We start from the raw sequence: 57465 nt of genomic DNA on the forward strand, positions 1-57465 counted from the left end.
GCCGCCACATTATTCAAAGCCTCCGGAGAAATCCAGAGGCTTTTTTGCGTTTAAACACTTCTAAAAAAAAAATCTAAACAAAATACATTTTCAACCAGGTTAAAAATGAAAAAGGCAAGCCGGAAGCTTGCCTTCGTGGAGGATAACGGATTCGAACCGATGACCTCTACACTGCCAGTGTAGCGCTCTAGCCAACTGAGCTAATCCCCCTTTAAATTATTTCGGATTCGAGAACTGATGACCTTCCTGCTAGCTAGCGGGACACTCTAGTCCGGAACGCTTTCAGAAAGCTAATCCACCGAATCGGAGTGCAAATATAGAACGGGAATCCTTCCTCGCAAATAAATCTTTACTCCTACCCGTAATTTATCCGAGTTAGGATACTTCGACCAAGCGTGACTTCATCTGTAAACTCCAATTCTCCACCGACTGGTATCCCACGGGCGATTGAACTGACCTTAATGCCGGAATCTTTTAGCCTTCTACTTAGATAAAAAGAGGTGGTGTCACCTTCCATTGTAGCCGAAAGCGCCAATATTATTTCCGAAACTTCTCCCTTGTTTACACGGGTTATCAGCGATTCAATTTTTAGTTCTTCAGGTCCGATTCCCTGAATCGGAGAAATCACGCCGCCCAATACATGATAAAGTCCCTGGTATTGATTTGTATTTTCAATCGCCAACACATCCCGAATATCCTCTACCACACAGATGATTGATCGATCTCTCCGATGGCTTTTGCAGATACTGCAGGTAAGATCATCGGAGATGTTGTGACAGGTCTGGCAATATTTTATTTCTTCCCGCATCCTGGTGATTGCCAAAGCCAGAGCTTCTGTCACTACCTCGTTTTGCTTCAGAAGGTGAAGGGCAAGTCGCACGGCTGTTTTTTTTCCTATTCCAGGCAGGCGGGATATTTCCGTCACCGCATCTTCGATAAGTTTGGAGGGGAAGTTCAAGAAATTAGCATTTAAAGGATGGTTGCCTGGATACCTGAATCCAGGATTGCTTCACACATGGGCTTAAGTTCTTCCATAGATCCTTTCTTTACAGCACATTTTCCCTTATAATGAATTACCAGGGTGCACTGCTCGGCTTGTTCGTGTGAATGTTTGCAAACTTTCATCAGAATATTGATGACGTGTTCGAAGGTATTGAAGTCATCATTGAAGACCACCAGATCCAATTCCTCTTGGTCTAGTAGATCCTCCAGGAGAATTTCCGACTCTTCGATGTAGGGAAGGGTTGTGCTTGAATGGTTCATTTTGCAAAATTAAGAATAATAGACAACTTAGCGCGAAACCTTACTTTCCTTTATGAATTTCCAAATCGTCTTACTGGTCATTTCGGCTTATTTTCTTTTACTTTTTTTGATTTCCTGGTATACTTCACGAAAAGTAACTGTCGATAGTTTTTTCACAGGAGACAGGCAATCACCGTGGTTTCTGGTGGCATTTGGGATGATTGGGGCCTCGCTTTCAGGGGTTACATTCATCTCGGTTCCAGGGGAAGTAGGTAATAGTAACTTCTTTTACTTCCAGGTTGTTTTGGGTTATACGCTGGGATATTTCACGATTGCCAAGGTTCTCCTTCCGCTATACTACCGGCTCAATCTGGTTTCCATTTATTCTTATTTGGAAGATAGGTTTGGATTTTGGTCGTATAAGACAGGCGCTTTTTTCTTTATACTTTCCCGTGCGCTGGGCTCCTCGTTGAGACTTTATTTGGTAGCCAGTGTGTTGCAGTTGATTCTTTTCGATTCGCTGGGAATCCCATTTTGGGTTTCGGTTTTAATTACAGTGGGTTTGATCTGGCTTTACACACATCGAGGTGGAATCAAAACGGTCGTGTGGACGGATACCTTACAAACGTTTTTTATGCTTGCTGCTGTAGTGATTACCATATTTTTCATTGGAAATGAACTCGGGATCAAAAGCCTGGGAGATTACTTTTCATCTGTCGCAGATGATAACCGGTCGGAGATTTTCAACTGGGACTGGAAGGCCGGCACAAATTTCTTCAAACAGTTTATTTCAGGGGCATTTATCACCATTGTGATGACTGGTCTGGATCAGGATATGATGCAGAAAAATCTAACCTGTAAAAATATCGGCGATGCTCAGAAAAACATGTTTTGGTTTACCACCATTCTTGTAGTGGTAAATCTGCTTTTCCTTTCTTTAGGTGTCCTTCTTTATTTGTACGCAGAGAGTAAGGGAATACAACTTCCGGCAAAATCGGATGAACTTTTTCCATTGCTAGCCACCCAATATTTTTCTCCTTTCATCGGAATCGTCTTTGTATTGGGAATCATCGCCGCAGCCTACTCAAGTGCAGATTCCACCTTGACGGCATTGACGACTTCTTTTTGCATTGATTTCCTTCAGATCGAGCGGAAATTCGCGCCGGAAAAGCGGATCCTCGTACGCAAAAAAGTTCATCTTGTTTTTACCGGATTGATGTTTTTTATGATTTTGGGATTTTATTGGCTCAATAATCAAAGTGTTATCAATTCGGTATTCATAATTGCGGGATACACCTATGGACCACTACTCGGACTTTATTCTTTTGGGCTTTTTACCAAAATGAAAGTCAAAGATCGTTTCGTTCCCTACCTTGCTGTGGCATCCCCGATCATCACTTTTATTATCAGCCAAAACTCAGAGAAATGGCTTTGGGGTTATAAATTCGGTTTTGAAGCATTGATCTTAAATGGAGTCTTGATGTTTTTGGGTCTTTATCTGCTGCGCAAAAAAGACTAAACCCCAAGCTCTTTCCCGGGATCCCAGAATACCTTTTCAAAGTCCTGAACTTGGTCATTTTCCACGTTTATCCCATCGGCTATCAGCAATTCCTGCATTCGGGTCGGACTTTCGAAATGGTGTTTTCCGGTCAGGAGTCCTTGGCGATTGACCACTCGCTGCGCAGGGACATCCGGCATAGCATGGGCAGCATTCATGGCATATCCCACCATCCGGGCACCACTTTTCAAGCCGAGGTAGTGGGCAATTGCTCCATAGCTGGTTACTCTTCCTTTTGGAATTTCGCGCACGACCTGATAGACTAAGTCGAAGTAGTTAACCTTGCCTGTGTTCATGGTTCCATTGAATCAAAGCCTGGTTGATTTCTTTTTTTACGAGAATTTCTGTTGGCTTTTCACCTGTTTTTATAGGGAATTGAAACCTCACCAAGAAGGTTTCTGCTTTTCTTTCGATCACATTCAACTGGGCGCCTTCGGCAAAAACAATGTCAGGATATTTTTTAATTCTCTCCGTGAGGGTTTCCTCCAAAGCATCCAAATGGATTTCATTTTTAGAAGAAATCTCGAAATCGAAAATGACCTGGTGTGTATTGTTTTTTGAAAAATTGACCACATCCTGAGTTAGTGCCAGCGTGTTTGGAATCAGGATTATTTCCCCGGCATCATTTTTCAAGACCAAATTGATCAGGGTAATATCCCGAATAAAACCAATATGCCGTCCAATTTGGATTTTGTCTCCGATCTCCAGTTGATCCGAAAACATCATAATCAACCCATTGACAATGTTGGTGATGTAATCCTTGGTCAACAGGGCAATCGCTGCTGCGACGATGGTAATACTTGTCAAGAATTCCAAAGGCTTAATCCCAAAAACCAACATCAAGCAAATCAGTAAGGCAAAGCTGGTGAGTATTCCTGCGATTCGGTCGATACCAAGCATGAAGTTAGGCTGTACCTTGGCGTCTTCCCGCTGTCTCAAATAAATTTGAAGCGTAATAATCCGGCCAAGAGAAATGATCAAATTGGCACTGAGGAGAAAAATCAGTGTCTTGACCACTCGGTTAATAATTTCATATTGCTCAAGAAATGGACTTAAAAAAGTGTTCCCTTCATAAATGATTTCCAGGATGATCAGTAGGAATAGTTTTATCACAAAGTTTCTTTTGCGGACATTCTCCCTAAATCGGATACTGCTTTTGAGGTGATTCATGTTTCAATCGAAAAATAAAGCCTAATTTTAGCAATTATCGAAACAAAAACAGAGAAGACATGAGTAGAAATATAATCGTAACCGGTGCAGCGGGAGGTCTTGGAAGGGCTGTTGTGGATAAATTCAAGCGGGAAGGCTATCATGTGATTGCATTGCTGAGACCTAATCATGGTGAACCGGTCGAAGAAGCTGATGATAACTATGAAGTGGATGTCACTGACGAAGCTGCTGTTCTGGATTTTGTCAGAGAGTTTCAGATGCAGTATAATGATTTGGATGCCTTGGCCATGCTGGTTGGGGGATTTGCAATGGGCGATTTGGAATCTACCGCTGAGAAAGATATCCAGTCGATGTTTCACCTGAATTTTTTCAGCGCTTACCACATGGTTCGCGGATTTTTGCCAATCATGAAAAAGCAGCAAAAAGGAACATTTCTATTTGTAGGAGCAAGGCCTGCCTTGGAGTTGGATAAAGCAAAAGGGACAATTGCCTATGCCCTCAGTAAAAATTTGGTGGTATCCCTAGCGGAAATCCTGGCTGAAGAGGTGAAAGAAACACCCATCCGAAGTCATGTTTTCATACCCAGTATCATTGATACCCAGGCCAATCGGGAATCGATGCCTGATGCTGATTTTTCCCGGTGGGTGAGTCCTAAAGATATAGCAGAAGCAATGCATTATACCGTCAATAATCCAGCTCTGAGAAATATGACTTTCAAACTTTATGGAGGGGTTTAATCTGGAAGTGTATGACTAAAAGAATTCTATTTGCAGGCCTATTGGGTCTGCTTTTCTGTTTCCCTGCCTTCTCTCAGACTGAAGAAGAGCAGGTCGAAGCCGTGATTAAAAGTCTTTTTGAAGGAATGCGGGCCAAAGATGTCGATCAGGTAACTGCTGCTTTTTCCAAAGATGCCCTGATGCAGACCGTGATCGCCAAGCCCGAAGGGAGTGAGGTAGCAAGTAATGCCGTGGCGGACTTTATCTCCCGGATTGCCTCCACGCCGGTAGAGACCCAACTGGACGAACGAATTTTAGCATATCAAATCAAAATCGATGGGACTATGGCTTCAGCCTGGACACCTTATCAATTCTATACCAACGGCACTTTCAGTCACTGTGGAGTCAACTCCTTCCAACTCGTAAAAATGGCTGAGGGCTGGAAAATTGTTTACATCATCGACACCAGAAGAAAAGAACCCTGCGAACGCTAAAATTTATGAACGAATTCAAATCAAAAGTCTATCAGACTGCACTCAGGCAACTTAAAGAAAAGGAGGCCTTGCTCAATGAGGAGCGAAAAAATATGATTGAAAGCATCCTAGAAGAAGAGAAAAACAGCGCAGGAGATAAATACGAAACCAGCCGAGAAACAATCACTCAGGATCTTAATACCATCGAAAAGCAGATAAAGCAAAGTAAACTAGACCTAGAGGAACTTTATCGTCTCCAAACGATCAAAGATACGCCAGCCTCCGTTCAGGAAGGTGCCTTGGTCAGGCTGGGCGCAGATTGGTTTTTGATGGCGGTCAGTATCGGACAGGTGAAAATAGAGGATACAAAAGTGTTTCTGATGAGTAAAGATTCCCCTCTGGGTGAACTTCTCATTGGAAAGAAAAAGAAAGATCAGGTCAGTTTCCGTGGAAAAATACAGCTGATCGAAGAGTTGATTTGATCAGAAATTAATCCTTTTGGAAATAAAGCTCATCAGTTCTGTGGTAAAGTCCAGAAGGATGAGCTTTTCTTTTCCTACAAGCTAAAAAAATACTTTTACCTCGGTTTCTACCCGAATTCTGATTCTGAAAGTTTCCAGGTTAAATTATCAAAAGGTTAACATTTTGAGATTAATGCTGTGAAAATTTTAGAAAAATCGGAGTTCTCTATCACTTTGTTTGGTCAATCCGTTTTTTCGCTGTAAAATTGTCAAGTGAATCTTTCCGTCATGGTTCTTGCCTCAATTTCTTTTTCACTTATTTCAGGTCTATCAGAAATGGTAGAGAGTGTAGTTGTATTTTTTATTTTTACCACAGGAATGACCACCATGATTACGGGGTGACCCGTCTTCATCTTTAGTTACTCGCCCCAGAGGTCGTTTCGGCCAATCATTAATTTCCAGCATTAATTTCCAAGTCATTTATGAAATCGAGCAGGACAAAAACGTCAAAACCAGCAGTGATCCTAAGTCACCGGTCTGCTAAAAGGTAGGCTCGAAATCTCAATGATCTTTGAATAAAAATTATAAAACTATGAAAATCATCAAGTTTGGAGGCTCATCCGTAGCGACCCCCGAAAACATCCGAAAGGTATTTGCAATCCTTCAAGACAAGCTGCAGCAGCATGAGATTGCTGTCGTTTTTTCGGCTTTTGGTGGGGTCACAGAGAATCTCTTGACCATTGCGAGATTATCCAGAGAAGGGGATCAGGCCTATCGGGATCTTTTACAGACCTTGGAGGAAAAGCATCTGGACATTGTTCGCCAGCTAATTGCTGTTCAAAATCAGTCCACGGTGATGACTTATGTAAAAGTTCGCTTCAAGGAATTGGAGGATCTTTTTCATGGAATATACCTGATCAAAGAAAATTCTGCCCGCACGCTGGACTATGTCGCCAGTTTTGGTGAGCGGCTTTCAGCTTTCATTTTGGCAGAAGCCATGGCCGGCAAAGGCATCAAGACCCGATTCGTAGACGCGCGGGATGTCATCCGGACCAATGATCGATTTGGACAAGCCAGAGTAGAATTTGATGTGACCAATGCTCAAATCAAAGAATATTTTGCCAAGCATGATGGGGTCAAAGTCATTACCGGATTTATTGCCTCCACTGCCAAAGGTGAAACGACTACTCTCGGTAGATCTGGTTCGGATTACACTGCGGCCATTTTTGCAGGTGCTCTGGATGCACAGGACTTGGAGATCTGGACGGATGTATCGGGAGTTTTGACTGCGGATCCGAAGTTAGTGTACACGGCATTCACCATTCCGCAGTTGAGCTATAATGAGGCAATGGAGCTTTCGCATTTTGGTGCGAAGGTCATCTTCCCTGCGACGATGCAGCCTGTGATGAGGAAAAATATTCCCATCTACATCAAGAACACCTTTGAGCCCGAAAATGCGGGCACACTCATCAATGGGGAGGTCAGTCACGGGGCTTTGATCAAAGGGATCAGTTCCATGTCAAATATCTCGATCGTCAACGTGCAGGGAGCTGGACTCATGGAAGGTGGCGCAACAGTCAGCCGGGTGTTTAAAGCTTTGGATGAAGCCAAAGTCAACATTTTACTTATTTCTCAAGCCTCGTCCGAACACAGTCTGTGCCTGGCGATCAAAACGCAGGAAGCATATTTAGGGAAAGAGGCTATAGAAAAAGAGTTTTTCTACGAAATCAAATCCGGTGAAATGGATGAAGTCTCTCTGCTTCATGGATTGGCGACCGTGGCAGTAGTTGGAGAAAATATGAAGCAAAATCCCGGAGCTTCTGGACGTATGTTCCGTGCTTTGGGAAGAAACAATATAAACGTCGCGGCGATTGCGCAGGGAAGTTCGGAATTGAATATCTCAGCAGTGATTCCGCAACCAGATTTGCAAAAGGCACTAAATGCACTCCACGAGGCATTTTTCCTTTCGGAAAATAAAGTGCTTCACGTCTTCCTGGTGGGTACTGGCCTAATTGGCCAGGCATTGATCAAAATGATCAAATCCCAGCAGAATAAATTGCTTCAGGCAAATGAACTGGACATTCAGATTCACGGCCTGGCCAACAGCCGATTTATGGCGTTCCACGAGGATGGTTTTGATCTGAAAAACCCACATCAACTAAGTGAATCTGATCAGAAAATGGATCTGGACAAATTCATTCGGACTATGGAAGAGATGAATTTCTCCAACTCGGTATTTGTGGATTGCACCGCAAGTTTGGAGGTAGCTGATACCTATTTCCGCATATTGGAAGCAAAGGTTGGAATCGTCACTCCGAATAAAAAGGCCAATTCCGGTTCAATGGATCAGTATCGCGCATTAAAGCGAATTGCCAAACGTCGGGGAGTGAATTTCTTATACGAAACCAACGTAGCAGCCGGACTGCCGGTGATCAATACCCTGCAGGATTTGATGCTATCGGGCGATCGGGTAATACGGATCGAAGCGGTATTGAGTGGCTCAATGAATTTTATTTTCTCTGAATTGGAAAATGGAGCTCCATTCTCTGAAGTCGTGAAAATTGCAAAGGAAAAAGGCTATACTGAACCCGATCCCCGTGATGATCTCAGTGGAATGGACGTAGCTCGAAAAATCCTCATCCTTGGTCGTGAGGCTGAGCAGGAACTGGAATTTGACGACATCACCATTCAGAGTATGGTTCCTGAGGATTGTAAGGTGACCGCTTCGGTAGAGGAATTTTTTGATAAGCTGAAAGGTCACGATGAGGCGTTTGCAAAGCTTTTGGCTGATGCTAAATCAAAAGGAGAAAGACTCCGATTTATGGCGACACTGGAGGATGGCAAAGCCAAAGTAGGCTTGAAGTCTCTTCCGGAATCGCATCATTTCTCAAGCCTGAAAGGTAGTGATAACATGATCCTGCTGACTACTGAGCGCTATCATGACCGTCCAATGATCATCAGAGGACCGGGTGCGGGAGCAGATGTGACTGCCGCGGGAGTTTTTGCAGACGTGATCCGAATCGGTAACTATACTCGGGAATAATGCAATCGGTCAAAGCTTTTGCTCCGGCTACTGTTGCCAATGTTTCCTGCGGATTCGATATCCTGGGTTTTGCGATCGATGCCATGGGTGATGAGGTGGAAATTCGGCTTCGGCAAGGCAAAGGTCTGAAAGTCGTCTCAATCGAAGGAGACGAAGGCAGATTGCCTTATGAAGTGGAGAAAAATACCTGTGCTGTTGCCATTCAAGCCATGCTTGATGAGATGGGACAGGAAGTGGGGATGGATATTTTCCTGAAAAAAGGCTTGCCTTTGGGTTCGGGAATGGGTTCCAGTGCGGCCAGCGCAGTAGCGGCTTTGGTCGCGGCAAACTACTTGCTTGGTGAACCTTTCGAGAAAAAAAACCTCCTTCCCTTTGCGATAGCAGCGGAAAAAGCCGCTTGCGGCGCTGGGCATGCGGATAATGTCGCGCCAAGTTTACTTGGTGGATTTGTCCTGATACGCGACTATCATCCGTTGGATGTGATCAAACTGCACGTACCGGATGGATTGCATTGCACCTTGCTTCATCCTCATTTTGAATTGAAAACATCCGATTCAAGATCTGTTTTGAGAGATAATGTCTCTTTGAAGCACTCTACGATCCAGTCCGGAAATGTTGCGGGTTTGATTGCTGGATTGTTTCAGGAGGATTTCGAATTGATCGGAAGATCGCTGCGGGATGTGATTGCCGAGCCTTACCGAGCCACGCTGATCCCCGGTTTTTATGAAGTGAAAGAAGCAGTAAAAGCAGCCGGAGCTTTGGGAATGGGGATTTCCGGCTCGGGGCCCACACTTTTTACACTTTCCAAAGGAGCTGAAGTCTCCGAATCTATCATAAAAGCAGCTCAGGAAGTCTATGATTCCATCGGACTTGGAGTCGACACTTACCACTCAGCGATCAACATCCAAGGCGCTTACGTCCTCGAGTCAACCTAATTCCAATGAAGTATTTCAGCACCAATAACCCCAATCATAAAGTTTCACTTGCCGAAGCCGTCATCAAAGGCCTAGCGCCGGACAATGGCCTGTACATGCCTGAACGAATTCCTGTTTTGCCTCAAGACTTGATGATGGAATTTTCGGAAATGAGCTTTCAGGAAATCGGCTATGCTATCATTTCGGCCTTGTTTTCGGAGGACTTGAGCGCAAGTCAGATCAGGGAATTGGTCGATCATACGCTGACCTTTGATGCGCCGCTGGTGCAGGTGGAGGAGGATGTATACAGCCTGGAATTGTTTCATGGACCGACTTTGGCGTTCAAGGACTTTGGAGCACGATTTTGCTCCAAGCTGATGAGTATGCTGGTGGAGAAATCCAGCAAGACGCTGAGAGTATTGGTGGCGACTTCAGGAGATACCGGAAGCGCGGTAGCCAATGGATTTTTGGGAGTAGATGGGGTGGAGGTAATTATTCTTTTCCCGAAAGGAAAAGTCAGCCCGCTGCAGGAAAAGCAATTTACCACCCTTGGACAGAACATCACCGCATTGGAAGTGGATGGCGTTTTTGACGACTGTCAGACGTTGGTGAAGCAGGCTTTTTTGGATGGGGACTTGAATGAAAAATTGCTTTTGACCTCAGCCAATTCCATCAATATCGCCCGCTGGATTCCGCAGTGTCTGTACTATTTCTATGCGTTTTCCAGACTTCCAAAAATTGGAAAAAAAGTAGTTTTTGCTGTTCCAAGTGGGAATTTCGGCAATCTAGGTGCAGGAATTTTAGCGGAGCGGATGGGTTTGCCGATTGATCATTTTGTGGCTGCCACCAATGTGAATAAGGTGGTGCCGGATTACTTAAATGGTGCAGCTTTTCAGGCTCAACCGTCCATTCCAACCGTTTCCAACTCCATGGATGTGGGCAATCCGAGCAACTTTCCAAGGTTGATTACACTATTTGGCGGAGACGAAAATCTGTTTAAAGAAAAGGTGAAAGGCTATTTCTACAATGATGGAGACACCGTCAAAGCGATTCAATTGGTTCAAAGTAAAGGCTACACCTTAGACCCGCATGGGGCGGTTGGCTATTTGGGATTGAAGGATTTTATGGTGGAAAATCCCGGTTATGTCGGAGTATTCCTGGAAACAGCCCATCCGGGCAAATTCCGAGATGTGGTAGAGGAAGCATTAGGTGAAAAGCTGGAGTTGCCGGAGCGATTGGCTGCTTTTCTCGAAGGAGAAAAAAAGGTGATTCCGATGGGAAAAAGCTTTGCCGAGTTTAAGGGATTTTTGGAGGGGTTTGTTTAGAAAAAGTGCATTTGCCTTGCCAATTTTCTCAGAAATGGAGCTTACCCATTTCAAGATCTCATGGGTGATATCATAGGACGGCTTTATTGATCGTATCATTTTGATACTATTAACGGTAAGATCAATAGGATAAATTATAGATAAATTTCTTCGAAGGATTTTCTAAACCATCTCACTTCACTATTTTCGATCATTCTCAAACCCAATCAATCATGAAATCTAACATCATTTCTTTTTTAGTGCTTGGCCTTGCCTTCTCTTGTTCCCAACCCAAAGAAGAAGTGCAGACAGAAGCTGAACCTGAAACTTCTAAATTCAACCATAAGCCTTTGGTAGAAAATATTTATACCGCTGATCCCTCGGCCCATGTTTTTGAAGGCAAGATCTACATCTATCCTTCCCATGACATCGAAACAGAAGTGGCGGAAGATGATATGGGCTCGCATTTCGACATGAAGGATTACCATGTTTTTTCTATGGATATGCCTGGTGGAACAGTCACAGATCACGGTGTAGCGTTGAGGTTGGAGGACGTTCCTTGGGCTGGTCGTCAGCTTTGGGCACCGGACGCGGCTGTCAAGGATGGGAAGTACTATTTGTATTTTCCTGCCAAGGATAAGAATGATATTTTCAAGATAGGGGTAGCTGTGTCAGATCGTCCTGAGGGGCCATTTACCGCGGAGCCTGATCCGATTGCAGGCACGTTTAGCATGGATCCTGCGGTCTTTCAGGAGGGCGATGAATACTTCCTGCTCTTTGGAGGAATCTGGGGTGGTCAGCTGCAGTGGTATGAAGATCAGAAGCTAATCGAAGGGAGAAAAGGTCCAACCGATGGAATTCCCGCTCCCGATCAAAAAGCCTTGATGCCCTATATTGCTAAGCTTGGTACTTCGATGACTGAACTGGCCGAAAAGCCAAGAGAGCTTCTGATTCTGGATGAAAGTGGTGAACCAATCAAATCAGGTGATAACAACCGGCGGTTTTTCGAAGCTACCTGGATGCACAAGTACAACGGGAAGTACTATTTGTCATATTCCACAGGGGACACTCACTTTATCGCCTATGCGATTGGCGATAGTCCTTATGGGCCGTTTACCTATCAGGGAAATGTCCTGGACCCGGTTGAGGGTTGGACCAATCATCATTCGATTGTGGAATTTGAGGGGAGATGGTACCTTTTCTATCACGACACGGAATTATCCGGAAAAACACCGCTTCGCAACATCAAAATGGCTGAGCTGATCCATCAAGCGGATGGGAAAATCCAAACGATTAAGTCGATGAATTAAAAAAGCCGGGATTCTGGCTTTTTTTGAAAAAAATTACTTCCACATCTTGTTTTCAAATCCAGACCGATTCCTAGGCTTTCTTTACCGATTTTCTGTAGGTTTTTTATAAGTATCCTGATTTTGAGGAGTATAGGAAAATTGAGATTCATTCTAGCTGATTAAAATAAATTCCTCTGTATTGTTATTCAAGCTAGAAAATGTAATTCTGCATCATGCATTTCAAAAAGAGGAGCTTTCATAAGGCCTTAACCATTCTAGGTTTGTTAATCATCGGGGCCATTATTCTAGCTGTCAATTCGTTTAGAGAAATTGAAATTCAGCCTTTGGCTGAGTTTAATGATAATTCGGAAAACTCCTTTAAGGCAAAATCTTCCTTAAGAGACAGCCTTGACCTATTTGGAAAAGATCTGCTTGGGATTCCCTATAGTTATGCGGGTACAAGTAGGGAAGGCTTTGACTGCTCAGGGTTTATTTATTACGTTTTTAAGAATTTTGATATAGACGTGCCGAGAAGCTCTTCACAGTATGCTGATTTTGGAAAGGAAGTAGCAATTGACCAAATTCAAAAAGGAGATATTTTGATCTTTTTAAGTCCCACAAGAGATGAGATTGGTCATCTTGGGATTGTCACCAATCCAAATGGAATGGAAACCGAATTCATCCATGCTTCTTCCGGTAAAGAAATGAAAGTTATTATTTCGAGTCTGAAACAGCCGAATTATAACCGGAGATTTGTCAAAGCGATAAGTGTAATTGAAGATTAATTAAAAAAGTTAAAGTGGATTTCGACTTCTGTTTTTTATAAAATGGGAGTTAATCCATTTTACTTTTTCCGCTCAATGGTGTAGCTGACCAAATCTCGCAAAGAGGTTTTATAGTTAGAATCCGGAAATTCCTTCAAAATAGTCAAAGCTTCCTGATAGAACCCATCCATCTTTTCTTTTGCGTAATCCAACCCACCGCTTTTTTTTACAAAGTCAATGACCTCGTTCACTGCTTTTTTGTCTTCGGATCGATTTCGGATCAGATAAATAATTTTCTTTTTCGTCAGCCAATCCGAGTTTCTAAGTGCATAGATCAGCGGTAAGGTCATTTTCTTTTCCTTGATATCGATACCTACAGGTTTTCCGATTTCATCTTCACCAAAGTCAAAAAGATCGTCCTTGATTTGAAAGGCCATTCCTACTTTTTCCCCAAAAAGCCGCATTTTTTCAATGACTGATTCCTCATTTCCAACACTTGAAGCTCCAACGGAACAACAGGAAGCAATTAGACTGGCGGTTTTTTTTCGGATAATGTCGTAATATACTTCCTCATCTACGTCCAGCTTTCTCGCTTTGTAACTTTGGAGTAGTTCTCCTTCTGACATTTCTTTTACGGCATTGGATACAATCCGCAGGAGCTGAAAATCGCCATGGTCTACGCTTAGCAATAGACCTCTGGAAAGCAGGTAGTCACCGACCAACACTGCGATTTTGTTTTTCCAGAGCGCATTCACGGAGAAAAACCCCCGGCGGTAATTGGCATCATCGACCACGTCGTCATGAACGAGCGTGGCAGTGTGCAGCAACTCAATCAATGCAGCGCCACGATGGGTCGATTCATTGATCTGTCCACAAACACCTGCCGTCAAAAAGACAAACATAGGTCGCATTTGCTTGCCTTTGCGCTTGACGATGTAATTGGTAATGTGGTCGAGGAGCTTGACCTTACTTTTCATGAAATCCCTGAACTTATGTTCAAATTCGGCCATTTCTGACTCGATGGGGACTTGTATTTGTTTGAGGTCTGGTTTCATTGAGGAATGATGCCGTAAAAATAATACCCTTTCGCTCTTGGGCAAGGGAATCTCTTTTTACTCTCCTTCAAACACAGCGAATTTGATAATCGTTTTGTGTTTTTATGTAATTTGTATCAAATGCAATTCACCCAAAACAAATCACTCGCACAGCATGATGAAAGGTAGAAAAATTGAGATAAAGTGGGGAGTCCTATTTATTCTGGTAGGACTGATCTGGATGGTTTTCGAAAAGACCATGGGCTGGCATGATGTACATATTGATAAGCATGCTACGTATTCCATGTTTATTGCTCCTATCGCCATCGCCATCTATGTATTCGCGCTTTTGGACAAGAAAAGAAACTACTATGGAGGGAAAATGACTTTCAAGCAAGGTTTTGTCTCAGGTTTATTCATCACGCTGGTAGTCGTAATCTTAAGCCCGCTGAGTCAGTACATCACGAGTACCTACATTACTCCGGGCTATTTCAATAAGGTAATCGAATACTCCGTTTCTTCCGGAAAGATGGAGCAGCAAGCCGCTGAGGACTATTTTAATCTACACAATTACATGATTCAGGCAGTCACAGGAGCTGCAATAATGGGGGTTCTGACTTCAGCCCTTGTGGCTATTTTCGTCCGTTCAAAGTCTTGATTTAGGGCGCTTTCCCAGGATTGTCTTTTAGAAATTGCATTTTAGCTATCTTTAGGACCTTTTCTAACCTGATTCCAACTTGGACGATAACTACATCAAACATCGGTATGCCCCAATAATTCCCAGCAAGGATGAATGGCCGGTGGTGAAATTAGCCCGAGAGCGAAGGGAGTTTGTTAAAAAAGTCGCGGATCTGGCAGAGTCTAGGGTACTTGGATTGACAGGAAAAAATCACGAGATTCTTAAGGAAGAGCTTGAAACGACGCTTTATCGGGAAAAACTTCGAGTCAAGCAAAATCCATGGGCCGTGGATCCGTATGATGAGGATTCATTTTGGAACGAAGTGAGGTCTTCTTTGCTTCAGGTTAATACGGACTTGTCACTTGACAAAAACAAGCGATTTCAGGCCTATCAAAAAATTCTTCACCGAATCACCTCCCGCTACGCAGAAGAGATAGCTTCCAATTTCAAAGCATCTCATTACAAGTTTACCCGAAGTGTGGTTACTTATGGTTTTTCCCGATTGCTGAATGCCGCAAGGGTCAAAGGGATTAAGTCAATCTTCAGCAATCAATACTCACTCCAGGATAAAATTCAGATTACAGGACAAACGGATCAGATACGTGATTTGGCCACGAAAGGTACGATCGTCATGGTTCCCACTCATTTTTCCAATCTTGACAGTATCTTGATCGGATGGATTATTTCTGTCTTGGGAATGCCTCCTTTTATCTATGGGGCTGGATTGAACCTGTTCAATATTTCAATTTTCGCCTATTTCATGAATGCCCTGGGTGCGTACAAGGTAGATCGGAGAAAGAAAAATCTGATGTATTTGGAAACGTTGAAAACTTACTCCAAGGAAGCGATTCAGTTTGGATGTCATAGTTTATTCTTTCCCGGAGGAACTCGCTCCCGGAGTGGAATGATTGAGTCTAAACTTAAGTTGGGCTTATTGAGCACGGCCATAGAAGCGCAGCGGGCTAATTTTCAGAATGGGATCAATGACATCTCCGGGAAAATCTTCATCGTACCCGTTACGATCAATTACCACTTTGTCTTGGAAGCACCAAGTTTGATTCGTGATCACCTGAGCAGCACCGGGCAAGAGCGGTACTACAAGGAAAATGATGAATTTTCCACGTCTTACAAGATTTTCAAATTTTTGCTCAAGTTTTTTACCAAAGGCTCTGATATATCTGTCTCGATAGGTCGGGCCATGGATGTCTTGGGCAACTATGTAGATCAGGATGGAAACAGCCTAGATAAACGAGGCAGGCAGATCGATACCCGGGATTATTTTATTTCAGATGGTAAAATTACCGTGGATCAGCAGCGGGAAGAAGAATATACCCATATGCTCGGAAAGCGGATAGTGGAGGAGTTTCATAAAATCAACCGCGTTTTCAGCTCTCATTTGGTGGCGTTTGTCGGTTTTGAATTGATTAAAGCAAAGAATAACAAGCTTGATATTTTTGATCTTATCAGATTACCCGAGGAGTACATTTCGATTTCCTATGAAGAGTTCAAGGTTGCTTGCCAACGCGTGATGGATCGGATATTGGAGCTGAAAGCTCAAGGAATGATCGATATTGCCCCGCACATGAAACGAACCATGGACGAGATTATCACGCATGGAATTGACAATGTGGGGATGTATCACGCCAAAAGACCGCTGATTAGGGATAATCAAGGTTACATTACTACTGAAGATATGAGTTTGCTTTATTTTTACCACAATAGACTTCACGGATATGGCCTTGAGAAACTCTTCTAAGCCCAAAAGAATTGGGGTAGTAGGCGTTGGAAGCTTTGGAACTGCCATAGCCAACATGCTTGCAGAAAAAAATGAGGTCATGGTGTATGCCCGAAAAGAGGAGGTCGTCGAAGAAATCAATACCGCTCATCGTACCTCCGGGAGGGAAATTCATCCTGCTATTCGGGCCACTTTTAGTCCTGAAGCGCTTTGCAAATCCTGCAATGTTCTCTTTTTTATGATTCCATCTTCTGCATTCCTTGAAGTAGTGAGAAATTTTGGCCCTTTTCTTTATCCCTATCATCTAATCATCCACGGTACCAAAGGCCTCGCTTTAAATCTTGGTCCCAATGATTCCCTGGAAACCGTTCAAAAGCTCAAGAGAAACCAAATTCTCACCATGAGTGAGGTGCTTCTTCAGGAGACAGTAGCAGTAAGAGTGGGCTGCTTGGCTGGTCCAAACATATCGAAGGAATTAAGTCTGGGCCATCCGGCGGCAACTGTCATAGCCAGCAGGTATAACGAAGTCATATTGGAAGGCCAACGTTTGCTTCGATCCGAAAAATTTCAAGTGTATGGCAACTCGGATATCATCGGAGTCGAGCTCAGCGGCGTACTCAAAAATATCATTGCTATTGCTGCAGGGGCGTTAGCAGGGTTGGGATTGGGAGAAAATGCCAAAGGATTGCTCATCTCAAGAGGCTTGGTGGAGATGGTTCACTTGAGCAAAGCGCTCGGCGGAAGTGTACAGGCAGTCGTGGGATTGGCAGGTATAGGCGATTTGGTAACAACCTGTAATTCAGTAGATTCCAGAAATTTCACAGTCGGTTTTCGTCTTGCAAAAGGTGAATCTCTGGATCAAATTTTAGGCTCTATGGATGAAGTAGCGGAAGGTGTGAATACAATCCGGGTAATGGATGCTTTTATCAAAACCGCCGGAATTCGCGCACCGATCACTGAGAATCTTCACCGCGTGCTTTTTGAGGACCTGGCTATAGAAGATGCGCTTCAATTTCTAATGAAGTATCCGTTTAGTGTGGATGTGGATTTTGTATAGTAAATAGCTCTAAATTAGAATTATGGAATTACGCTATCTGACCAAGGAGGAGAGTAACCAAATTCGAGAAAGGGAATTTTTGGCATTAACACCAGCAGAGCGGTTTTTTGCCTTCTTGGAACTTAGCAGAAGGATAAATCGACTGTTTCCTTCCAAAGTTACTTTTGAGGAGCGCACCAAAGGAAATTTCATTCTGAAGAGGAAATAATGACTCAGATTTGGAAAGAAGCTATCAGCCATTTTATTGAACTAGCAACTAAGCATGGAGTGAAAATGCTCCTTATTGGAGGGGGTGCTGTTAATTTTCACGGGTATCAACGGCATTCAGCAGATGTGGATTTTTGGATAAAAATTGATGATGAGAATTTCAGGAATTTGGTATTGGTTTTTCAGGAAATGGGATTTGAAATAGATTCATTTCCCAATGAGGTTAAAGAGAGATTAAAAAATGTTTCCGTCAAATTCACACCTGAAGATCTCGATCTTGAATTGATAACCAGATTTGAAATTGGAAAGACTTTCGAAGAAGCCTATGAATCTTCTGAAAGCGTTGAAGTAGTCGGCTTTCCGCTTAGGAAGTGGCGGGTTTTAAGCTTCAATGACTTAATAGAAAGTAAACGAAGGGCTGCCAGACCAAAAGATTTGCTAGACATCGAAGAACTAAAAAAGAAGTCTAATTGACTTGTTCATTTACATTCCTGTAGCAGGAAGCAACTTAATCAGGAGCCCTGTCCCCTCTGTGATCGCATAGATGTAGCCATCCGGACTTTGGGATACTTGTCGTACCCTACCAATACCTTGCAATAGTTTTTCTTCACCTGTTGCGCGAGTCCCATCCATCTCCACACGAGCGATGTGAGTACCTGCTAGTGCAGCTACCAGTATGTTTCCTTTCCAAGCTGGATAGTTATCCGAAGTCACCAAAGTCATCCCACAGGTAGCAATAGATGGCACCCAATATTTTACCGGCTGTTCCATTCCTTCCTTTTCAGTAAGATCAGTAATTGGAGTTCCGTTGTAGTTGATTCCATAGGTTATAACAGGCCAACCGTAATTCTTTCCTTTTTCAATCAGATTAAGTTCATCCCCACCTCTGGGTCCGTGTTCGACTGACCAGAGACGATTATTGACTTGGTCGAAAATCATTCCCTGAGGATTGCGGTTTCCAAATGTCCAGATGGATGGGATGGCATTTTCAGTATTCACGAATGGATTGTCTGTAGGAATTCTGCCGTCGTCATGAATCCGGTGCACCTTGCCGTGTGAATTGCTTAGGTTTTGAGCATTGTTCTGACTGCCGCGCTCACCGTTGGTGAAGAATAGAAAGTTTTGATTGTCAAAAACGATTCGGCTTCCATAATGTGTGCCGCCGTTCCAGGCCGGAGTAGTGACGATGAGGTCTTCAAAAGATGTTGCAGTATTGCCATTAAGTTTGAACCGGGCTATGGTAGTGGCACCGCCTCCGGGAACTGGCTTGGCGTAAGCGATATAAATCCAGCCGTTTTGGGCATAATCCGGATGAGCTGTGATATCAAGCAGGCCTGCCTGCCCCTTGGCATAGACAGCAGGGAGCCCTTGGACTCGCTGACCTGTAAACTCATCTTTATCAAAAATCAGTATTTCCCCTTTGCGTTCGGTTATCAGCATTTTTCCATCTCCTAGCCAGGTCATACCCCAGGGGTTTTGTAAATCGGAGTAGAGTGTATCTACTTTAATGGACATTTTTTCAGTTTCTGTGGAAAATTGAAATTCTGTCAAAGGAGCCTCGGGTGTTCCATCTTCTACTTTGGGCGTACAGGATTTAGCAATAGTACTCACTCCTAAAAAAATCAGTATCGCAAGTATTATTTTTATTGGATTCATGCTCAGTCAATTTGATTTCAATTTACCAGAACGTCAGGATTCAAACTCAGGTTTTTAAATATACTTTCCTGTATTTCTTCCTAAGGAAGAATTTACGTTTGATTTCCAATAATGGCTTAAACAAAAAAAGACCTCCAAGTTTCCCCGGAGGTCTCATCATCATGATTTGATCTTTATCCGATCGGAATAAACTTCACCATAAGTCCGGTTAACTCGGTGATGGCATAAATGTATCCATCAGGACTTTCTGCCACTTGACGAACCCTTCCGATTCCCGGCACCAGCTTTTCTTCAGCGATGTGCTTGTTGTCTTTTAAAACTACCCTGGCAATGTGTTGTTTAGCTAGAGCAGCTACTAGGATGTTACCCTTCCAACCTGGATATCGGTCAGAGTTTACGACAGTAATACCGCAGGTAGCAATGGAGGGTACCCAATAATGTACAGGTTGCTCCATACCGGGTTTTTCTGAGGTTTCAGCCAAAATGGTACCGTTGTAGTTAATCCCATAAGTGATCACAGGCCAGCCGTAGTTTTTACCTTTTTCAATGATATTCAACTCGTCACCGCCTTTCGGGCCATGTTCTGCCTCCCAGAGCGTGTTGGTGGCCTTGTCAAAATACAGGCCCTGCGGGTTTCTGTTTCCATAGCTCCAGATAGAAGCTACTGCACCTACTGAATCCACAAAAGGATTGTCACTTGGAATGGTGCCATCGTCATTTATCCGGTGGATTTTTCCATGCGCATTGGTCAGGTCTTGGGCATTCATCGGTATGTTGCCCTTGTCTCCATTTGAGAAATACAGATATCCTTCGTTGTCAAATACGATTCTGCTACCGAAGTGTCGACCGCCTTTCCAAGATGGTCCTGCGGTAATCAGATCTTCTTGCTCCACGGCCTTATTACCATCCAGCTTGAATCGCATAATAGTAGTGGCGGCAGTGCTGTCTTCGAAATTTTTTGCGTAAGCGATGTAAATCCAGCCATTTTCAGCATGTTTTGGATGGGCAGCGACATCCAAGAGCCCAGCTTGATTTACCAAATGAACCTCAGGAAGTCCTTCGATTTTCTCACCGGTAAATTTGTCGTCCTTAAAAATCAAAATTTCTCCTTTTCGCTCAGTGACCAACATTCTGCCATCAGAAAGCCAAGTCATGCCCCAAGGATTCTCAAATTCGCTGTAGAGGGTGTCTACTTTGATCAATAATCGTTCGGTTTGCGTAGCGAAAGCTTCGGCATTGGATGTTTCAGCAGTTTCTTTTGGTCCACAGGAGGTCCAAAGCGAAGCTGAACCCAGCATCATTGCCAGGGCTAAATAAAGTTTGTTTGAATTCATGGTTTCGGAATTTTCAGCTTCTAAGTTAATGCGAAAGATTCGAAATCAGAATAAAATCTTGTTTAGCGGCTAAATGTGTGGATTTCTGACTCAGTCTTTTGCATGAACTGTTCCGCTGCCTCTACCATGACTTTGGAGCCGATCAATAGTGGCGTGCGTTGATGGAGTGCTTTCGGTTGAATATCCAAAATTCTACTTTCCCCATCACTTGCTTTTCCGCCTGCCTGCTCTATGATAAAGGCCAGTGCATTGGCTTCATACAAAAGGCGAAGCTTTCCGTTTGGGTTAGAAAAAGTGGCTGGATAGAGGTAAATTCCTCCCTTTAGGAGATTTCTGTGGAAATCCGCCACCAAGCTACCGATGTACCGGGATTGATATTTTTTTACCTTACAATCTCTCACATAGGCTTTGATCCCTGATTGCCACTCCAGTTCCATTCCTTCATTGATGGAGTAGATTTTTCCTGTTTCAGGGGCTTTGATATCTGGGTGAGAAAGGAAAAACTCCCCCAAACTGGCCTCATAAGTAAAACCACTGACTCCGCAGCCAGTGGTGTAAACCAACATGGTGGAAGAACCATAAAGGACATAGCCTGCAGCGACTTGTTGGCTTCCTGGCTGCATGATGTCCTCACTCGTAATTGGGCTTCCTATCGGGGTTTTTCTTCGGTAAATCGAAAAAATCGTCCCGATGCTGATGTTGACATCGATATTGGAACTGCCATCCAGCGGGTCAATGGCGACGACATATTTGCCTGATTTATTTTGCAGATCTATCACGGCATCCTCTTCCTCGGATACAATGGCACAGACTTCGCCGCCCTTGCTCAGGGCACGCATAAATCGAATATTGGCCACCACGTCGAGCTTCTGCTGCTCTTCGCCTTGTACGTTTGTCTGACCAAAAGCTCCGCCGATATTGGATAATCCGGCTCGGTTGGTTTCTCGATTGACTATCTTCGCTGCCAGTGCGATGTCACGCAGTAGTTGTGACAGTTCGCCTGAAGCGAATGGAAAATCACCTTGCTTAAGTTTGATGTAGCGATCGAGCGTGATGCCGACTGAATAGGCCAAGGAATTCTGATCGGCCTGATAGGGGAAAGTTTTCATTCTAGGAAAAGTGCAATTATTGGGTTTATACTTCCGAAAATTAGGAATAAATTCTTATGGCAAAAACAGTGATTTACAAATTTGGAGGCGCATCGGTCAAAGATGCGGATTCCGTAAGAAACTTAGCTGAAATTCTCCGTAATCGATTGCGAAAAAACCTGATCATAGTGGTTTCTGCAATGGGAAAAACGACCAATAGCCTGGAGTCTATCCTGGCCTTGAAGTTGGAGGGAAAGGATTATTATGAGAATAGTGCAATTTTAAAAGATTATCATCTCCGGCTTTGCCGGGAGTTGTTTCCTCGGGACCATGCAATTTTTCCAAAATTGGAAAACCTGTTCGTGCAGTTGGAAAATGATCTTGAGAAAGTGCTTACTCCTCAAAACTACGACGAGTTTTATGACCGGATTGTCAGTTTCGGAGAGTTGGTGTCGACTCGAATAGTTGCTGAATTTTTGTGTCTTCAGGGCTTGATCGTGTTGTGGCAAGATGCGAGAGAAGTCATCTACACCAATTCCGATTTTCGCTTTGCAAAGATTGACTGGACGAAAACACGGAAATCCTGTCAGGAAAAATGGAAACCTTTGCTCGAAAATTTCCCGATTTTGACCCAAGGATTTATCGGATCCGATCCGAGAGGAAGAACTACTACTCTTGGAAGGGAAGGCTCTGATTTTACGGCCGCCATTCTTGCTACATGTCTGGACGCGGGTTCGGTTACAATTTGGAAAGATGTCCCCGGAGTTTTGAATGCCGATCCCAAGCTTTTCTTAAATACCAAAAAATTTGATGAATTAAGCTATCGGGAAGCGGCTGAGATGACTTATTTCGGTGCATCTGTGATTCATCCCAAAACGATCAAACCTCTGGCGAATGCCAGTATTCCGCTTTTTGTCAAGTCTTTCCTGGATCCTGAAGCTACCGGAACGATAATTCATGAGCTTGCTGTTCCACATCAGGTTCCTACTATTGTTTTAAAAAAAGACCAAGTTTTGGTCAGCTTCAAGGTGACTGATTTTACCTTCATCGAAGAAAAGCATATTCACCGAGTTTATGAGCAGCTTCAGAAGCTAAAACTGCGGGTGAATATGCTGCAACTCTCCGCGATTAGTATTTCCATTGTGATCGATACGCAGTTGTTTAAATTGGATGAATTGATCGCGATGCTGCGCGATGAGTTTGAGATTCGATACAATGAGGGCCTGGAATTACTGACAATTCTTCACCAAAGGGTGGAAGAAATTCCTCCAATGCTTGAAGGGTACGAAGCACTTTTGGAACAAGCTTCCCGAAACACATTTCAGGCAGTGCGAAGGAAAATATAGGGGATTTTTACTCCCTTAATTGAGCAGGCTTAATTCCTTCAGAGATTTTTATAACTTCATGAAGTCAAACCATAAACCTAATAACCCATGGGTACAAGAAGAATTTTCCTTAAAAGAGCCGGATTTTCAACCTTGGCTTTAAGTTTACCTTTTGCCGAAACACTTTCAGCTATGAATTTTGAACGAGATGATAAAATCCTTCGAGTCGCAATTATGGGACTTGGGAGCTATGGAACCCGTGTCGCTGAGGCGATGGTCAACTGTCAGCGCGCAAAATTAGTGGGAGTAATCAGCGGGACTCCTTCCAAAGTGGAAACATGGAAACAGAAATACGGTATCCCTGACAAAAACTGCTACCACTACGACAACTTTGACCAAATCAAGGATAACCCCGATATCGATGCGGTCTACGTCATTACACCAAATTCACTTCACAAACCCTATTCGATCCGGGTTGCGAAAGCAGGGAAGCATGTGATCTGTGAAAAACCCATGGCACTCAATGCCGCTGAAGGTCAGGAAATGGTCGCAGCGTGCAAGGCTGCCGGAGTTCATTTGCTCGTTGGCTACCGGATGCACTTTGAGGCGAAGACTCAGGAAGTAGTCCGGCAGCAGCGCGCCGGAGAATTTGGAGAAACGCTGTTTTTTCAGGGATTGAGTGGATTTAGAATTGGTGATCCTACACAGTGGCGGTTAAATTATGAGCTGGCTGGTGGAGGATCAATGATGGATATAGGAATCTATTCCATCAATGGTGCGCGCTACATGCTCGGTGAGGAACCGACCTGGGTGACTGCACAGGAAGTGAAGACAGACCCAGTCAAGTTCAAAGAAAATGTGGACGAAACGATCACTTTTCAGATGGGATTTCCATCCGGTGCTGTGGCTTCCTGTCTTTCCACTTATTCGCTTAATAACTTGGATAAGTTTTTCCTGAACGGGACCAAAGGCTTTGCCGAAATGCAACCTTCGACCGGATATGGGCCGATCAAAGCCTGGACTAACAAAGGTCCAGTCGAGGCCGAACACATCACCCATCAGACTACACAGATGGATGAAATGGCAGCGATCATTCTAGATGGGAAAAAGCCAATGATTCCAGTAGACGGAGAAGAGGGGTTGAAGGACTTGGTAATCATAGATGCAATCTACAAGGCAGTGAAAACAGGGGAAAAGGTAATGATCTCCTAACGCTTAGGTTCTAAGATCAATTGCATAAACACCAGATTCAGCCATTTGCCAAACTTGAATCCGACCTCAGAAAATCGGGCCACTTCCTTGAATCCGAGCCGTTCATGAAACTGATAGCTTCCGGTATTTTCCGAATCCATCCCGGCAATCATGACATGAAAGCCTTTATCAGTGGCAATATCAATAAGTTGACGCATCATTTCAGTGCCCAGTCCTTTGGATTGGGCTTTTTGGGTCAGATAAATTGAATGTTCGATCGTCTTATCATATCCTGGCTTGGCTCTAAATCTTCCAAAAGTCGCATAGCCGACCACATCGGCATCTAGCTCCGCAACCAAAATCGGATATCCGTCCTTTATTTTTTCTTGGAAAAGTAGGATCACTTCCCCGAGAGTTTTTGGCTCATAGTCGTAATTGTGGCTGGTATTCAGAATGGAATCGTTGATGATATCCAGGATTGCGGGAGCATCACTTTCCCTATATAGACGGATCAAAAAAGACATTACTGAAAGCGTTTGATGATTTTTTCAATTCCCGGCAAATAGGCTGTTCCAAAAAGATTCAAATGAACGAGCAGAGGATACAGATTGTAGATCCCGATTCTACTTTCGAAACCAGGTTCCAAAGGAATGATGGATTCATAAGCGTCGTAAAATCGCGTATCAAATCCTCCAAATAATCGGGAAAAAGCCAAATCCATTTCCCGATGCCCGTAGTAGACAGCAGGGTCGATCAGGCAGGGTTTTCCTTCCTGATTACAAATCACATTTCCTGACCATAGATCGCCGTGAACCAGGGAGGGTTTTTCCTTTGGGAAAATTGAGTCTATTTTGGAGTAGATGGTTTGAAATTTTTTCAAGAAATCCAGGGGGATCAACTTGTCAAAATAAGCCATACCCAGCATGGGTTCGAGACGCTGTTCGATAAAGAAATCAGACCAGCTTTCATATTCATGGTTTTTTTGGTGGAGGGAAGCGATATAGTTGTCGGATTCCAGCCCAAAGGTCTTGCTATGAGTCAGGTGAAGATGCGCCAATCCCAGGCCCAGATCTTCCCAGTAATCCAATTGCTGTCGAGATGAGGGGACAAATTCAGATAAAAGGTAGTTGTAATCGTTTATCCTGCCGAATCCGTACGTCTGTGGAATTTTCAGAAAAGTTGATTTTCTGAGCAAGTGAAGTCCTTCTGCTTCTTTGGAAAGTATATCCCGTTCGTGATCAAAGTTGAGTTTGAGAAAAAATGGGCCTTCAGTGGTCTCTAGTTTTATTCCTTGATTGTGATTGCCGGCAGCGACAAAAACCGCGGTGTTCAACTGGGCCAATGGACCCAAAGTTTCAAAAATGACCTGTTGATAGAGTTCATACTGCTCATGCATAGATTTGATGTACTTCTTTGATCTTCACCAGAAAATTACTGATTGACCTGTCCAAAATCTGATAGATCTCATCAAATCCTTCTTCTCCTCCATAATACGGATCCGGCACGGGAAGGCCCTCATCGCCGGCAACAAAGTCCCGCATGAGGTAAATCTCCTTATTGGGGAAGCTATACCTGACTTTAAGGTTGTTCAGATTTTGCAGGTTATTGTCATCCATCGCAATGATGTAATCAAAGTCCCTGAAGTCAGTTCGATTCACTTGCCTACCCCGATGGGTTATTTTCAGCCCGTATTTTTCTGCGCATTTAATAGAACGCTCATCGGGAAGCTCTCCGATGTGGAAGTCGGAAGTACCTGCACTGTCAGATTTGATCTGGCGGTCAAGCCCCAAGGCCCTAATTTTTTGATTGAAAATGGCCTCAGCCAATGGTGAGCGACAGATATTTCCTAAGCAGACGAATAGAACTTTAATCATGTTGATCAATCAACTTTTATCAAAGATTGGTTTTTCTAAAAAATGACAGTTTTGAAATTACCTATTTTAGAAGTAAATGCACAAGACTACCATCAATTTAATTCTTTTTTTTATTTCGCACTCAAAGCGATTCTTCTTCTTTGGAAAAAATGAGGGTTTGTGTTTGAATGGCTACTTTTGACAGATGAATTTGCTTTACCGCTTAACTTTATTTTTGATAACGGTTTTTTTGAACCTGTTAAGCCCATTTTCGGGCAAATTGAATCATTTTTTGAAAGGCAGAAAATCTCTTTTCAAAAAGCTTGAAAACTTTCGGTCAACGTGCTCCTCTCCAGTGGCTTGGTTTCATGTGGCTTCGCTCGGTGAATATGAGCAAGCGCGGCCTGTCCTAGCAGCGCTTAAAACAAAAAGGCCTGAGATGTCGATTGTAGTTAGTTTTTTTAGCCCATCAGGCTATGATCATGTGGTGAAAAGGCCTCAACCAACTGTTGATTTTATCACCTACTTACCTTTGGATCGAAAAAGTCTGGCAAAGCGATTTGTATCTGAGTTAAAGCCCGACCTTGTCTTTTTTATTAAATATGACCTTTGGTTTCATCACATTCAGGAGTTGAAAAAAAGACAAATACCCATGTTTTTGATCGCTGCAAACTTCAGGGAAGATCAAAGCTTTTTTGGGGTGTTGGGATCGTTTTTCAGGCAGAATCTTTTTGCGATGGATTGGATTTTCACCCAAAATGAAAAAAGCCTGACCTTGCTCCGCGCAATTGGGTATAAAAATGCAAGTCTCGGGGGTGACACGCGGTTTGACCGCGTAGGGGCAACAGCCAAAGACCCAAAAGAACTTCCGCAAATAGCAACATGGGTAGGAGAGAAACCTGTCGTTGTTGTCGGATCGGCCTGGGAAGAAGACATGAATTTGCTGATTCCCCTGATCAATTCCCGCCCCGATTACCGGTGGATCATTGCACCTCATGATTTGAATACCGAGGTGATGGAACGTTGGGCTTCGCAAATTCATCAGGAATCGAAGCGGTTTTCAGTCTGGAACTCATCAGATTCCAATTCGGTACTATTCATTGACAATATTGGTATGCTATCCTCACTTTACCAGTTTGCCAAAGTGGCTTATGTGGGCGGAGCGTTTGGTAAGGGGCTTCACAACATTCTGGAGCCCATGGGATTTGGAGTTCCGGTGATTTTTGGGAAAGTTAAGAATGCTTCCAAATTCCCCGAAGCAGCTCAAAGCGAACGGGAAGGCTGCGGCTTTGCTGTAGCGGATGAAGTATCTTTGGCTGAGAAATTCTCGGAGTTGGAAGATGCTGATATTTATCAAAGAGCTGTTTATTCCACTCAAAATTGGGTAAAATCGAATCTGGGTGCCGCAGATCGGATAATCGAAAAGGTGGTCCAGTTGAGTTCTAAGAAATGATAGGAAGAGTCATCAAGTCGACAGGAAGCTGGTACATCGTTCAGGTAGCTGAGCAGGTAATATCTGCCCGATTGAAAGGGAAATTTAAACAGGATGAGCTCAAGTTGACCAACCCGATTGCCGTGGGGGATTGGGTTAAACTGGAGCGCGAAGCGAATCAGGAGACGGCTGTGATCTCGGAGATTCTGCCAAGGGAAAACTACGTAATCCGCAAATCCACCCGAAAGCAGCACTTCTCCCATATCATCGCCAGCAATCTGGATCAGGCTATTTTGGTGATCACGATGAAAAAGCCCCGCACTTCCTTGGGATTTATTGATCGGTTTTTGGTGAGCGCGGAAAGTTTTCGCATTCCTGCGCTCCTGGTTGTGAACAAAATGGATCAGTTGGAGGGCGAAGATGAAGCAGAGTGGCTGCAGGATATTCATGAGATCTATGAGCCTTTGGGCTATCCGGTGATTGAAGTTTCGGCGCTGAAAGAGACAGGATTGAAAGAGAAATTTTTATCACTGATTCAGGGAAAATCATCTTTGATTTCCGGACATTCAGGAGTAGGGAAGTCGACACTTTTGAATGCATTGGTGCCGGAAGCCAGGCAGGAAACGAAGGAAATTTCAGGTTTCAGTGCCAAGGGAGTCCATACAACCACTTTTGCAGAGCTTTTCACTCTACCGGAAGGTGGAGATTTGATTGACACTCCCGGAATCAAAGAGTTTGGAATTTTGGATGTGGAGGACAATGAACTCTCGCATTATTTTCCGGAGATGAGAAAGTACCTGGGGCAGTGCAAATACAATAATTGTACACACATCAACGAGCCGGGATGTGTGGTGCTCAAGAAGCTGGAGCAAGGATTCATTCACCCCTATCGCTATCAGAGCTATGTGAATATTCTTCATGAAGAGGACAGTCATCGCTGATTGGCTTTGAATCCAATCCAAATTGGCCTAATTTTCATTTTTCAAAATCATCCTATGAGCGAAGTACTCAACCATAAGCAGGTCGGGCAAAAAATCACCCGAATGGCTTTCGAAATCTATGAACGAAATATTAATTCAGCCGGGGTCGTATTTGCCGGAATTACCGGGATGGGTATGAACCTGGCACTGCTCCTGGCAGAGGAGCTCAAGCGGATCTCTCCCCTGAAAGTAGAAGTACTGGAAGTGATTTTGGATAAAACAGCCGTTTCTAAATCGGAAGTACATCTTTCTAAGAAACTCGTTTTGGTTAACAAAACCATCATTTTGGTAGACGATGTCCTCAACACCGGCAAAACCTTAGTCTATGCCATGAAGCCATTTTTGGATCAGGAAATTCTAAAAATGGAAATTGCGGTCTTGGTCAACAGAAGCCATGGACTTTTTCCGGTTCGCCCTGACTACACGGGCTATGAGCTTTCCACTACTCTCAATGAACACATCAGGGTAGATGTGTCAGGCAATCACTATTCAGTACAACTTCACTAACGCCATGTCAGTACATTCCTCAGCGAATATCAAACGAATCACCACGCACACGCTTCAGGAAATGAAGCTGCGAGGAGAAAAAATTTCCATGCTTACTGCGTACGATTTCTCCATGGCAAAGATTGTGGATGAGGCAGGGATAGATATTATTCTTGTGGGAGATTCAGCTTCCAATGTCATGGCGGGCCACGAAACCACCCTGCCAATCACCCTGGACCAAATGATCTATCACGCATCAGCCGTTGTAAGAGCCGTAAAACGGGCATTTGTGGTGGTAGACATTCCTTTCGGAAACTATCAGGGCAACAGCTCTGAGGCTTTGCGATCAGCCATCCGGATCATGAAAGAATCAGGAGCACATTCGGTCAAAATGGAAGGTGGATCCGAAATTAGAGAATCCGTCGTTCGAATTTTGAGTGCAGGTGTACCGGTGATGGGGCATTTAGGCCTGACACCTCAGTCGATTTACAAGTTTGGTACCTACACCGTGAGAGCCAAAGAGGAAGCTGAGGCCCAAAAACTATTGGAAGATGCCAAGGTATTGGAAGAATGCGGCTGTTTTGCTTTGGTTTTGGAAAAAATCCCTGCGGCTCTTGCCAAAAAAGTAGCCGAAACGGTCAGTATTCCAGTCATAGGAATCGGTGCTGGCGGAAAGGTAGATGGTCAGGTCCTCGTGATGCATGACATGCTTGGGATCACCCAGGAATTTAAACCTCGATTTTTGAGGCAATATGCAGATCTGGAAGCGGTGATGTTGGATGCGTTTAAGCGATATATCACGGATGTGAAAGCAAAAGATTTTCCAAACGAATCAGAGAGCTATTAAATAAGATATGGGTATCCGCACTGAGGCACGTGGACTAGATTTGGGGAATTTTGTACATGGATACACGCCCACAGACGACGGTAAACAGCACCTTCAATTGGAACTCAATTCTACCATTATTTGGGTACGTGCAGCTAACCGAATACACCTAGTATAAGCTTATAAATCCAGCATTCAAGCACCTGCTCGGAGGCGATTTTTTTTGAATTAAATACGATAATTTGCTTATTTAAAGCCAATTAGGCAGGAAATCCGTATTCACAGGTTACTAAATGCAATGCTCTTTTTTAGGGATTGACTGGCTCGACTTTTTCTTCAAATCGGATTCCCTGCTCTTCCAGGGCGGCTAAAATCGGCCGATAAATTTCAGTCAAAACCGGCACATGAAGTCCCCGAAGACCAATTTTTCCGTCCAAAAACAAATCAACTGCAATTGCCAATGGTAAGCCTACTGTTTTTGCCATTGCGGTGTAGACAGAATCCTGACCAAAACTGACGAGACTGGAGGTTACTTTTTTCAATCCGGTTTTCGTTTGAATTTCAAACAGGTGTTGCATCACGATCATGTCCCGATCCTCGGGATTAAGCTGCCAGTCTTTTTCCAAAATCGCCTGCAGAAGCTGCGCTGGAGAGCCTTTTGTTTCAGGTAAAGGCCGATTTTCAAAAAAGCCCAGCCACTGGATTTTTTCAAAATCGGGAAAGTCCAGGTCAGGAATAGCCTCAGCCAGCTTTTCCTCCACATTCAATTCAGCATGATACGGGAGAAAGGCATTCAAAAACTGTCTCAAAGTAGAATTAACAGGCATTTCCATTTGAAAAGAATCATCGGTCATTCCCAGTTGAACGAAAATATCCCAGGCTTTACAGAATCCTGCCCTTCGTAAGGTTCCGCGTAGCATCGTTGGGATATTCTCCAATTCATAGACTTGCCTGTAGCTCAGCGAGTCACGGTTTGGGTAGCCATCAAAATCTCCCAATCCAGGAAAATTGATCGTCTCCAGTCGTTTGAAAAGCCGGTGATAGGGGACAAATTTCAGCTCGCCTTTTTCGATGTATCGAGAAGCACCCTGGCCTGCCAGTACCACATTGCGGGGATTCCAGGTGAACTTGTATTTCCAGGGATTATCCTCGCTTTCCGGCGCCAAAAGCCCCCCGCAATAGGATTTGAAGGATAAAATCTTCTCGCCTTTTGCGCTAGCCTCATGAATTATTTTCATCGCAGACATGTGATCGATTCCTGGATCCAAGCCGCATTCATTCAGGAAGAGCAGGCCTTTTGCCTCGATATCTGGTTTTATGGTTCGCAATTCTTCCGATTCGTAGGAAGCAGTGAAAAAATGTTTTCCCAGATCCAGGCAATCCTTGGCAACCACGGGATGCAGAAAAGCCGGGAGCATGGAGATCACCACATCCGCAGCGGAAATCAGGGATTTTCTCTTTTCAGAATCGGAAGAGTCCAATTCCTCAGCGCGGGTACCTGTCCGGTTTTTTAATTTTGACAGGGCTGTTTCCAAGTCAATATCGGCAAGAATGAGCCTCCGCTCTTTTTTTGTACAGCTATCTGACAAAAAATCAATCAGATAGGTGGAGGATTTGCCTGCTCCAAGGATCAATATCGTTTGCATAGGCACTGTTTTGCAGGCTAAATTGAGAATATTTTTGAGGAGGAAAAGGGCAAATAGCGGGAATTAAGGAACTATTCCTTACTTTGATCGTAAGGATTCTCCTAAACTGATTTTAGTAGTGAAAAAAATAAATCTGAATTCCGAAATAGAGGAACTAAATCCCGAAGAACTTGACCACATCGAGCAGGCCTTGCTTTCCCGGGCTCAGACAATTTCAAAATTGGCGTATGCGCCATATTCCAATTTTAATGTGGGTGCGGCAGTTTTGTTGGAAAATGGAGAGGTACTCCAATCTTCCAATCAGGAAAATGTCAGTTATCCGGTTGGTACCTGTGCCGAGCGGATCCTTTTGGGTTATGCAGGGGCCAACTACCCTAATTCTACTCCTGTAATGCTTGCTATTGTGGCCCAAAGAGCAGGCGAAGAAACCTGGGCGAGTGTCTCGCCATGTGGAATGTGCAGACAGGCGATCAATGAAACTGAAAATCGATACCAAAGGCCCATTACGATTTTGATCCTATGTGCCAATGGAAATGTGCTGAGAGTGAAAGGAATATCGGCCCTTTTGCCGCTAAAGTTTGACGACCTCAATAGCTGAAAAGTGAAGCAATCCATCCGTTTTGAATACGAATCCCATTATTTTCTTTCACAGGAACCCACTTTCAGGGAAAACGAAATTTGGCTTGTCGTACATGGCTATGGTCAACTCGCGGAATTTTTCATTCGGAAATTCAAGTCATTTTTTTCTGAAGATCGACTCTTCATCGCTCCTGAAGGCACGAATTACAATTACCTGGAAGGATTTCAGGGACGTGTGGGAGCAAACTGGATGACTAAGCATGAACGGGAGACGGCTATTGAAAACAATCACCGATTACTGGATACCTTGATCGATAGTTATCTTGACCATTACGAAAAAAAACCTAAAATCAATGTTTTGGGATTTTCTCAGGGAGCCGCAACAGCAACGCGCTGGGCGAGTGTCTGGAAAGGTAAAATTGACACCTTGGTTCTTTGGTCAGGGGGATTTGCGCATGATTTGAACCTAGATGTGGCCAATGACGCGTTTGCTGAAACAGACTTAATTTTGGTTTTGGGGGAAAAAGATGAGTTGATCACTCCGGAGAGTATCCAAATGCAGGATGAACTGATAGCAGGACTTGGCAAGGAGGTGATGCGCTTATTTTTCGAAGGAGGACATCAACTGGATACCGATGTTTTGAAAAAAATCATAAATCGTAAGAAATAAGCCTATATTTTGGCTTTTAGATTGCTAACATTCAAACAATTTGTTGAAATTCAACTTTGATTATTTTTGTAAAAATCTTGAACACCATCCATGCTTTCGCTTAATGAAAAAGAGGTAGATCATATTGCTACCCAATTAATTAAAGGAATGATCTGCTTCTACCAAATCGACAAGAAGAAGATCCACCAAATGCCTGACGACGAAGATTACTTCAACTACGACCTGACTGAGGCGGAAGAGGATATTCTCGACGAAATCGATGAGAATCCCGACAACTTCGCCGAGTTTACCAAAATGGAGCCCGCACAAGAATATCAGATGATGCAGGATTTCGTTGACCGTAAAGTAAAAGAAAGAAATCTGGCAGAAGACCTGGTCAATGCGCTGAGTAAACCCAAAGCTTCGACTGGCTTTAAATTCCTGATTGACGGATCCAAGTACAAAGCAGAATGGGCACAATACCGCAAAGGAAAATATGAAGACTGGGTCAAAGAGCAGATAGATTCCTTCAATTATTCAGAAGAATAAAATTCGAGCCGCTGACCAAAGCGGCTTTTCTTTTTTTACAATCAGGGTTACACTAAGTATCAGGAATACCCTTTTTCAGGAGATCTTGGGCAGGTCGCCTTCCTGCACGGAAAAATTTCAGAAAAACACTCCGAAGACTTTGGAGTCCCATTGTAAGAAATCCTTTTCCGCTTATCTTAAGGCAAAAGCTTTTAATCCCATGAGAAAATTTACCCTAACCTCACTTTTTCTTCTGATTTCGCAGTTGATTCTTGCTCAAAACTGGGATTGGGGAGGTCCACTTGACCCCCTTCAGCAGAAGTTTACTATCCGGCACTATCGACTGGAATTGGAGATTTTGCCCGAAAGTCAATCCATCCAAGGATCAAATACGATCACTTTTTCTGCTGAGGAGAAACTTGATACCCTCCGACTTAATCTCATCGATGAATATCTGGTGGAAAAGGTAGTGATGGATGGGAGAGAGGTTGGCTTTTATCACCGAAATGACATTTTGGATATCATTCCAGTCGATTGTACCTGCGATCAGGTGCAGGTGTTTTATGGAGGTAAAACGCCCCTAGCGCAAAATCCACCCTGGATGGGCGGGTTTACCTGGGAAAAGGATCAATTTGAGAATCACTGGATGGGATTATCCTCCCAAGGAGAAGGATCGCAGGTATTCATGCCTGCCCTGGATCATCCATCCAGCGAGCCCAGCGAAGGGGCTGAGATCATCATCACCGTACCCAGACCGTACTTCGTGGCTTCCAATGGCCGCTTGATGCAGACCACGGAAAAAGATGAGAAAGTCACCTACCATTGGTCCACTTCCTACCCGATCAATGTGTACAATATCAACTTCACCATGGGGATTTTTCAGGAAGAAAAATTGGGTTTCAAATCTTCTTCAGGAGAAATCATTCCCATGCATGTGTGGGTGCTACAGGAAAATCGGGATCGGGCCAAGGACTTACTTGAGGTGTTGAAAATCAGTACCGAGACTCAAGAAAAGTATTTTGGTGCATTCCCCTTTCCCGCGGATAAAATCGCTGTCGTCGAGACTCCCTACCTCGGTATGGAGCATCAGACGATCAATGCCTATGGTAACAATTTCCAGTTTGTCCCGATGGGAAAAGTCAACTATGATTGGCTGCTTCATCATGAACTGGGACACGAATGGTTTGGGAATAAGGTATCGGTCGGGGATTGGGCGGATATGTGGATTCACGAGGGGTTGACGGCCTATGGGGATTGGCTGTTTTATTGGGAGCATGGTGGACCTGAGGCTTATTTTACAAAAGTGAAATCAGAAGCCAAAAATATCCCACATGCCAAGCCGGTGGTTAGCCCGCTAAATTCTACCGAAGAACAGGCCTATCATCCTGAGATCTACACCAAGGGAGCGATGGTTATCCATTCTCTGAGGGGAGTATTGGGCGATGAAGTCTTTTTTCCAATGATCAAAGCCTTTGCTTCTGATGAGCGATTCACCTACCAAAACCGGGTCAATACCAAAGATTTTACTGATTTTGTCCAAACCTATTCCAATCAGGATCTTGAAGGTTTTTTTGAACTTTACCTCTTTTCTACAGATCTACCAAAGCTGAAAGTAAGCAAAAGAGGGAAAAACGGCTTCTCAATTTCGCTTCAGGATATTGATTTTGAAATGCCGGTAGAAGTACAAACCTCCGAGGGAATTCAACGCCTTAATCTCGGTCCTAAGGCGACTGAGGTGAAAAGCACCAGCATTCCGATAGTTGACCCTAAAGGCTGGATTATGCTGCAGAAGTGATGGATCTCAATTCCAAACAGGAGATTTCCCCGTTTTTTTTGTCAGGAAAAATCTTCAAGAGAAATGAACATTATTTGCAGTTAATTTCTTTCGATTATAGGTTTTATTCAATTTCAGAAGAAACCAGCTGTAATTATTTTGCTTAAAAGATTCAATTTTAGTTTATTGACCATTGACCCGATAGCCTGCACTTTTTTCCAAACACACTTAATCACCATGCCAAAGCATAGTTACCAATCCGGCCTGATCGGAAATTGCGCGTATATCGCCCATATCGAAAAAGACACAAATGTCAGCTGGTTATGTTTTCCCCGATTTGATTCTGACTTTATTTTCGGAGGGATGTTGGATCGTGAAAAGGGGGGAGAATTTACCATACTGCCCGAATCGGGAAAGTTTGAATCCAATCAGGCTTATTTGGAAAATACGAATGTCCTCCAGACAGATATTGTTTCGGGTGCAAACAGCTACCGCGTCACTGACTTTGCTCCGCGCTTCAAAAACTTTGATCGCTACTACAAGCCATTAATGCTCATCCGGAAAGTGGAGCCACTCTCAGGTTCGCCGAGGATTCGAGTGACCTGTCAGCCGGTTAATGAACGGGGGGAAATCAAATTGGCACCAAGTCTGGGAAGCAACCATATCCGGTATATGGGAGTGGATCAGGAAGTCAGACTGACGACCAATGCTCCACTGAGCTACATTTGCGATGGGAAATCATTTGCACTTCAGCGTCCAATTTACCTTGTGCTCACATATGGTCGACCGCTGGAAGCGGCAATCGAATCCACTTCAGAGCGATTTTTGCAGTCCACAGTAGACTATTGGAGATTTTGGGTCAAGTCTACGAGCATTTCTAATTTTCATCAGAAGCTGGTATTACGGTCTGCCTTGATTTTGAAAATTCACCAATATGAAGATACCGGAGCAATCATCGCAGCGTCTACTACCTCCCTGCCTGAGTCACCTGGGTCCACCCGAAACTGGGATTATCGCTACTGCTGGATCAGAGACAGCTATTACACACTGACTGCATTCAACAGTATCGGCCACTTCGAGGAGTTGGAGAAGTATTTCGAGTTTATCCTAAATCTCCCAGTGGGTGAAGATGGGCGCTATCAGCCTCTTTATTCTATCACCGGAGATTCACTTTTGATCGAAGAGATTTCAACATTGGCAGGTTACCTTGGGAATAGACCTGTACGGTTTGGAAATCAGGCCTATACACATATTCAAAATGATCTGTACGGACAGGTTCTCGTTTCACTGCTCCCACTGTATTCTGATCAGCGATTTACAGAGGCGGAGCGGAGCTTTTCGGCACCGATGATTTTGAACCTTTTGGACAAAATCGAAGCGACCATGCACGAAAAAGATGCGGGATTATGGGAATTTCGAAATCTAGCCCAAGAACATTGCTATACGTTTTTGTTTCATTGGGCAGGGGCTTCTGCCGCAGCCAAAATCGGTATCCGGCTGAAAAATGACACGCTCTATCAGAAGGCGATTTACCTCCGGGATGAAGCTGCCCAGAAAATCGAGGCCTGTTACCTCCCGGATCGAAAGGCCTATTCTCAGGCTATCGGAGCAAATCACATGGATGCAAGTACCCTTCAATTGATCACCATGGGGTACTTTGGTCAGGATATCGAGCGGGCAAATAATCATTTGAAAGAATTGGAAAAAGAGCTTTTGGCTCAGGATTTTCTATTCTATCGGTACAAGCATAGGGATGATTTTGGGGTTCCTGAGACCACTTTTCTGATCTGCGCGTTTTGGTATATCGAGGCCCTTGCCTGCGTAAATCGGCTGGATGAGGCAATTGAAGGCTTTGAAACACTTACCCGGTATTGCAATCATCTGCAGCTTTTCTCTGAGGATGTGGACTATAAGACAGGAAGTCAATGGGGAAATTTTCCTCAGGCGTATTCACATGTGGGCTTGATGAATGCAGCTTTCCGAATTGGAAAAAAACTGGATCGCCCGAATTTTCTCTGAGGATTTGAATTCTGAAGATTTTTAGCAAAAAAGCCCGATAATCTGTCAAATTGACCAAAATTAGCGGGCTTACTTGTTACTAAAGTGAGTGTTTATTGGATCATTTTAGTCAATAGATTTCTCACTTGGGAGACCGATTTGATGTTGTAATTTGCCTGGGTATAAGCATAACCTACCCGGATGGAATAGGCGTTTTTAGGCATTGCTTTGAATGTATCTTCGTCGGTCCAATCATCACCGATTGCCAAGATAAAATCGTATTCGTTTCCTTTCATGAGGGCAGTAGCAGCTCGCCCTTTATTGATGTCGGGCCGCTTGATTTCCAACACCATATTGCCTTCCAGGACTTGCAGATTATATCCCCTTGCCATGTACTTGATATGGCTGAAAAGCTCACGCATACGGAGGTCTCCGAGTCCACTTTCCACTTTCCGGTAATGCCAGACGAGGGAGTGATGTTTTTCTTCGATGAAAGCTCCCGGAGTGCGCAGCACATAGTATTCCATAGCCGTCCGAATGTCTTCTTTCCAGCTGTCATCCGCGTCAGCATACAATTTCCAGTCTTCATTGGAGCCGTTCATTTTGACCCACACCCCATGCTCCGCAATCATGTCGATTTTCTGGCCATGAAACCATCGCCCGAGGGTATCTTTATCTCGGCCAGAGATGATGACCACCTGTGATTTTTCGCTCAATCCTTTTATAAGTGATTTCAATTCATTGTCAGGTACGGCATCTTGAGGATTGGATTTGAATCCCGTCAACGTACCGTCGTAATCCAGAAAAAGAATAGGTTTTTTGGCTGATTTAAATTTGGTCTGAATCTCAGAAATGACTTTTGCATCCACGTCCTTGGAGTTAAGTTCAGCCTGTTTGTTTTTGACGTGGTCCAGGCGATCCATGAATACCTTCACCCACTGGAACACATCGTATCGTTTGAGACTCGCCTGCATGGAGGCAATCCGTTGATTTTGTTCCTCAGGCTTCATGGTCAGCGCTTGGTAGATGGCATCGATAATTGCTCGCTGATCGTTTGGATTCACGAGAATAGCATCCTGCAATTCCTTGGAAGCTCCGGCCATCTCTGAGAGTATCAATACCCCAGTCTGATCGGTTTTGCTAGCAACAAACTCCTTGCAGACAAGATTCATCCCGTCCCTCAGCGGGGTGACCAAAGCAATATCGGACATGCTGTAAAATGCACTCAACTCTTCGAAAGGGAAGCTTCGGTAGAAATAATGCACCGGCACCCAATTCAGTGTCGAGTACTCAGAATTGATTCTACCCACGAGGAGGTCGATTTCTTCTTTGAGCTCTTTGTAGGACTGGACTTTGTCCCGACTCGGCACGACGATCATGATCATGGAAACATTGCCATGGAGCTCTTTTTTCTCCTTTAAGAGTTGGTGAAAAGCTTGAATTCGCTTGGGAATACCTTTGGAATAATCCAATCGGTCTATGGTGATGATGAGCTTTTGATCCCCGACTTGTTTCCTGAATTTTTTGACAATATTTTGGGTTCGCTTACTAATGGCTTGGTTTGCAAATTTGTCATAGTCAATTCCCATGGGGAAAGAATCTACATTGATGATCCGGTTTTCCGATTGGATGTAACCACTTTCGGAGTAGAATCCTGTAATCCTATCTACCGCGCTCAAAAAGTGTCGCACGTCATCAAAAGTATGAAATCCGATCAAGTCGGCCCCAATGACACCTTCTAGTAGCTCCTTTCTCCAAGGAATCATCCGAAGTATTTCATAGGAGGGAAAGGGGATGTGTTGGAAAAAGGCTATCGTGGCCTCCGGAAGTGCTTCCCGAAGCATTTGGGGTAGAAGAAGTAATTGATAGTCATGCACCCAAATGGTGTCATTCAGTCCGGCCTTTTTTAAAATTGCGTCACAAAATTTCTGATTTACCCGAACATAGGCGTCCCAATGGTCGGGATTGTATACCATGTATTGGGTGAAATAATGGAATGCAGGCCAGAGTGTTTCGTTGCTAAACCCCTCGTAAAACTGCTCCACGTCCTTTTTGGTCAGAAAGACAGGAGACATCTTCAGATCATTCAGTTCAAGGATGATTTCCGCACGCTGTTCAGGGTCTTCGACCGTGTTACCTGGCCAGCCGATCCAGATATTATCGCCGCTTTTGTAGATAGAGCCCAGACCCGTGGCCAAACCTCCTGCTGAGGGTTTGAATTCAAATCGGCCATTTCTATGACGTAGACTGATTGGAAGGCGATTGGAGACAATGATTGTTTTTGACATGATGTATAGATTAAAAACTGATAAGAGCGGGAGCTCTCAACAAAAAGGTGAACACCTAAATATAGGCAAAACAGCTTAAAAAAGGGACAAAATTTGTCAAAATTCAGCGCACTAATAGCATAAATCTGCTGCTAAGTAAATTAAAATCAGATGGTTGTATGATTTATCGAATCGAAAAACTAAAGCTGAAAATGAATAGAAAACTACCTTCTCAAAGATCAAATTTTCATTCTAAATCCAAATCAAAAAGTAAAAAAGGTGAATCAATAAATCCTGAAATTAGTTTATCCAATTGATTTGATTCAAAAAAAAGAGTCAAACCCTGAGGTCTGACTCTTAAAAATTTATCCTGTTTTTTTGCCGTTATTTTTCAAAATGGCCACCAGAATTAGAACGAATACTGCCGCACCGGCTGCTACCAGTAGCCAAGTTTGTTCGTACCAGACGGGCTCTGGACTTAGATCTATTTTGATATCCAGTCCTTTATCCTGTCCGACGGCCTGATGAATTAGGGATAGTCCAAAGAACAGACTTAAAGCTAAAAAGGCAGAAATTGAATTCCGTTTCATAGTGGGTTGGTCTATAGTGTTAGTTAAATCTAAGATTACGAGTCAAAGCAATGCCGATACTCTGTACATCAATGGTTGTCTCAGGTCTGAAGATGTGGTTGTAGAAAGCGAACACGTTCCAGTTGTAATTGTGATAACCTAACATCGGACGGATGTAACCACCGCCTGTATTTTCGGAAGTGACCCCGGACAGAAAGGTATAGCCTACATCAGTACCCACGAATAAACCTTCTGGCTGAGGGTAGTATCTCAACATAAGTCCCAATGGAACTGCACCAAATCCATCATTCATTCCCTGGAAAGCAGGAGCTTCTGACTTTTCAAAGTACTTGGTATAACCGGTAGCTAATCCGATTCCAAAATTGTTTGTTCTCAGGAATTGAGCAGCTACATCAAGCCCAAAAATGAAAGAGGAATAGTTGGCTACTTCACCTGATGGTGCAGCGATCAAAGCTCCGACTTTCAGCCAGGAATTGGACTCGTCAATATCTTCCAAACTCCGTTCAGTTTGGGCGAACGCGGTGATGCTCAGAATAAGAGCAAATGCGGTGATGAAAATTTTTTTCATGTGATTGGTTTGTTTTAAATGTTAAATATGCCGTCCCAATCCTACCTAATCAGGCTTGTTTCAGGACCTACCTACCATCAGGTAAGGAATTACTCTGTTAAAAATCATCTCTGAGTAAGAGATCCTTTTTAATTCGAGGTGAATTTCTCTGATAGGCTAAGTCCAAAGGATATGCCCTGATCAACTTTCAATGTCTTCATTCCTAAAAATGACGATTTAAAAATCAGAAAATCAATATTTTAGGATCATTTAGTGCCGGCTCATGAAGGGGATTTGAGAATGCGATTTGAACGATAACCGGTAAAAAATTCCCCAAAAAGGGACAAGTTCCTACAATTTTCCTTGTCTAATTTAGCTGCGGAATTCCCTCGGTGAAATTCCCACAGCACTTTTAAAACTTCGGTTGAAGTAGGACAAATTCTCAAAACCTACCTGATACGCAATTTCAGAAATGTTCATTTCTGTCTCCTGCAGAAGCTTTTGGGCTTCGGTGATCCGAAGCTGAATCACATATTGAGTAAATGTCTTTCGGGTTCTTAGTTTGAAAAACCTGCAAAAGGCTTCTTTTGAAAGGTTTGCTGCGGCAGCAGCCTGTTCCAAAGAGATCTTTTGAAAGCGATTTTCAATTAAAAACTGCATGATTCGATTCATCCGACTTCCGTCTTTTTCTGAAAGTCCCCGCATCAACATCGAGGCATTCAGTTGGGTCAAATCCCCACCTGCCCGGTCGAGAATGGATAAAATCCGAAAGGCAAGCTGAAGTCTTTCCAGTCCCTCGCTTTTCCCAAATTGCTTCAGAAATTCTTTTGCAAGGTCAGCGGAATGCCCAGAAAGCTGAAGGCAGAGGCCTTCAAATCCCCGGAATTGCTTCAAAGGTTGTAATTCGTCCACCTCGTCGATGGCATTCCCCAAAGCTGCAAAATCAAAGAAAATCGTGTTTCCAACAGACCATAGCTTGGTTTCTGATTCAAAAAACTCGGGATCGCTTCGGAATACATGGGGTGCATTTTCTCCCAAAAAAAATACATCTCCGGCCTGAAACCTCCCGACATAATCTCCGCTGAGAAATTGGCCTTTTCCCTCCAAAATAACTGTCAACTGCAATAGAGGATGCTGATGTAGTTTGTCATAAAAGAACCTTCCCCGATCGATCTGAAATCGGACAAACTCCTTTTGGGACTTGGGTACCTGAAAAGAAATTATCTTGGCCATATCTCTATAATGGTATCAAATTGAGATAAAATAAACCAATAATTATCTGATTTGATCAATAACGTATCAAAAAGGATTAATTCTGTGAAAGATTTCATTCCTGATCTGTCCTAGATTTGTGATAAAAATTGCTCATTTAAAATCAGCTCAGTTAAATCTGGGCTAAAAACCAATAGATTATGAACTGGAAAGGCGTATTCCCAGCGGTCACGACCAAATTTCACGCAGACGGTAGTCTGGACATGGACTTATTTTTCAAAAACCTTGACTTTCAGCTGGAAAGTGGTGTTCATGGGATAATCCTTGGGGGTACCTTGGGCGAAAGTTCCGTGCTATCACAGGAAGAAAAAATCACCCTCACCCGGGAAACAGTAAACTACCTCAATGGAAAAGTTCCTGTCATCCTCAATATCGCCGAGGGAGCAACTCAGGACGCACTGTTTTGGGCCAAAAAGGCGGAAGAATTTGGAGCATCAGGATTGATGATCCTGCCACCGATGCGATATGGAGCTGATGCTCGGGAAGTAGTCACCTACTTCAAGACCGTGGCCAACTCAACCTCGCTGCCAATGATGATCTACAATAATCCGGTGGATTATAAGACTTTGGTTACGCTGGACATGTTTGCCGAATTAGCTGAATGCTCCACTATCCAGGCGGTAAAAGAATCCACACGGGATATCTCCAACGTAACGCGAATGATCAACCGATTTGGAGATCGGTTTCAGATTCTTTGTGGGGTGGATACTTTGGCGATGGAAGAATTGCTCATGGGGGCTGTGGGTTGGGTTGCCGGATTGGTTTGTGCATTTCCGAAAGAAACTGTTGTGATTTTTAATCTGGTTCAGGAGGGCAAAATCGAGAAAGCCCGGGAAATCTACCGTTGGTTTTTACCACTGTTGGAGCTCGATATCCACCCCAAATTGGTACAATACATCAAACTAGCCGAGCAGCATTGTGGCATTGGTTCAGAGCATGTCCGTGCGCCTAGACTGACCTTGATTGGAGAAGAAAGAGAAAGAATTGAGGGAATTATCAAGGAAGGCTTAGCAAAAAGGCCGAAATTGTAAAAACAGACGCAAGAAGCTAGACACAAGACCTTTTGTAGTCTGTGACAGATGCATATGGCTCTTAATTTTCCAATCTTTCAATTTTCCAATTTTCAAATCCTATGACCTACAACACAATTTTCACTGCAGCCCAGGAAGCCTTTCTTTTTTACAAAAACATTCCGGGAAAGGAAAAGGGGGCTTTTTTAGAAACCTTGGCTGAAATCCTCGAAGCCAACCGGGCAGTAATTGTCCCGTTGGCCGTAGCAGAATCCAACCTACCCGAAGGGCGGATCAATGGGGAGTTGGGACGTACTACAGGCCAAATCCGCCTTTTTGCCAATTTAGTCAAAGAAGGTTCCTGGGTAGAGGCGACCATAGATCCGGCTGATCCGGACCGTTTGCCGCTCCCCAAAGCAGATATTCGCAGATTCCTGACACCCCTGGGACCTGTGGTCGTTTTTGGTGCGAGTAATTTTCCTTTGGCATTTTCCACTGCGGGAGGGGATACCATATCTGCCTTGGCTTCGGGCTGTCCTGTCATCTATAAAGCACATCCTGCTCATCCTGAAACTTCCAAAAAAGTGGCTGATTGTATCCATGAGGCTATCTTGAATTCTGGATTGCCGGCTGCACTGTTTACTCATGTAGAAGGCGGAATCGCCGAAGGTCAGGCCTTGGTGAAGCATCCACTTGCCAAAGCAGTGGCTTTTACGGGGTCTCATTTGGGTGGAATGGCACTTTTTAATTTGGCTAGTCAACGGGACGAGCCAATTCCGGTCTTTGCAGAAATGGGATCGGTGAATCCAATTTTTGCTTTTTCAAAGAAACTGGAAAATGAACTGGTTCCTTTGGCAAAAGCCTTTGTCGGATCCCTGACCTTGGGAGTTGGTCAGTTTTGTACCAATCCGGGGTTGATTTTTGTTCCTAAGGATCAGGCAAAAGCTTTCGAAAACGCAATTGCCGCGGAATTGCATGATATTGCTTCAGCTCCCATGCTTCACCCGGGAATTGCCCAAGCGTACTACGATTCGATCCAATATTTAGAATCCCGAGAGGAGCTTCGCTGGGTAAAAGTAGCCGATCCGAAGCATCTGATCAATGGTAGTACGGCCTTGGCAGAGATTAAGGCTGCTGACTGGTTGAGAGACTCTGTTTTTCAGAAGGAGGTTTTCGGTGCATTTGCCTTGATAGTGGTATACAAAAGCGAAGACGAACTATTGGAGATCGCAAAAAAGCTTCATGGGCAGCTTACGATCACAGTATGGGCGGAAAAAGAAGAACTGAAAAATCAGCTTTTCCTCATCAATCTGCTCGAGGAAAAATGCGGTAGATTGCTATTCAGAGGTGTCCCAACCGGTGTGGAAGTAGGGTATGCCATGCAGCATGGTGGTCCGTACCCTTCTACCACGGCACCAAACAGCACTTCAGTCGGCTCCAATGCCATCAAGCGATTTGTTCGCCCGATAGCTTTCCAGGATATGCCGCAGGATTTACTCCCCGATGCGTTGAGGGACGGTAATCCTTTGGGGATTTGGAGGATGGTGAATGGGGAATGGCAAAAATAAAGTACGACTTACGAGGGTATGAGTAGATTTCATTGCACTTTTTCACCTTTCAACTTTATCACTTTACAACATTCCAACGGAAGGAATGTCGAATCTTGAATTTCAAATTTCGAACATCGAATAAATAATGTCTACCCGTCACACCTTCTCCTGCATAGACGCCCACACCTGTGGCAATCCGGTTCGCGTCGTTTCCGGCGGAGTTCCTTTTCTGAAAGGAAACAATATGCTGGAAAAGCGTCAGTATTTTCTCGAAAATCTTGACTGGATTCGTACCGGATTGATGTTTGAGCCGCGAGGTCATGATATGATGTCCGGTTCCATGTTGTTTCCTCCGCATAATCCGGAAAATGACTTTGCAGTGCTCTTCATAGAGACTTCCGGCTGCCTTCCCATGTGTGGTCATGGCACGATCGGGACGATCACCATTGCCATAGAGGAAGGCTTGATCCATCCCAAGACACCCGGGTTTTTGAGAATGGAAGCTCCGGCTGGATTGGTTTTGGTCGAATATAAGCAGGAGGGAAATAAGGTAAAATCTGTGAAGCTGACCAATGTGAAAAGCTATCTGGCAGCTGAAGGGTTAGAAATTGAAACTGAAGAGCTCGGCAAATTGACCGTGGATGTAGCCTATGGAGGCAATTTCTATTGCATCGTAGATCCTCAGGAAAACTTCAAAGGAATAGAACATTACAGAGCCGAGCAGTTGATTTCTATGGCCAGAAATCTCCGAAGGAGGATGAACGAAAAGTATGATTTTGTCCATCCCGAGCATGACAGGATTCGAGGACTTTCGCATGTGCTTTGGACAGGAAAAACACGGGATGAAAGCAGTACTGCCAGAAATGCGGTCTTCTATGGTGACAAAGCAATCGATCGCTCACCCTGCGGGACAGGGACTTCCGCCCGGATGGCGCAGTGGTTTGCCAAAGGTTGGCTGAAACCTGGTGATGAGTTTATTCACGAAAGCTTTATCGGCTCGAAATTTATCGGACGGATCGAGGAAGTAACCGAGATCGCCGGAAAGCCTGCCATCATCCCAAGTATCGAAGGTTGGGCAAAAGTTTACGGATACAATACCATCATCCTGGACGACGACGACCCGTATGTCCATGGATTTCAAGTTATCTAACTGTACGAAGTACAAAGTACCAAGTACGAAGAATCTCTGCGAGAATCTCTACTTGGTACTTCGTACATGGTACTTGGTTCAAAATTATATGAAGCCAACACTCATCATCGGCGGCGGGATCGTCGGATTATTTTCCGCTTATTTCCTTCAGAGGCAAGGAATCGAGGTAATTGTTATCGATAAAACGGATCTCAAAGACAATTGCTCCACAGGCAATGCCGGCATGATCGTGCCAAGCCATATCATTCCGCTTGCAGCACCGGGAATGATTACCAAAGGGATTTCCTGGATGTTTTCTTCCAAAAGTCCGTTTTACATTCATCCCCGACTCGATCTCAAGCTCGCTCAGTGGTGCCTCCTTTTCTTCAAAGCTGCCAATGAAACTCAAGTCAAAAAAGCCATTCCTTTCTTAAAAAACCTCAGTCTACTCAGCAAATCGCTGTATCAGGAGTTTCGGCAGGAGCATCCGGAGTCAGCCATGGCCTTGGTAGAAAATGGCCTGATGATGGCCTATCAGACCGAAGCCATGGAGAAGGAGGAGGTGGAATTTGCGCATCTGGCACGAAAATATGGGCTTGAAGCTGAAATTTTGAGTAAGGACGATCTAAGAAAAGTAGAACCTAATCTGGAATTGAAAGCCCGCGGAGCTGTGCTTTTTCCCGGTGACGCCCATTTGGATCCAGGGGCTTTGTATAGCTTTTTGAAAAAATATCTGGGGGATAAGGGAGTGAAATTTCTCACCAAAACCCAAGTTCTTGGATTCGAAAAGTCAGCATCCAAAGTGGATGCAGTTTTGACTGATCATGGGAAAATTGAAGTGGAGAAAGTAGTACTGTGTGGAGGTTCCTGGTCTGGCGAATTGGCGAAGATGCTCGGATTTTCGCTTCCGATGATGGGAGGTAAAGGGTATTCTTTTATCCAAAAAAACCAGCCTGAGATCAAGCAGGCCACTATTCTCACCGAGCAAAAGGTTGCTGTCAGCCCGTATGGAGCGACTATCCGATTTGGTGGGACCATGGAGATCGCCGGAACGAATCAGAGCATCAACAGGAATCGCGTAAAAGGAATTTTTGAATCGATCAACCGGTATTATCCTGATTTTGAGGCAAAATTTCCTGAGGAAAACCAGATTTGGAAAGGGCTTCGTCCTTGTTCACCCGACGGGCTTCCCTATATTGGTTTCGCGCCAAACTACTTAAATGTTTTGGTAGGAAGTGGACATTCGATGATGGGGATCTCGCTTGCTCCAGCCACAGGTAAAATCCTGGCAGAACTTCATCAGCAAAAGGAAACCGCTATTGAAATTCAGGGCTTTGAAGTGGGGAGGTATTCTTAGGTATTCAGAAAGATCTCGTCTATTCGATTTTCAATAATCGTATCCGAGATTTTTCTCAAAGTTTTCAATGTTGACTGTCTGTAACCTAGCATCAGGATATGCTTCGGTAAATGGCAGTGGGAATCTGACTTTTGCTTTAGGACTCCACTTGCATTCGAAAACAGTCAGATTGCCTTCCGACTCTTCTACAAAGTCTATTTCTTGCTTGGCAGTAGTACGCCAAAAGAAAAATTTAGCATCTATTCCCCGAAACGCTTGGTATTTCATTCGCTCTACGAGAAAATAATTTTCCCAAAGTGCGCCCACATCAGTTCGTTTTACAATTGGGTTGAAATTTCCCAAGATGGCATTTCGAATTCCGCAATCGTAGAAATAGATCTTTTTGCCCTTTTTCAGTTCATTTCTCAAGTTTCTGTTGAATGCTGGAACGGTGAAAATCACGTATGACTTTTGCAATAGGTCTATATACTTCTCCACTGTATTTTTGTCTGCTCCCACTAGCTGCCCGAGTTTATGGTAGTTGACTTCATTTCCCAATTGTAGAGCGAGTGCCTTGAGTACCTTTTCGAGCAACACGGGCTTTTTTATCTGCTCCAGCATCAGCAGATCTTTGTATAAATAGCTGCCCGAAAGAAGCTTTAGTAATTCCTCTGCGTCACTTGGATGCGTGATAATCTCTGGATAACTACCAAAAATTAGTCGTTGCTCGATCAGTCGCTTTTCTTCCAATAGTCCATGATGTTCCACCATCTCACCAAAACTCGGCGGAAAAAGAAAAAACTCGTATTTCCTTCCTGTCAGTGGTTCATTGGACAGATTGGCCAAATCAAATGCCGAAGAACCCGTGGCAATCACCTGGACATCCTTTAGCTGATCCACAAATATTTTAAGTGTAAGCCCGATGTTAGGGATTCGCTGTGCCTCGTCAATAAATACCAGTTTATGGTTTCCAATAATCGATCTTAACCGGGTAGCACTGGTTTCACTTAGTTCGCTTCTCACGTCGCCATCATCTCCATTGAGGATAAAAAATGATAGGCTAGTCTCCTTCAGGATAAATTCACACAAAGTACTTTTCCCAACTTGCCTTGGGCCAAAAATCAGGATTGCTTTCCCTCGAAAAAGCCGCTGTTGTATTTTGCTATAAATTCGCCTGTGTATAGTTGTTAAACTCATCTCTTGATTTAATTCACAAAAATAATATGATATTTGTGAATCAATTCACAAATATCATATATAATTTGTGAATCAATTCACAAAAATTATACTTTTTGACCCATCATAAAAAATAAACCCTCTCAAGTTTTCATTCTTGAGAGGGTAGCGTATTGGGGAAATGAAACTCAGAATCCGACAAAAGCTGGTGGCTCCACGCCATTGGCTCTTAAGTATGCAATCGCAGAACCTCGGTGATGGGTGCTGTGATCAATGAGAAGTGCCTGAACTTGCCGACGGCTCACGGTATTTCCGAAAACCTCGATTTTTTCGGCCGCATCGGCATCACTGAGAGCTTTTACACTTGCTGCGCCATAATCATAGGCTTCAGCAATAAAAGCAGCCAGTACTGCCCGATCAGCGGCAGCCAAATCCAAACTTGGGGCATTGTCACCACCTTTCAAAAAACCTTTTGAAATCCCCACTATTGCAGTCCCGATATGATGAATCTGCTCTTTGAAGGACATAGCCCCTGGATCTGTTTTATAATCCATACCGGAATCAGGCATTTTGGCCAGTACGTCCAGCGTAAATTTCTTGCTGTTTTCCCATTTGCTCAAAAACTCCTCTTTAGTAGTCTGAGCCTGTGCCATAGCTCCGAAAAGCATCAAAGTCGCTGAAAAAAGCGCGACAAATGTTGATCTAATTGATTTATTCATAAGTAAATGATTTTAGTGGAATGTTAAAGTTCCACTATTCCCCAGTCAATTCAAATGGAAAGTCTAATTTTGATACATGAAGAAATTAGTGATTTTGTCGATACTCCTGGCAAGTTTGACTTCCTGTGAAAAATCATGGCTTCCAAAACCTCCCGGATACAACAAAATAGACCTTCCTCAGCACAAGTACACTCCCTTGACCGGGGATTACCCATACCAGTTGGATTTTCCCACCTCAAGTGTGGTGGAGCCCGATTCATTTAATTTGGCTGAGAAGGCTTGGATCAATTTGAACTACAAAGATTTTGGGGCAAAGGTCCACCTGACCTACAAAAAAATAGACGGACAAACCACCAAATTTGAAATCCTCTCCAACGACGCATTCAAACTAACAGCTAAGCATCAAATCAAAGCTTATGGGATTGAAGAGGGAATTTTGATAACCCCGAATGGATACACAGCGGTTGTGGCTGAGCTTTCGGGGGAAGTGCCGACACAGTTTCAATTTTTTGTGACAGATTCTACGGATCATTTCCTTCGTGGAGCCTTATATTTCAATACAGCAATGAAAAATGATTCTTTGGCTCCAGTGATTGAACACATCAAAATTGATATGACGCACTTGATGAATTCGGTGAAGTTTGTGGATTGAACTGATCCGTGCAATTCAAAGCTAAAAAACCTGCCTCAATTGCGCTGAAGCAGGTTTTTATTTTTTGATCAATTAGGTCATCTATCTGAGATTCTTCCAGGAGCTGATAATTACAAAACCACCTGCCAAAGCAATAACAGCAGCAATGATTCCGGGTACCGTATTCCCATAAATAAAGAATCCTGTTGAGAAAAGCGCCGAATATACCATCACAGTTCCAGTGAGCATCAAGCCGATTTCCTTTGGTAGCTGACCTTGTTCCTGTTTTTCTGCCGGATAGCGATCCAGTACTTTTTTCCATCCGAATGCTGCGGGAGTCACTTTTCTGTAGAATGAAAGCAGGATTTCGTCCTTTTCGGGTTGGGTCAAGAATGTCACCGCCAACCAACCCACAGTTGTAATTAAAACGGAATAAACCAATTTCAAATAAGCTTGATTTTCCGGGATTAGAATCCATTCTACCTTTGGATTAATCACTTCGAAAAAGATTGCAACGACAAAAGAAATGGCCATGGCTGAAATCTCTGTATAAGCATTGATTCTCCACCAAAACCAACGAAGGATAAAAATCAATCCCGTACCCGCCCCGATCTGAAGCAGAATTTCAAAGGCATCCAAGGCAGAAGACATTGCTAAAGCCAAAAATGCGGACAATACCATCAGAAGAACCGTAGAAATACGACCAACAGCTACCAGTTCCTTGTCCGATGCCTCAGGTTTCATAAACCGCAGGTAAAAATCATTCACAATATAGCTCGATCCCCAATTCAAGTGTGTCGACAACGTAGACATCACGGCCGCGATCAAAGAAGCCAAAACGATTCCAATCAATCCTGTCGGCAAATAAGTCAACATGGCAGAATAAGCTAAATCATCTCCCAACTTATCTACTGGGATATTTGGGAATGCAGCTTGAAGGTCTGAGATATTTGGATAGATCACCAAAGAAGCAAGGGCAATCAAGATCCATGGCCAGGGTCTCAACGCATAGTGAGCAATATTAAAAAACAGAGTCGCACCGATTGCGTTTTTCTCATCTTTTGCAGAGAGCATCCGCTGTGCGATGTAGCCTCCACCTCCAGGCTCAGCACCCGGATACCAAGTTGCCCACCACTGAATCGCTATAGGCATGATGAATAGCGGGATGTATATGTTTGGATCACTGAAATCCGGAAGAAAGTTAAGCTTGGTCGATACCACTTCGTGTGAAAGCAAATTGCTCAAAGATCCAATTTCCGGCAGATCAAGAATGTAGTATGCTGCTCCAAATGAACCGATCATCGCAATGAAAAACTGGAAGAAGTCAGTAAGCAATACGCCTTTCAAGCCTCCGAGTGAGCTGTATAATACGGTGACAATAGATGCAATTAATAACGTTTCATAGGGTTCCAAACCCAGCATGACTCCGCCAATTTTTATCGCTGCCAGTGACACTGTGGCCATGATCACTACATTGAAAAATAACCCAAGGTATAAAGCACGAAACCCTCTCAAAAATGCAGCTCCTTTGCCGGAATAGCGCATTTCATAAAACTCCAAATCCGTAGTCGCCTCAGATCTTCTCCAGAGTTTGGCATAGACAAACACCGTAAGCATCCCTGTTAACAAAAAAGCCCACCAGGCCCAGTTTCCCGCGACACCATTTTTTCGAACAAGATCAGTCACCAAGTTTGGCGTATCGGCTGAGAATGTGGTTGCCACCATAGATACCCCAAGGAGCCACCAGGGCATATTTCTACCTGAAAGGAAAAACTCTTTTGCAGAACTCCCAGCTGATTTTGCAGTGAAAAGCCCGATAGCAAGAGATATAATAAAGAAGGCTGCAATGATGCCCCAATCCAAGGCGGTAACATTCATAAGGTCTGGGTTTAAATTGGCGGACAATTAACAAAAATTTTCTCTTAATGAGGAAAAGCTTTTTTAATTTTTTTGAAAAATAAGAACGGGATTTGTTCCTTCGCCTAGGCTTTGTTTTTCTAGAATTCAAATTCCGTAAAATTTCCTTCTTCCCGCTATTTTCGCGTCATGAATTCACATCTGATCTCAAGCTTAATTCATTTTTACCCCATTCTCAATAATCAATCGCTCCATATTTCTGCCTTGGGAGAAGGATTGATCCATGAAACGCTCCTGATCGATAGCGAATCAAAACAGTGGGTAGTTCAGGGATTTAATGAATCGGTTTTTAACTTTCCTGACCGGATAGATTTTAATCTGTCACTGCTGAGTGCTCATGCAAAGGCTCAAACCGAGGCTTTGCCATTTTTGCTTCCATTACCGATTTTGAACAAAGAGGGGATGGGGCTTTCAGAGATTGGAGGCAAGAAGTATCGGCTTTTTGACTTCGTCAAGGGAAAAACTCTCCAGCAAATAGAGAATTCAAATCAGGCTTTTCTGGCGGCGGAAGCCTATGGGGAATTCGCAAAATGGGCAAAAGAAATCAGCGGGGAACTGATGCAAGAGACCATCCCCGGTTTTCACCGTTTGGATCTTCGTTTTCAAAAGCTCGAACAAGCCAGCTTAAAAAGGCCAGTGATAGCGTCAGAAGAACGCGAGATTTTGGAATTCTATTTAAGCCAAAAGCCTCTTATTGATTGGTATTTGAACCAACTAAACCAATTACCAAGCCGGGTAACGCATAATGATACCAAGATCAATAATTTGATTTTTTCTCAAGATTTGACAAAGGTGGAGGCCTTGGTCGATCTCGATACGGTAATGGGAGGATTCTTGATGTATGACTTTGGCGATTTGGTTCGGACTGTGGCGTGTAGTCTACCGGAGACTGCCATCCAATGGGGTGAAATTCATCTTCTCCCGGAGATTTTTGAAGAGTTGCTCAGGGGATATTGGGAAGGAGTCTGGGATTTTTCATCACCCGAAGAGACTGATTCCTTGCTTTTAGCAGGTGAAATCATGACCCTGATCATGGGACTGCGATTCTTCACCGATCACCTGCAGGGAAATATCTATTATCGGGTCAGCTACCCGGAGCAAAACTTTCATCGTGCCAAAAACCAGATGATTTTTCTGAAAAGCCAACAGGAAAACAGGCGGTTACTAAGCAATATCTGGTCAAAAGTCACAGGTATCAAATCATGATTTCCGACAATTGCGATCAAAACCTTGGCTTTTGAACTGGCGCAGCCTTAATTTGCTTTTCCCCAAAGACCAGCGCCATTGACCGGAATTTTTGACACAAGAATCGAATACCTGAAAGGTGTCGGCCCACAAAAAGCCGAGTTGCTCAACAAGGAGCTGAATATTTTTACGTATGGGGAAATGCTGCAGCACTATCCCTTCCGCTATGAGGATCGCACGAAGTTTTTCAAAATCCGAGAACTCACAGATGATTTGGAAAATGTCCAGGTCATCGCCCGGATCAAAAAAGTCGAACTGATTGGGTCTGGTGGCAAAAAAAGGTTGGTTGCTCACGTGTTTGATGACACGGGAGAAATGGAGATGACTTGGTTTAAAGGGATCCAGTGGGTTCAAAAAAAACTTCCTCCGGGCGCAGCATTTATTTTCCTTGGAAAACCCGCTCAATATGGTCGAAAATGGAGCATGGCGCATCCCGAAATGGAACCGGTGACTTCGGCCAACGAGCAGCGGAATAATTTTCAACCGGTCTATTCCACCACAGAAAAACTTCGGGCGAGATTTTTGGATTCCAGAGGAATTTCAAAAATTCAGGAAGTTCTGGTTCCGGCTGTTTATCCCCACATACCTGAGACCCTTTCGCAGGAAATCCTTGACCACTATCAACTCATCGGCAAGCAGGAAGCTATCCGCCAGATTCACTTTCCCACCGCACCGGATTTGCTCCATCAAGCGCGGAAACGGCTGAAGTTTGAAGAGTTTTTTTATTTGCAACTCAGACTTCTCAAAATGAAAGTAGCCCGAACGGAAAAATCCCGAGGACAAGTGCTTTCTAACACTGAATTGTTGACTGATTTCTATAAAAATCATATTCCATTCGAGCTTACCAATGCACAGAAGCGGGTGATCCGGGAATCCTTCACAGACATGAAGTCTGGCAAGCAAATGAATCGATTAATTCAGGGAGATGTAGGAAGCGGAAAAACCATGGTAGCTTTTATTTGCACGCTGATTGCGATTGGCTCCGGTGCGCAAGCTTGCCTGATGGCTCCGACTGAGATTTTGGCCAATCAGCATTATGAAGGCCTGAAGGAATATGCTGATATGATGAGGTTGAAAATTGCCCTTTTGACAGGTTCCACAAAGAAATCAGCCCGTAAAGTCATTCATGAGGAACTCCTCACAGGAGAATTGAAAATCCTGATCGGTACCCATGCGCTTTTAGAGGATATCGTACAATTCAAAAATCTGGGCTTGGCTATCGTGGATGAGCAGCATCGATTCGGAGTGGCACAGCGGGCAAAGCTTTGGGCAAAAAATGAGGCATTCATCCCGCACGTTTTGGTTATGACGGCAACACCGATTCCCAGGACGCTTGCCATGACACTTTACGGCGATCTGGACGTCTCTGTGATCGATGAACTTCCTGCCGGGCGGAAACCCATCCAGACGGTCCATCGCTACGATAAGGATCGACTGAAAGTCTTCGGCTTTATCAATGAGGAGGTGAAAAAAGGCCGGCAAGTCTATATTGTTTATCCCTTGATCGAGGAATCGGAAAAGATGGATTTAAAGAATTTGATGGATGGGTACGAAAGCATTTCCCGTGCTTTTCCTCAATACCCGCTCAGCATCGTCCATGGGGGGATGAAATCGGATGCCAAAGACTACGAAATGCAGCGATTTATCAAAGGTGAAACCAAAATCATGGTAGCTACCACAGTGATCGAAGTGGGAGTCAACGTACCAAATGCCTCCGTGATGATCATCGAAAATGCAGAGCGATTTGGACTTTCACAGCTTCATCAGTTGCGCGGTCGAGTGGGTCGAGGTGCGGAGCAAAGCTATTGTGTACTGATGAGTAAATACGAGCTATCCAAGGATTCCAGGGTGCGCCTGGAGACCATGGTAAGGACAAATGACGGTTTCGAGATTGCGGATGTGGATCTGAGACTACGAGGTCCCGGAGATTTGATGGGAACGCAGCAAAGTGGAATTACGGATTTGTTGATTGCGGACTTGAGCAACGATGCGCCTCTTTTGACTTTAGCAAGAGATGCGGCACAGCAGCTTTTGACGAATGATCCTGAACTCAGTCAGCCAGAAAATGCCGCGATTTTAAGGCAGGTGAAGCAGCAGAAGACTACTGCGATGAATTGGAGCCGGATTAGCTGAAAGAGGTTGAAACGTAGTAAAGTTTTAAGGTTGCAAAGTTTTACCGATCTTTTAGCCCCAGTGATTTTTTAAAAAAGTGATTTATTTTTTTGATTTAAACATAGTTCCAATTCTCCTAAAAATCTGTTTTTCTTTTTCCCAGAAGAAGTTGAACTGACCAAAGATAAAGCCATAAATCAGGAGAAAGATCTGATAAAGTGGAAGGATCAGAATCAAGTAAAGAACGGTATTGGCAAAGCCTTGTCCTCCACCCCGCTCGATGCCAAAGAAGTTTAGGATTGGATTTTTGATGAACAAAATGGTAAAACCTGTACAGGCAAATACAATCAACACCAAAACCACCTGAAGCAGACTATCTAGTTTCCACTTAGTCTGTAGGCGCTGAAGAAATCCGGGTTTTTCGTTTGGTTTTTGCATTGAACAAAAGTAATGAGATTGATTCCAAAAGAAAGGGCCAGAAAAATATTCCAGCCCTTCTCATCTTTCTGATATTTATATTTATTCAATTGAGGTCTTTGCAATTTTTCAATTTTCAAATCTTCCAATATTGAACTTACTTACCATCTAAAAACCCCCTCATTCAAGCTTTTCAATGCTGGAATTTTATATTGTGCATCTACCAAGATGGAAACATTGTGACGGCTGCCTCCATAGGAAACCATCCGAATAGGAATATCCACAAGGGAATCCATCACGGATTTGATTGCTCCTTTGGTCTCAGAGACCATGTTTCCCACAATACAGATGATGGCCTGATCGCGGTCAACTTCTACGGTCCCAAAAGCCCGCAACTCTGCGATGATTTGCTCCAAATGGCTTAAGTCATCGATGGTCACCGATACAGCCACTTCGGAAGTGGTAATCATGTCAATCGGGGTCTTGTACTTTTCGAAGACTTCAAAAATCCTCCTCAAAAACCCATAAGCTAAAAGCATGCGGCTGGATTTGATTTTGATGGCGGTGATTCCATCCTTTGCTGCAATGGCCTTTACACCTCTCGATTCTACAGTTTCTTTGATCAGCGTGCCTTGTGCGGAAGGATCCATCGTGTTGAGCAACCTTACCGGCACCTTGTGAAGCTGTGCAGGCCAAATGGAAGCCGGATGAAGGATTTTGGCGCCAAAATAGGCCAACTCAGCTGCTTCGTCAAATGAAAGTTCCGCAATCGGCCTTGTTCGATCTACGATTCGAGGATCATTGTTGTGCATGCCATCGATATCGGTCCAGATCTCACAAACTGATGCTTTGATGGCTGCTGCGATCAGCGAAGCGGTATAGTCGCTACCTCCACGCTTGAGGTTATCCACTTCGTTTTTATGGTTTTTGCAGATGTACCCTTGGGTGATGAATAGTCTTCCATCCGGATATTTAGAAAGAATCGCTGTAAGTTTTTCGGAGATTTTGCCCAATTCCGGTTCGGAATTTTCATCGATGCTCATAAAGTCCAAGGCAGGCAGGAAAACGGCCGGGATTTCCAGTTCTTCCAAAAGTGTGTAAAACAACTTGGTGGAAATCAATTCACCCTGAGCCAAAATATCCCGGTTAATCGCTTCATTGAAAGAGATTTTCAGGAGGATATTCAAAAACTCAAAATGTTCCCGGATGATCGCTTCAGCTTTTGCCTGAGTTGGAGCTTTTTTGAGTAAGGCAGGATAAAACTCCAAGTAGTGAGCATGTAGCGCATCGATTCGCTCTTTGGCTAAGGATTTGTCCCCTGCTGCCAAGGCATCGCTGATTCCTACTAGTGCGTTAGTGGTCCCGGAAAGTGCAGAGAGCACGACAATCGTCGGCTCATCGCCTCGGGTAATCAGATCTTTGACCTGATGCATTCGCTCGGGCCGACCCACAGAGGTACCCCCGAATTTCATGATTTTCATAATTTTATTGATAGGTTTGAAAAAGAAAGGTAGCATGCCCGGTACTCACTAGGTGGAGCAAACTAGGTCCGGATTTCTTATCTCTTGTGTCTTGATTCTTATTTCTTGCTTAATTATTGAATCCGAGCATTTTGATGGCAGTGATTGCTGCTTCGTCACCTTTATTCCCATGCTTGCCACCTGCGCGATCCATGGCTTGTTTCTGGGTATTAGGAGTCAGAACTCCAAAAATCACCGGCTTGTTGTACTTTAGTCCGACATTAGTTATGCCATGAGCCACTGCATCACAGATGAAGTCAAAGTGTCGGGTCTCTCCCTGAATGACGCATCCCAAACAAATTACTGCGTCAATACTTCCATCCTGGGCACACCATTGTGCTCCTAAGCTTAGTTCGAAGGAACCGGGAACATCCTTACGGATGATATTTTCTTTGCTGGCTCCATGCTGAAGCAGTGTCTGATATGCTCCGGAGTAAAGTGCTTCTGTTACCTCTTCATTCCATTCTGAAACGATAATTGCAAATTTTTTGGAACTGATATCCTGAATATTTTTCGAGCTGTGCTCGCTGAGGTTTTTTAGGGTAGTTGCCATGAATTTTTTGAATTATAAGTAGTGGAAATAAAAAAAGAGTAAGACCCAAGGCCCTACTCTTCTAATTTATGCGGTACACACCGGCATTACTTAGCGGCAAGGCCTTCCAAGCGCGCTTTATGTTTTCGTGCCGCAGCATATTCGAATGACTCGTAATATTTTTCCTCGATCTCGGTATAGGTAGCGATTGCATCGGCGATTTTGCCGGCTTCTTCCTGCGCTACAGCGAGCTTTGCCAGATACTTTGGAGAAGTATATTTATTTTCGTTGGTACGGGCAGCTTTGGTGTAATTTGAGATTGCCTGATCAAAATTTCCAAGTTCGAGATTCGCATCCCCAATCAAAGCATAAGCCTTAGACTGAACCAGGTAATCGTCTGAAGAAAAATTCTCCAGATGAGTGATTGCCTCCTGGAATTTTTTTTGTGAAAGGTAAATAGAACCTAAATAGAAGTGTGCAAGATTGGCGGCATCCGTTCTCGGA

The 57465-nt window shown here is 43.8% G+C and carries 54 protein-coding genes and 1 tRNA gene (1 of these 55 only partly in view); 31 read left to right on the plus strand and 24 right to left on the minus strand.

What is annotated here, in order from left to right:
- Positions 1–136: 136 nt before the first annotated feature.
- The 3 genes from C4S61_RS16785 to C4S61_RS16795 all read right to left on the minus strand — a co-directional run bounded on the left by C4S61_RS16785 (position 137) and on the right by C4S61_RS16795 (position 1263).
- A tRNA-Ala gene (locus tag C4S61_RS16785) sits at positions 137–210 on the minus strand.
- Positions 211–355: 145 nt separating this feature from the next.
- On the minus strand, positions 356–958 hold the full coding sequence (gene recR / locus C4S61_RS16790; protein ID WP_103925962.1) for a recombination mediator RecR: 603 nt from the start codon (positions 956–958) through the stop codon (positions 356–358).
- A gap of 11 nt (positions 959–969) precedes the next feature.
- A complete protein-coding gene (locus C4S61_RS16795; protein WP_103925963.1) occupies positions 970–1263 on the minus strand; it encodes an ATP-dependent Clp protease adaptor ClpS in 294 nt (97 codons plus the stop codon).
- 52 nt (positions 1264–1315) lie between these two features.
- Here C4S61_RS16795 and C4S61_RS16800 point away from each other — a divergent pair, with 52 nt between their 5' ends.
- Complete coding sequence (locus tag C4S61_RS16800; RefSeq protein WP_103925964.1) at positions 1316–2761, plus strand: sodium:solute symporter; 1446 nt, start codon at positions 1316–1318, stop codon at positions 2759–2761.
- Here the strand turns inward: C4S61_RS16800 and C4S61_RS16805 are convergent.
- Complete coding sequence (locus C4S61_RS16805; RefSeq protein WP_103925965.1) at positions 2758–3096, minus strand: MGMT family protein; 339 nt, start codon at positions 3094–3096, stop codon at positions 2758–2760. The genes C4S61_RS16800 and C4S61_RS16805 overlap by 4 nt on opposite strands.
- Positions 3077–3970 (minus strand): mechanosensitive ion channel family protein, encoded by an 894-nt coding sequence (locus tag C4S61_RS16810; RefSeq protein ID WP_103925966.1) that lies wholly within the window; start codon positions 3968–3970, stop codon positions 3077–3079. Before C4S61_RS16810 ends, C4S61_RS16805 begins: the two co-directional genes overlap by 20 nt.
- Positions 3971–4029: 59 nt before the next feature.
- Between C4S61_RS16810 and C4S61_RS16815 the strand changes: the two genes are divergently transcribed.
- The 8 genes from C4S61_RS16815 to C4S61_RS16850 all read left to right on the plus strand — a co-directional run bounded on the left by C4S61_RS16815 (position 4030) and on the right by C4S61_RS16850 (position 12955).
- Positions 4030–4707, plus strand: coding sequence for an SDR family NAD(P)-dependent oxidoreductase (locus C4S61_RS16815; RefSeq protein WP_103925967.1), 678 nt, complete (start codon positions 4030–4032; stop codon positions 4705–4707).
- Between the two features lie 11 nt (positions 4708–4718).
- On the plus strand, positions 4719–5180 hold the full coding sequence (locus C4S61_RS16820) for a nuclear transport factor 2 family protein (protein WP_103925968.1): 462 nt from the start codon (positions 4719–4721) through the stop codon (positions 5178–5180).
- A gap of 5 nt (positions 5181–5185) precedes the next feature.
- A complete protein-coding gene (locus C4S61_RS16825) occupies positions 5186–5641 on the plus strand; it encodes a hypothetical protein (RefSeq protein WP_103925969.1) in 456 nt (151 codons plus the stop codon).
- Positions 5642–6212: 571 nt separating this feature from the next.
- Positions 6213–8663 carry a bifunctional aspartate kinase/homoserine dehydrogenase I gene (gene thrA, locus C4S61_RS16830; RefSeq protein WP_103925970.1) on the plus strand — a complete coding sequence of 817 codons (2451 nt, stop codon included), beginning with the start codon at positions 6213–6215 and terminating at the stop codon, positions 8661–8663.
- A complete protein-coding gene (locus C4S61_RS16835) occupies positions 8663–9598 on the plus strand; it encodes a homoserine kinase (protein WP_103925971.1) in 936 nt (311 codons plus the stop codon). The genes thrA and C4S61_RS16835 overlap by 1 nt, the downstream gene beginning before the upstream one ends.
- Positions 9599–9603: 5 nt before the next feature.
- Positions 9604–10902 carry a threonine synthase gene (gene thrC, locus C4S61_RS16840; RefSeq protein ID WP_103925972.1) on the plus strand — a complete coding sequence of 433 codons (1299 nt, stop codon included), beginning with the start codon at positions 9604–9606 and terminating at the stop codon, positions 10900–10902.
- Positions 10903–11114: 212 nt separating this feature from the next.
- Complete coding sequence (locus tag C4S61_RS16845) at positions 11115–12191, plus strand: glycoside hydrolase family 43 protein (protein ID WP_103925973.1); 1077 nt, start codon at positions 11115–11117, stop codon at positions 12189–12191.
- Between the two features lie 212 nt (positions 12192–12403).
- Positions 12404–12955 carry a C40 family peptidase gene (locus tag C4S61_RS16850; RefSeq protein WP_103925974.1) on the plus strand — a complete coding sequence of 184 codons (552 nt, stop codon included), beginning with the start codon at positions 12404–12406 and terminating at the stop codon, positions 12953–12955.
- A 59-nt stretch (positions 12956–13014) separates the two neighbouring features.
- Here the strand turns inward: C4S61_RS16850 and C4S61_RS16855 are convergent, their stop codons facing one another.
- Entirely contained in the window at positions 13015–13989 is a 975-nt protein-coding gene (locus C4S61_RS16855; RefSeq protein ID WP_103925975.1) for a polyprenyl synthetase family protein, read from the minus strand.
- Between the two features lie 154 nt (positions 13990–14143).
- Here C4S61_RS16855 and C4S61_RS16860 point away from each other — a divergent pair, with 154 nt between their 5' ends.
- The 4 genes from C4S61_RS16860 (at position 14144) to C4S61_RS16880 (ending at position 18120) form a co-directional block, all read left to right on the plus strand.
- Positions 14144–14626 carry a DUF4199 domain-containing protein gene (locus C4S61_RS16860; protein WP_317046062.1) on the plus strand — a complete coding sequence of 161 codons (483 nt, stop codon included), beginning with the start codon at positions 14144–14146 and terminating at the stop codon, positions 14624–14626.
- A 79-nt stretch (positions 14627–14705) separates the two neighbouring features.
- Positions 14706–16403 carry a 1-acyl-sn-glycerol-3-phosphate acyltransferase gene (locus tag C4S61_RS16865; RefSeq protein WP_103925976.1) on the plus strand — a complete coding sequence of 566 codons (1698 nt, stop codon included), beginning with the start codon at positions 14706–14708 and terminating at the stop codon, positions 16401–16403.
- Positions 16381–17439 (plus strand): NAD(P)H-dependent glycerol-3-phosphate dehydrogenase, encoded by a 1059-nt coding sequence (locus C4S61_RS16870; RefSeq protein WP_103925977.1) that lies wholly within the window; start codon positions 16381–16383, stop codon positions 17437–17439. Before C4S61_RS16865 ends, C4S61_RS16870 begins: the two co-directional genes overlap by 23 nt.
- A 207-nt stretch (positions 17440–17646) precedes the next feature.
- The gene (locus C4S61_RS16880) at positions 17647–18120 is read left to right on the plus strand and encodes a hypothetical protein (RefSeq protein WP_103925979.1); all 474 of its coding nucleotides are present in this window, start codon (positions 17647–17649) and stop codon (positions 18118–18120) included.
- A 9-nt stretch (positions 18121–18129) separates the two neighbouring features.
- Here the strand turns inward: C4S61_RS16880 and C4S61_RS16885 are convergent, their stop codons facing one another.
- The 3 genes from C4S61_RS16885 to fbp all read right to left on the minus strand — a co-directional run bounded on the left by C4S61_RS16885 (position 18130) and on the right by fbp (position 21745).
- Positions 18130–19302, minus strand: coding sequence for a PQQ-dependent sugar dehydrogenase (locus C4S61_RS16885; RefSeq protein ID WP_103925980.1), 1173 nt, complete (start codon positions 19300–19302; stop codon positions 18130–18132).
- Between the two features lie 173 nt (positions 19303–19475).
- Positions 19476–20636, minus strand: coding sequence for a PQQ-dependent sugar dehydrogenase (locus C4S61_RS16890; protein ID WP_103925981.1), 1161 nt, complete (start codon positions 20634–20636; stop codon positions 19476–19478).
- Between the two features lie 62 nt (positions 20637–20698).
- Positions 20699–21745, minus strand: coding sequence for a class 1 fructose-bisphosphatase (fbp, locus tag C4S61_RS16895; RefSeq protein WP_103925982.1), 1047 nt, complete (start codon positions 21743–21745; stop codon positions 20699–20701).
- A 56-nt stretch (positions 21746–21801) separates the two neighbouring features.
- Between fbp and C4S61_RS16900 the strand changes: the two genes are divergently transcribed.
- On the plus strand, positions 21802–23070 hold the full coding sequence (locus C4S61_RS16900) for an aspartate kinase (RefSeq protein WP_103925983.1): 1269 nt from the start codon (positions 21802–21804) through the stop codon (positions 23068–23070).
- Between the two features lie 87 nt (positions 23071–23157).
- A complete protein-coding gene (locus C4S61_RS16905) occupies positions 23158–24261 on the plus strand; it encodes a Gfo/Idh/MocA family protein (RefSeq protein WP_103925984.1) in 1104 nt (367 codons plus the stop codon).
- On the opposite strand, the gene C4S61_RS16910 is transcribed toward C4S61_RS16905, so the two are convergent.
- Genes C4S61_RS16910 through C4S61_RS16920 form a run of 3 tightly spaced genes read right to left on the minus strand, consistent with a single transcriptional unit; the run spans position 24258 to position 26114 of the window.
- Positions 24258–24764, minus strand: coding sequence for a GNAT family N-acetyltransferase (locus C4S61_RS16910; RefSeq protein WP_103925985.1), 507 nt, complete (start codon positions 24762–24764; stop codon positions 24258–24260). The two genes, C4S61_RS16905 and C4S61_RS16910, sit on opposite strands and share 4 nt — an antisense overlap.
- Positions 24764–25636 carry a fructosamine kinase family protein gene (locus tag C4S61_RS16915; protein WP_103925986.1) on the minus strand — a complete coding sequence of 291 codons (873 nt, stop codon included), beginning with the start codon at positions 25634–25636 and terminating at the stop codon, positions 24764–24766. Before C4S61_RS16915 ends, C4S61_RS16910 begins: the two co-directional genes overlap by 1 nt.
- Entirely contained in the window at positions 25629–26114 is a 486-nt protein-coding gene (locus tag C4S61_RS16920; protein ID WP_103925987.1) for a low molecular weight protein-tyrosine-phosphatase, read from the minus strand. The genes C4S61_RS16915 and C4S61_RS16920 overlap by 8 nt, the downstream gene beginning before the upstream one ends.
- Positions 26115–26385: 271 nt before the next feature.
- Between C4S61_RS16920 and C4S61_RS16925 the strand changes: the two genes are divergently transcribed.
- The 4 genes from C4S61_RS16925 to panB are packed head-to-tail and all read left to right on the plus strand — an operon-like array spanning position 26386 to position 29838.
- The gene (locus tag C4S61_RS16925; protein WP_235010067.1) at positions 26386–27546 is read left to right on the plus strand and encodes a 3-deoxy-D-manno-octulosonic acid transferase; all 1161 of its coding nucleotides are present in this window, start codon (positions 26386–26388) and stop codon (positions 27544–27546) included.
- Positions 27543–28466 (plus strand): ribosome small subunit-dependent GTPase A, encoded by a 924-nt coding sequence (gene rsgA, locus C4S61_RS16930; protein ID WP_103925989.1) that lies wholly within the window; start codon positions 27543–27545, stop codon positions 28464–28466. The genes C4S61_RS16925 and rsgA overlap by 4 nt, the downstream gene beginning before the upstream one ends.
- A 54-nt stretch (positions 28467–28520) precedes the next feature.
- Positions 28521–29012: a phosphoribosyltransferase family protein gene (locus C4S61_RS16935; RefSeq protein WP_103926019.1), complete on the plus strand. Its 492-nt coding sequence runs from the start codon at positions 28521–28523 to the stop codon at positions 29010–29012.
- Positions 29013–29016: 4 nt separating this feature from the next.
- Positions 29017–29838: a 3-methyl-2-oxobutanoate hydroxymethyltransferase gene (panB, locus tag C4S61_RS16940; protein ID WP_103925990.1), complete on the plus strand. Its 822-nt coding sequence runs from the start codon at positions 29017–29019 to the stop codon at positions 29836–29838.
- Between the two features lie 287 nt (positions 29839–30125).
- Here panB and C4S61_RS16945 read toward each other — a convergent pair whose 3' ends face one another.
- Positions 30126–31463 (minus strand): saccharopine dehydrogenase C-terminal domain-containing protein, encoded by a 1338-nt coding sequence (locus tag C4S61_RS16945; RefSeq protein ID WP_103925991.1) that lies wholly within the window; start codon positions 31461–31463, stop codon positions 30126–30128.
- A 118-nt stretch (positions 31464–31581) separates the two neighbouring features.
- Between C4S61_RS16945 and C4S61_RS16950 the strand changes: the two genes are divergently transcribed.
- From C4S61_RS16950 to C4S61_RS16970, 5 genes are all read left to right on the plus strand, one after another.
- On the plus strand, positions 31582–32061 hold the full coding sequence (locus C4S61_RS16950; RefSeq protein WP_103925992.1) for a cytidine deaminase: 480 nt from the start codon (positions 31582–31584) through the stop codon (positions 32059–32061).
- Between the two features lie 3 nt (positions 32062–32064).
- Positions 32065–32712 (plus strand): alpha/beta hydrolase, encoded by a 648-nt coding sequence (locus tag C4S61_RS16955; RefSeq protein WP_103925993.1) that lies wholly within the window; start codon positions 32065–32067, stop codon positions 32710–32712.
- Between the two features lie 90 nt (positions 32713–32802).
- On the plus strand, positions 32803–33240 hold the full coding sequence (locus C4S61_RS16960) for a UPF0158 family protein (RefSeq protein ID WP_103925994.1): 438 nt from the start codon (positions 32803–32805) through the stop codon (positions 33238–33240).
- 199 nt (positions 33241–33439) lie between these two features.
- Positions 33440–35014: a M1 family metallopeptidase gene (locus C4S61_RS16965; protein WP_103925995.1), complete on the plus strand. Its 1575-nt coding sequence runs from the start codon at positions 33440–33442 to the stop codon at positions 35012–35014.
- A 216-nt stretch (positions 35015–35230) separates the two neighbouring features.
- Positions 35231–37012, plus strand: coding sequence for a glycoside hydrolase family 15 protein (locus C4S61_RS16970; protein ID WP_103925996.1), 1782 nt, complete (start codon positions 35231–35233; stop codon positions 37010–37012).
- Between the two features lie 92 nt (positions 37013–37104).
- Here the strand turns inward: C4S61_RS16970 and C4S61_RS16975 are convergent, their stop codons facing one another.
- The 4 genes from C4S61_RS16975 to C4S61_RS16990 form a co-directional block, all read right to left on the minus strand.
- Entirely contained in the window at positions 37105–39279 is a 2175-nt protein-coding gene (locus C4S61_RS16975; protein ID WP_103925997.1) for a bifunctional alpha,alpha-trehalose-phosphate synthase (UDP-forming)/trehalose-phosphatase, read from the minus strand.
- Positions 39280–39623: 344 nt separating this feature from the next.
- A complete protein-coding gene (locus tag C4S61_RS16980) occupies positions 39624–39848 on the minus strand; it encodes a hypothetical protein (protein ID WP_103925998.1) in 225 nt (74 codons plus the stop codon).
- 19 nt (positions 39849–39867) lie between these two features.
- Entirely contained in the window at positions 39868–40416 is a 549-nt protein-coding gene (locus C4S61_RS16985; protein ID WP_103925999.1) for a hypothetical protein, read from the minus strand.
- Between the two features lie 351 nt (positions 40417–40767).
- Positions 40768–41628, minus strand: a complete 861-nt coding sequence (locus C4S61_RS16990; RefSeq protein ID WP_103926000.1) for an AraC family transcriptional regulator — start codon at positions 41626–41628, stop codon at positions 40768–40770.
- A gap of 179 nt (positions 41629–41807) precedes the next feature.
- Here C4S61_RS16990 and C4S61_RS16995 point away from each other — a divergent pair, with 179 nt between their 5' ends.
- The 4 genes from C4S61_RS16995 to C4S61_RS17010 all read left to right on the plus strand — a co-directional run bounded on the left by C4S61_RS16995 (position 41808) and on the right by C4S61_RS17010 (position 46713).
- The gene (locus C4S61_RS16995; protein WP_103926001.1) at positions 41808–42698 is read left to right on the plus strand and encodes a dihydrodipicolinate synthase family protein; all 891 of its coding nucleotides are present in this window, start codon (positions 41808–41810) and stop codon (positions 42696–42698) included.
- 101 nt (positions 42699–42799) lie between these two features.
- Positions 42800–44245, plus strand: a complete 1446-nt coding sequence (locus C4S61_RS17000) for an aldehyde dehydrogenase (NADP(+)) (RefSeq protein ID WP_103926002.1) — start codon at positions 42800–42802, stop codon at positions 44243–44245.
- Positions 44246–44372: 127 nt separating this feature from the next.
- Positions 44373–45377 (plus strand): 4-hydroxyproline epimerase, encoded by a 1005-nt coding sequence (locus tag C4S61_RS17005; protein WP_103926003.1) that lies wholly within the window; start codon positions 44373–44375, stop codon positions 45375–45377.
- 88 nt (positions 45378–45465) lie between these two features.
- Positions 45466–46713, plus strand: a complete 1248-nt coding sequence (locus C4S61_RS17010; protein ID WP_103926004.1) for an NAD(P)/FAD-dependent oxidoreductase — start codon at positions 45466–45468, stop codon at positions 46711–46713.
- 30 nt (positions 46714–46743) lie between these two features.
- Here the strand turns inward: C4S61_RS17010 and C4S61_RS17015 are convergent, their stop codons facing one another.
- Together C4S61_RS17015 and C4S61_RS17020 are read right to left on the minus strand one after the other, a co-directional pair.
- Entirely contained in the window at positions 46744–47889 is a 1146-nt protein-coding gene (locus C4S61_RS17015; RefSeq protein ID WP_103926005.1) for an ATP-binding protein, read from the minus strand.
- A gap of 167 nt (positions 47890–48056) precedes the next feature.
- On the minus strand, positions 48057–48587 hold the full coding sequence (locus tag C4S61_RS17020) for a DinB family protein (RefSeq protein WP_103926006.1): 531 nt from the start codon (positions 48585–48587) through the stop codon (positions 48057–48059).
- A 76-nt stretch (positions 48588–48663) separates the two neighbouring features.
- Between C4S61_RS17020 and gldD the strand changes: the two genes are divergently transcribed.
- Positions 48664–49239: a gliding motility lipoprotein GldD gene (gene gldD / locus C4S61_RS17025; protein ID WP_103926007.1), complete on the plus strand. Its 576-nt coding sequence runs from the start codon at positions 48664–48666 to the stop codon at positions 49237–49239.
- A gap of 81 nt (positions 49240–49320) precedes the next feature.
- Here gldD and C4S61_RS17030 read toward each other — a convergent pair whose 3' ends face one another.
- Positions 49321–51096 carry a sodium:solute symporter family protein gene (locus tag C4S61_RS17030; RefSeq protein ID WP_103926008.1) on the minus strand — a complete coding sequence of 592 codons (1776 nt, stop codon included), beginning with the start codon at positions 51094–51096 and terminating at the stop codon, positions 49321–49323.
- Between the two features lie 168 nt (positions 51097–51264).
- Here C4S61_RS17030 and C4S61_RS17035 point away from each other — a divergent pair, with 168 nt between their 5' ends.
- Complete coding sequence (locus C4S61_RS17035) at positions 51265–52341, plus strand: phosphotransferase enzyme family protein (RefSeq protein ID WP_103926009.1); 1077 nt, start codon at positions 51265–51267, stop codon at positions 52339–52341.
- A gap of 78 nt (positions 52342–52419) precedes the next feature.
- Positions 52420–54513, plus strand: coding sequence for an ATP-dependent DNA helicase RecG (gene recG / locus C4S61_RS17040; RefSeq protein ID WP_103926010.1), 2094 nt, complete (start codon positions 52420–52422; stop codon positions 54511–54513).
- 81 nt (positions 54514–54594) lie between these two features.
- On the opposite strand, the gene C4S61_RS17045 is transcribed toward recG, so the two are convergent.
- The 4 genes from C4S61_RS17045 to C4S61_RS17060 form a co-directional block, all read right to left on the minus strand.
- Positions 54595–54930, minus strand: coding sequence for a DUF6787 family protein (locus C4S61_RS17045; RefSeq protein WP_103926011.1), 336 nt, complete (start codon positions 54928–54930; stop codon positions 54595–54597).
- A 140-nt stretch (positions 54931–55070) separates the two neighbouring features.
- Positions 55071–56390, minus strand: a complete 1320-nt coding sequence (locus C4S61_RS17050; RefSeq protein ID WP_103926012.1) for an aspartate kinase — start codon at positions 56388–56390, stop codon at positions 55071–55073.
- Between the two features lie 109 nt (positions 56391–56499).
- A complete protein-coding gene (ribH, locus tag C4S61_RS17055; RefSeq protein WP_103926013.1) occupies positions 56500–56982 on the minus strand; it encodes a 6,7-dimethyl-8-ribityllumazine synthase in 483 nt (160 codons plus the stop codon).
- A gap of 86 nt (positions 56983–57068) precedes the next feature.
- On the minus strand, positions 57069–57465 hold the 3' portion of the coding sequence (locus C4S61_RS17060) for a tetratricopeptide repeat protein (protein WP_103926014.1). Its footprint extends 308 nt past the window's final position; only the last 397 of its 705 coding nucleotides appear in the window; its start codon lies off the right edge, out of view — the gene reads right to left on this strand; it ends in the stop codon at positions 57069–57071.

Source organism: Algoriphagus boritolerans DSM 17298 = JCM 18970 (assembly GCF_900108085.1).
GTDB lineage: Bacteria > Bacteroidota > Bacteroidia > Cytophagales > Cyclobacteriaceae > Algoriphagus > Algoriphagus boritolerans.

What these genes read in the sequence shown, in the direction of transcription:
- C4S61_RS16795 (WP_103925963.1), bottom strand. Translation starts at nt 1,263, where the DNA reads ATGAACCATTCAAGCACAACCCTTCCCTACATCGAAGAGTCGGAAATT.
- C4S61_RS16800 (WP_103925964.1), top strand. Translation starts at nt 1,316, where the DNA reads ATGAATTTCCAAATCGTCTTACTGGTCATTTCGGCTTATTTTCTTTTA.
- C4S61_RS16805 (WP_103925965.1), bottom strand. Translation starts at nt 3,096, where the DNA reads ATGAACACAGGCAAGGTTAACTACTTCGACTTAGTCTATCAGGTCGTG.
- C4S61_RS16810 (WP_103925966.1), bottom strand. Translation starts at nt 3,970, where the DNA reads ATGAATCACCTCAAAAGCAGTATCCGATTTAGGGAGAATGTCCGCAAA.
- C4S61_RS16815 (WP_103925967.1), top strand. Translation starts at nt 4,030, where the DNA reads ATGAGTAGAAATATAATCGTAACCGGTGCAGCGGGAGGTCTTGGAAGG.
- C4S61_RS16820 (WP_103925968.1), top strand. Translation starts at nt 4,719, where the DNA reads ATGACTAAAAGAATTCTATTTGCAGGCCTATTGGGTCTGCTTTTCTGT.
- C4S61_RS16825 (WP_103925969.1), top strand. Translation starts at nt 5,186, where the DNA reads ATGAACGAATTCAAATCAAAAGTCTATCAGACTGCACTCAGGCAACTT.
- thrA (WP_103925970.1), top strand. Translation starts at nt 6,213, where the DNA reads ATGAAAATCATCAAGTTTGGAGGCTCATCCGTAGCGACCCCCGAAAAC.
- C4S61_RS16835 (WP_103925971.1), top strand. Translation starts at nt 8,663, where the DNA reads ATGCAATCGGTCAAAGCTTTTGCTCCGGCTACTGTTGCCAATGTTTCC.
- thrC (WP_103925972.1), top strand. Translation starts at nt 9,604, where the DNA reads ATGAAGTATTTCAGCACCAATAACCCCAATCATAAAGTTTCACTTGCC.
- C4S61_RS16845 (WP_103925973.1), top strand. Translation starts at nt 11,115, where the DNA reads ATGAAATCTAACATCATTTCTTTTTTAGTGCTTGGCCTTGCCTTCTCT.
- C4S61_RS16850 (WP_103925974.1), top strand. Translation starts at nt 12,404, where the DNA reads ATGCATTTCAAAAAGAGGAGCTTTCATAAGGCCTTAACCATTCTAGGT.
- C4S61_RS16855 (WP_103925975.1), bottom strand. Translation starts at nt 13,989, where the DNA reads ATGAAACCAGACCTCAAACAAATACAAGTCCCCATCGAGTCAGAAATG.
- C4S61_RS16860 (WP_317046062.1), top strand. Translation starts at nt 14,144, where the DNA reads ATGATGAAAGGTAGAAAAATTGAGATAAAGTGGGGAGTCCTATTTATT.
- C4S61_RS16870 (WP_103925977.1), top strand. Translation starts at nt 16,381, where the DNA reads ATGGCCTTGAGAAACTCTTCTAAGCCCAAAAGAATTGGGGTAGTAGGC.
- C4S61_RS16880 (WP_103925979.1), top strand. Translation starts at nt 17,647, where the DNA reads ATGACTCAGATTTGGAAAGAAGCTATCAGCCATTTTATTGAACTAGCA.
- C4S61_RS16885 (WP_103925980.1), bottom strand. Translation starts at nt 19,302, where the DNA reads ATGAATCCAATAAAAATAATACTTGCGATACTGATTTTTTTAGGAGTG.
- C4S61_RS16890 (WP_103925981.1), bottom strand. Translation starts at nt 20,636, where the DNA reads ATGAATTCAAACAAACTTTATTTAGCCCTGGCAATGATGCTGGGTTCA.
- fbp (WP_103925982.1), bottom strand. Translation starts at nt 21,745, where the DNA reads ATGAAAACTTTCCCCTATCAGGCCGATCAGAATTCCTTGGCCTATTCA.
- C4S61_RS16900 (WP_103925983.1), top strand. Translation starts at nt 21,802, where the DNA reads ATGGCAAAAACAGTGATTTACAAATTTGGAGGCGCATCGGTCAAAGAT.
- C4S61_RS16905 (WP_103925984.1), top strand. Translation starts at nt 23,158, where the DNA reads ATGGGTACAAGAAGAATTTTCCTTAAAAGAGCCGGATTTTCAACCTTG.
- C4S61_RS16910 (WP_103925985.1), bottom strand. Translation starts at nt 24,764, where the DNA reads ATGTCTTTTTTGATCCGTCTATATAGGGAAAGTGATGCTCCCGCAATC.
- C4S61_RS16915 (WP_103925986.1), bottom strand. Translation starts at nt 25,636, where the DNA reads ATGCATGAGCAGTATGAACTCTATCAACAGGTCATTTTTGAAACTTTG.
- C4S61_RS16920 (WP_103925987.1), bottom strand. Translation starts at nt 26,114, where the DNA reads ATGATTAAAGTTCTATTCGTCTGCTTAGGAAATATCTGTCGCTCACCA.
- rsgA (WP_103925989.1), top strand. Translation starts at nt 27,543, where the DNA reads ATGATAGGAAGAGTCATCAAGTCGACAGGAAGCTGGTACATCGTTCAG.
- C4S61_RS16935 (WP_103926019.1), top strand. Translation starts at nt 28,521, where the DNA reads ATGAGCGAAGTACTCAACCATAAGCAGGTCGGGCAAAAAATCACCCGA.
- panB (WP_103925990.1), top strand. Translation starts at nt 29,017, where the DNA reads ATGTCAGTACATTCCTCAGCGAATATCAAACGAATCACCACGCACACG.
- C4S61_RS16945 (WP_103925991.1), bottom strand. Translation starts at nt 31,463, where the DNA reads ATGCAAACGATATTGATCCTTGGAGCAGGCAAATCCTCCACCTATCTG.
- C4S61_RS16960 (WP_103925994.1), top strand. Translation starts at nt 32,803, where the DNA reads ATGCTTTCGCTTAATGAAAAAGAGGTAGATCATATTGCTACCCAATTA.
- C4S61_RS16965 (WP_103925995.1), top strand. Translation starts at nt 33,440, where the DNA reads ATGAGAAAATTTACCCTAACCTCACTTTTTCTTCTGATTTCGCAGTTG.
- C4S61_RS16970 (WP_103925996.1), top strand. Translation starts at nt 35,231, where the DNA reads ATGCCAAAGCATAGTTACCAATCCGGCCTGATCGGAAATTGCGCGTAT.
- C4S61_RS16975 (WP_103925997.1), bottom strand. Translation starts at nt 39,279, where the DNA reads ATGTCAAAAACAATCATTGTCTCCAATCGCCTTCCAATCAGTCTACGT.
- C4S61_RS16980 (WP_103925998.1), bottom strand. Translation starts at nt 39,848, where the DNA reads ATGAAACGGAATTCAATTTCTGCCTTTTTAGCTTTAAGTCTGTTCTTT.
- C4S61_RS16985 (WP_103925999.1), bottom strand. Translation starts at nt 40,416, where the DNA reads ATGAAAAAAATTTTCATCACCGCATTTGCTCTTATTCTGAGCATCACC.
- C4S61_RS16990 (WP_103926000.1), bottom strand. Translation starts at nt 41,628, where the DNA reads ATGGCCAAGATAATTTCTTTTCAGGTACCCAAGTCCCAAAAGGAGTTT.
- C4S61_RS16995 (WP_103926001.1), top strand. Translation starts at nt 41,808, where the DNA reads ATGAACTGGAAAGGCGTATTCCCAGCGGTCACGACCAAATTTCACGCA.
- C4S61_RS17000 (WP_103926002.1), top strand. Translation starts at nt 42,800, where the DNA reads ATGACCTACAACACAATTTTCACTGCAGCCCAGGAAGCCTTTCTTTTT.
- C4S61_RS17005 (WP_103926003.1), top strand. Translation starts at nt 44,373, where the DNA reads ATGTCTACCCGTCACACCTTCTCCTGCATAGACGCCCACACCTGTGGC.
- C4S61_RS17010 (WP_103926004.1), top strand. Translation starts at nt 45,466, where the DNA reads ATGAAGCCAACACTCATCATCGGCGGCGGGATCGTCGGATTATTTTCC.
- C4S61_RS17015 (WP_103926005.1), bottom strand. Translation starts at nt 47,889, where the DNA reads ATGAGTTTAACAACTATACACAGGCGAATTTATAGCAAAATACAACAG.
- C4S61_RS17020 (WP_103926006.1), bottom strand. Translation starts at nt 48,587, where the DNA reads ATGAATAAATCAATTAGATCAACATTTGTCGCGCTTTTTTCAGCGACT.
- gldD (WP_103926007.1), top strand. Translation starts at nt 48,664, where the DNA reads ATGAAGAAATTAGTGATTTTGTCGATACTCCTGGCAAGTTTGACTTCC.
- C4S61_RS17030 (WP_103926008.1), bottom strand. Translation starts at nt 51,096, where the DNA reads ATGAATGTTACCGCCTTGGATTGGGGCATCATTGCAGCCTTCTTTATT.
- C4S61_RS17035 (WP_103926009.1), top strand. Translation starts at nt 51,265, where the DNA reads ATGAATTCACATCTGATCTCAAGCTTAATTCATTTTTACCCCATTCTC.
- C4S61_RS17045 (WP_103926011.1), bottom strand. Translation starts at nt 54,930, where the DNA reads ATGCAAAAACCAAACGAAAAACCCGGATTTCTTCAGCGCCTACAGACT.
- C4S61_RS17050 (WP_103926012.1), bottom strand. Translation starts at nt 56,390, where the DNA reads ATGAAAATCATGAAATTCGGGGGTACCTCTGTGGGTCGGCCCGAGCGA.
- ribH (WP_103926013.1), bottom strand. Translation starts at nt 56,982, where the DNA reads ATGGCAACTACCCTAAAAAACCTCAGCGAGCACAGCTCGAAAAATATT.